General features: G+C 70.7%; 35 protein-coding genes and 1 pseudogene. 16 read left to right on the top strand and 20 right to left on the bottom strand.

What is annotated here, in order from left to right; translation table 11 throughout:
- On the bottom strand, nucleotides 1-1,227 hold a 1,227-nt coding region (locus HY68_RS43680; protein WP_041995778.1), incomplete at its 3' end, for an ATP-binding protein.
- A gap of 170 nt (nucleotides 1,228-1,397) precedes the next feature.
- On the opposite strand from HY68_RS43680, the gene HY68_RS11575 reads away from it, so the two are divergent.
- Both HY68_RS11575 and HY68_RS11570 read left to right on the top strand, forming a co-directional pair.
- Nucleotides 1,398-4,412: a helix-turn-helix transcriptional regulator gene (locus HY68_RS11575; RefSeq protein ID WP_041987711.1), complete on the top strand. Its 3,015-nt coding sequence runs from the start codon at nucleotides 1,398-1,400 to the stop codon at nucleotides 4,410-4,412.
- A 209-nt stretch (nucleotides 4,413-4,621) separates the two neighbouring features.
- On the top strand, nucleotides 4,622-5,263 hold the full coding sequence (locus HY68_RS11570) for a response regulator transcription factor (RefSeq protein ID WP_041987710.1): 642 nt from the start codon (nucleotides 4,622-4,624) through the stop codon (nucleotides 5,261-5,263).
- 9 nt (nucleotides 5,264-5,272) lie between these two features.
- Here the strand turns inward: HY68_RS11570 and HY68_RS11565 are convergent, their stop codons facing one another.
- Nucleotides 5,273-6,079, bottom strand: coding sequence for a DUF1963 domain-containing protein (locus HY68_RS11565; RefSeq protein ID WP_041987708.1), 807 nt, complete (start codon nucleotides 6,077-6,079; stop codon nucleotides 5,273-5,275).
- Nucleotides 6,080-6,166: 87 nt separating this feature from the next.
- Here HY68_RS11565 and HY68_RS11560 point away from each other — a divergent pair, with 87 nt between their 5' ends.
- On the top strand, nucleotides 6,167-6,688 hold the full coding sequence (locus HY68_RS11560; RefSeq protein ID WP_241778541.1) for a GNAT family N-acetyltransferase: 522 nt from the start codon (nucleotides 6,167-6,169) through the stop codon (nucleotides 6,686-6,688).
- Between the two features lie 12 nt (nucleotides 6,689-6,700).
- Here HY68_RS11560 and HY68_RS11555 read toward each other — a convergent pair whose 3' ends face one another.
- Nucleotides 6,701-7,219 carry a MarR family transcriptional regulator gene (locus tag HY68_RS11555; protein WP_041987705.1) on the bottom strand — a complete coding sequence of 173 codons (519 nt, stop codon included), beginning with the start codon at nucleotides 7,217-7,219 and terminating at the stop codon, nucleotides 6,701-6,703.
- A gap of 128 nt (nucleotides 7,220-7,347) precedes the next feature.
- Between HY68_RS11555 and HY68_RS11550 the strand changes: the two genes are divergently transcribed.
- The gene (locus tag HY68_RS11550) at nucleotides 7,348-7,773 is read left to right on the top strand and encodes a Rid family hydrolase (RefSeq protein WP_041987702.1); all 426 of its coding nucleotides are present in this window, start codon (nucleotides 7,348-7,350) and stop codon (nucleotides 7,771-7,773) included.
- Nucleotides 7,774-7,840: 67 nt separating this feature from the next.
- Here HY68_RS11550 and HY68_RS11545 read toward each other — a convergent pair whose 3' ends face one another.
- The 5 genes from HY68_RS11545 to HY68_RS11525 all read right to left on the bottom strand — a co-directional run bounded on the left by HY68_RS11545 (nucleotide 7,841) and on the right by HY68_RS11525 (nucleotide 12,836).
- Nucleotides 7,841-9,511, bottom strand: coding sequence for a serine/threonine-protein kinase (locus tag HY68_RS11545; protein WP_041987700.1), 1,671 nt, complete (start codon nucleotides 9,509-9,511; stop codon nucleotides 7,841-7,843).
- Between the two features lie 161 nt (nucleotides 9,512-9,672).
- On the bottom strand, nucleotides 9,673-10,266 hold the full coding sequence (locus HY68_RS11540) for an SRPBCC family protein (protein ID WP_052457077.1): 594 nt from the start codon (nucleotides 10,264-10,266) through the stop codon (nucleotides 9,673-9,675).
- 124 nt (nucleotides 10,267-10,390) lie between these two features.
- Nucleotides 10,391-11,077, bottom strand: coding sequence for an ABC transporter permease (locus HY68_RS11535; RefSeq protein WP_241778540.1), 687 nt, complete (start codon nucleotides 11,075-11,077; stop codon nucleotides 10,391-10,393).
- Nucleotides 11,078-11,106: 29 nt separating this feature from the next.
- Nucleotides 11,107-11,784: a TetR/AcrR family transcriptional regulator gene (locus tag HY68_RS11530; RefSeq protein ID WP_078863548.1), complete on the bottom strand. Its 678-nt coding sequence runs from the start codon at nucleotides 11,782-11,784 to the stop codon at nucleotides 11,107-11,109.
- The gene (locus tag HY68_RS11525) at nucleotides 11,781-12,836 is read right to left on the bottom strand and encodes a medium chain dehydrogenase/reductase family protein (protein ID WP_041987698.1); all 1,056 of its coding nucleotides are present in this window, start codon (nucleotides 12,834-12,836) and stop codon (nucleotides 11,781-11,783) included. The genes HY68_RS11530 and HY68_RS11525 overlap by 4 nt, the downstream gene beginning before the upstream one ends.
- A 126-nt stretch (nucleotides 12,837-12,962) precedes the next feature.
- Here HY68_RS11525 and HY68_RS40595 point away from each other — a divergent pair, with 126 nt between their 5' ends.
- Both HY68_RS40595 and HY68_RS11515 read left to right on the top strand, forming a co-directional pair.
- Nucleotides 12,963-13,763: a TetR/AcrR family transcriptional regulator gene (locus tag HY68_RS40595; protein WP_041987695.1), complete on the top strand. Its 801-nt coding sequence runs from the start codon at nucleotides 12,963-12,965 to the stop codon at nucleotides 13,761-13,763.
- A gap of 114 nt (nucleotides 13,764-13,877) precedes the next feature.
- The gene (locus HY68_RS11515; RefSeq protein WP_052457076.1) at nucleotides 13,878-16,187 is read left to right on the top strand and encodes a PAS domain-containing protein; all 2,310 of its coding nucleotides are present in this window, start codon (nucleotides 13,878-13,880) and stop codon (nucleotides 16,185-16,187) included.
- Nucleotides 16,188-16,336: 149 nt separating this feature from the next.
- Here the strand turns inward: HY68_RS11515 and HY68_RS11510 are convergent, their stop codons facing one another.
- Nucleotides 16,337-17,707, bottom strand: coding sequence for a GAF domain-containing SpoIIE family protein phosphatase (locus HY68_RS11510; protein WP_078863547.1), 1,371 nt, complete (start codon nucleotides 17,705-17,707; stop codon nucleotides 16,337-16,339).
- A gap of 261 nt (nucleotides 17,708-17,968) precedes the next feature.
- Between HY68_RS11510 and HY68_RS11505 the strand changes: the two genes are divergently transcribed.
- On the top strand, nucleotides 17,969-19,642 hold the full coding sequence (locus HY68_RS11505; protein ID WP_041987692.1) for an esterase-like activity of phytase family protein: 1,674 nt from the start codon (nucleotides 17,969-17,971) through the stop codon (nucleotides 19,640-19,642).
- An 86-nt stretch (nucleotides 19,643-19,728) separates the two neighbouring features.
- Here the strand turns inward: HY68_RS11505 and HY68_RS11500 are convergent, their stop codons facing one another.
- The 3 genes from HY68_RS11500 to HY68_RS11490 form a co-directional block, all read right to left on the bottom strand.
- On the bottom strand, nucleotides 19,729-20,112 hold the full coding sequence (locus HY68_RS11500) for a hypothetical protein (RefSeq protein ID WP_041987689.1): 384 nt from the start codon (nucleotides 20,110-20,112) through the stop codon (nucleotides 19,729-19,731).
- A gap of 200 nt (nucleotides 20,113-20,312) precedes the next feature.
- Nucleotides 20,313-23,681, bottom strand: coding sequence for a CHAT domain-containing protein (locus tag HY68_RS11495; RefSeq protein WP_198533255.1), 3,369 nt, complete (start codon nucleotides 23,679-23,681; stop codon nucleotides 20,313-20,315).
- 20 nt (nucleotides 23,682-23,701) lie between these two features.
- Complete coding sequence (locus HY68_RS11490) at nucleotides 23,702-24,088, bottom strand: CATRA system-associated protein (RefSeq protein WP_157874325.1); 387 nt, start codon at nucleotides 24,086-24,088, stop codon at nucleotides 23,702-23,704.
- Between the two features lie 48 nt (nucleotides 24,089-24,136).
- Between HY68_RS11490 and HY68_RS39570 the strand changes: the two genes are divergently transcribed.
- Complete coding sequence (locus HY68_RS39570) at nucleotides 24,137-26,380, top strand: CATRA conflict system CASPASE/TPR repeat-associated protein (protein ID WP_052457075.1); 2,244 nt, start codon at nucleotides 24,137-24,139, stop codon at nucleotides 26,378-26,380.
- Nucleotides 26,381-26,591: 211 nt separating this feature from the next.
- The gene (locus HY68_RS11480) at nucleotides 26,592-28,940 is read left to right on the top strand and encodes a tetratricopeptide repeat protein (RefSeq protein WP_198533254.1); all 2,349 of its coding nucleotides are present in this window, start codon (nucleotides 26,592-26,594) and stop codon (nucleotides 28,938-28,940) included.
- A gap of 91 nt (nucleotides 28,941-29,031) precedes the next feature.
- Here the strand turns inward: HY68_RS11480 and HY68_RS39565 are convergent, their stop codons facing one another.
- Nucleotides 29,032-29,949, bottom strand: coding sequence for a helix-turn-helix transcriptional regulator (locus HY68_RS39565; protein WP_052457074.1), 918 nt, complete (start codon nucleotides 29,947-29,949; stop codon nucleotides 29,032-29,034).
- Nucleotides 29,950-30,358: 409 nt separating this feature from the next.
- On the opposite strand from HY68_RS39565, the gene HY68_RS11470 reads away from it, so the two are divergent.
- Nucleotides 30,359-30,730, top strand: a complete 372-nt coding sequence (locus tag HY68_RS11470; protein ID WP_041987677.1) for a hypothetical protein — start codon at nucleotides 30,359-30,361, stop codon at nucleotides 30,728-30,730.
- Nucleotides 30,731-30,787: 57 nt separating this feature from the next.
- Here HY68_RS11470 and HY68_RS11465 read toward each other — a convergent pair whose 3' ends face one another.
- The 3 genes from HY68_RS11465 to HY68_RS39560 are packed head-to-tail and all read right to left on the bottom strand — an operon-like array spanning nucleotide 30,788 to nucleotide 35,713.
- The gene (locus HY68_RS11465; protein ID WP_241778539.1) at nucleotides 30,788-31,465 is read right to left on the bottom strand and encodes a hypothetical protein; all 678 of its coding nucleotides are present in this window, start codon (nucleotides 31,463-31,465) and stop codon (nucleotides 30,788-30,790) included.
- A gap of 46 nt (nucleotides 31,466-31,511) precedes the next feature.
- Nucleotides 31,512-31,895, bottom strand: coding sequence for a CATRA system-associated protein (locus HY68_RS11460; protein WP_157874323.1), 384 nt, complete (start codon nucleotides 31,893-31,895; stop codon nucleotides 31,512-31,514).
- Between the two features lie 20 nt (nucleotides 31,896-31,915).
- A complete protein-coding gene (locus tag HY68_RS39560) occupies nucleotides 31,916-35,713 on the bottom strand; it encodes a CHAT domain-containing protein (RefSeq protein WP_157874322.1) in 3,798 nt (1,265 codons plus the stop codon).
- A gap of 264 nt (nucleotides 35,714-35,977) precedes the next feature.
- On the opposite strand from HY68_RS39560, the gene HY68_RS11450 reads away from it, so the two are divergent.
- The gene (locus HY68_RS11450) at nucleotides 35,978-37,450 is read left to right on the top strand and encodes an arabinofuranosidase catalytic domain-containing protein (protein ID WP_041987668.1); all 1,473 of its coding nucleotides are present in this window, start codon (nucleotides 35,978-35,980) and stop codon (nucleotides 37,448-37,450) included.
- Nucleotides 37,451-37,518: 68 nt separating this feature from the next.
- Here HY68_RS11450 and HY68_RS11445 read toward each other — a convergent pair whose 3' ends face one another.
- The 3 genes from HY68_RS11445 to HY68_RS11435 all read right to left on the bottom strand — a co-directional run bounded on the left by HY68_RS11445 (nucleotide 37,519) and on the right by HY68_RS11435 (nucleotide 42,176).
- Complete coding sequence (locus HY68_RS11445) at nucleotides 37,519-38,604, bottom strand: DUF916 domain-containing protein (RefSeq protein ID WP_041987667.1); 1,086 nt, start codon at nucleotides 38,602-38,604, stop codon at nucleotides 37,519-37,521.
- 246 nt (nucleotides 38,605-38,850) lie between these two features.
- On the bottom strand, nucleotides 38,851-40,824 hold the full coding sequence (locus tag HY68_RS11440) for a metallophosphoesterase family protein (protein WP_041987665.1): 1,974 nt from the start codon (nucleotides 40,822-40,824) through the stop codon (nucleotides 38,851-38,853).
- 134 nt (nucleotides 40,825-40,958) lie between these two features.
- The gene (locus HY68_RS11435) at nucleotides 40,959-42,176 is read right to left on the bottom strand and encodes a HupE/UreJ family protein (protein WP_041987662.1); all 1,218 of its coding nucleotides are present in this window, start codon (nucleotides 42,174-42,176) and stop codon (nucleotides 40,959-40,961) included.
- 172 nt (nucleotides 42,177-42,348) lie between these two features.
- On the opposite strand from HY68_RS11435, the gene HY68_RS11430 reads away from it, so the two are divergent.
- The 5 genes from HY68_RS11430 to HY68_RS11410 all read left to right on the top strand — a co-directional run bounded on the left by HY68_RS11430 (nucleotide 42,349) and on the right by HY68_RS11410 (nucleotide 46,632).
- Entirely contained in the window at nucleotides 42,349-43,026 is a 678-nt protein-coding gene (locus HY68_RS11430) for a hypothetical protein (protein WP_041987660.1), read from the top strand.
- A 74-nt stretch (nucleotides 43,027-43,100) separates the two neighbouring features.
- Nucleotides 43,101-43,805, top strand: coding sequence for a DUF998 domain-containing protein (locus HY68_RS11425; protein WP_041987656.1), 705 nt, complete (start codon nucleotides 43,101-43,103; stop codon nucleotides 43,803-43,805).
- Nucleotides 43,806-43,961: 156 nt separating this feature from the next.
- Nucleotides 43,962-44,810 (top strand): CPBP family intramembrane glutamic endopeptidase, encoded by an 849-nt coding sequence (locus tag HY68_RS11420; RefSeq protein WP_041987653.1) that lies wholly within the window; start codon nucleotides 43,962-43,964, stop codon nucleotides 44,808-44,810.
- A complete protein-coding gene (locus HY68_RS11415) occupies nucleotides 44,807-45,961 on the top strand; it encodes a histidine kinase (protein ID WP_041987650.1) in 1,155 nt (384 codons plus the stop codon). Before HY68_RS11420 ends, HY68_RS11415 begins: the two co-directional genes overlap by 4 nt.
- On the top strand, nucleotides 45,958-46,632 hold the full coding sequence (locus HY68_RS11410) for a response regulator transcription factor (RefSeq protein WP_041987647.1): 675 nt from the start codon (nucleotides 45,958-45,960) through the stop codon (nucleotides 46,630-46,632). Before HY68_RS11415 ends, HY68_RS11410 begins: the two co-directional genes overlap by 4 nt.
- A gap of 211 nt (nucleotides 46,633-46,843) precedes the next feature.
- Here HY68_RS11410 and HY68_RS44550 read toward each other — a convergent pair.
- A pseudogene (locus tag HY68_RS44550) lies at nucleotides 46,844-47,023 on the bottom strand (hypothetical protein); the annotation flags it as partial.

The following is a 47,023-nucleotide window of genomic DNA, read 5'->3' as shown; positions in this document are numbered from 1 at the left end:
CAGCAGCGGCACCGCGAGCGCCGCGCCGAGCGCCGGCCCGGCCTCGGCCACATGGTCGGCCAGCCGGGGGTGGGCGGCCCCGGCAGCGGCTGCACCCAGCCGATCTGCCACCGATCTGGTGACGGCGGCGTGCAGCGGCCGCAGGTCACGGTCGGCGGACAGCGTCAGCAGCGCCGCCGCGAGAGCCGGAACGGCGAACGCCGTCCTGCCGTCCCGGCCGACAGTCATCACCCGGTCCCTGACCAGGCCGTCCAGCGCACGGCCGGCAGCTTCGGGCAGGCCGCCCAGCGGTCGCACGCGGTGCAGGTCGTCAAGGCGCAGCTCGGCCCGCTCGACCAGCCGGGCGAGCACGGCCGCCATCCTGACCGTGTCGGCATCAGGTGGCGCGTCCGGCCAGCCGAGCCGGCCCAGATCCGCGACGTCCGGGGTGAGGCGCAGCCCACCCTCCGGCACGGTCAGACATATCCGCCCGTCGAGTTCGAGCAGGCCGCCGCGCTCCTCCAGCGAGGCGAGCACCGACAGGACGGCCGCCGGGCTCCCCGCCAGCGGGCCCAGCGAACACAGCACCGCCGTCACCAGACCGGGCTCGACGGGTCGGCCGAGGCGCCGTACGACCAGCTCGCCGGCCTCGGCCGACGACAGCGGCGGCAGTTCGAGCACCCGGTCGGCCGCCGCAGCCAGCCGCGCGACGCCGACCTGCCCGGGGCCCTGCGGTCTGGCGGCCATCACGACGGGCACACCCGCCGGCCGGAACACGCGCAGCAGCAGCCCCAGAGCGGAGGCTGTCGGAGCCGGCATCCGATGGGTGTCGTCGACGATCAGGGCGTACGGAACGTACTGAGCCGCGTCCGCCAGTGTGTCGCCCAAGGTGGCGAGCAGGGCCACCTCGCCGCCACGGGCGAGGGTCTGCGAACGCGCCGCCCGGCGCACCGTGGTGACGCGTACGAGCTGACGACCGTCATGGATCTTGGCCAGTACGCCACAGACGGCGTCGGCGAGGGCACCCGTACCTGCCGGGCCCCGCGTGGCTTCCCAGCCGAGCCGCTGCACCTTGGTGCCCTCCTCGGCCACGGCCCGCCGCGCCTCGCCCAGCACGGCGGTCTTGCCGGCTCCGGCCGCGCCCCTGACCAGCAGGATCCGCGCGGCGGTACCGGTGGAACGCAACAACGCCGCCACGTCCTCGACTTCGCCGGGCCTGCCGACGAGAGGTGAACGGTACTGCTGCACGACAACTCCTTGGTTGGCTCCATTCTTCACGTCGACCGACGCGTCGAGACCGCGGGTTTGCGCGAACTTCCCGAACAAGCCATCGTCATTTCCGACAAGTTGACCATGATGGCAAAGTCCAGGACCGGGACCCATCAGGTACGTGCGCTATCAAGGATACGGTGAATCCAGTGGCTGCCCGGAGAGACACCGAGTTCGTTTTCGGCGGCACGTCCGCGCGTTTCCACGCAATGGGCGACAGCCTGCTCGGCCGGGAGCGGGAGTCGGCGGAAGTCGACGGCCTCCTCCGCGATCCGACCGGGCCGAAAGTGGTGGTTGTCCGGGGGGAACGGGGCGTCGGGCGGAGCGCGTTCACGCATGCCGCTGCCGAGCGGCTGCGGGCCGAGGGCGTCGCGGTCCTGCCGGTGACCTGCGTTCCCGACGACGCCGAGCGTCCTCTGCTCCTGGCACTGCGGCTGGTCATGGCTCTGGAGGAGCACCGGACGCCGGGGCGCCGGCCGGCCGCGTCGAGACCTCGGCCGGAGCACAAACCGGCGGCAGCAGCGGCTGTGGCAGCGGTGAAAGAGGGCGACGGCGGGGCGATGGCCGAAGCGCTCGCCGCCGCTCTGGCCCAACCGGTGCCCACGGCCGTCGTTGTCGATGACGCTCAGCACGCTGACACCGAATCCCTCGCCCTGCTCGGCAGATTCGACTTCGAGCAGGTGCTGTCCGGCACCCGGCTGATGGTCACGGCGGGGCGGCACATCGGGCCGTCGGGCCGTACCGCCCGGCCCGCCCTGACCGGCCCGCACTCCCTCTACCTGGAACGGCTGGCCCGCCACCGGGCCGCGCACACGATCGTCCTGCCGCGTCTCGGGCAGGCGGATGTCACCGCGCTGGTGGCACGGCGGCTGCGGGCGGTACCCGACGCGGGCCTGGTACGTCGGGTGTACCGGCTGAGCCGTGGGATTCCCGGGGTGGTCGACGCCCTGCTCGCCGAGTGGGTCGGACGCGACGCGATACGCATGGCCGACGGCCACGCCTTCCTGGGCGTCGGAACGCCGGCGCCAGTGCTGCCGGACGGCGACAGGTACGTCCTGGCGCTGCGGGCGCTGGGCGAGCCCTGCTGGACGGTGGCCTCGGCGCTGAGCATCCTGTGGCCGCTCGGCCGGCCGACCGTAGAGCTGCTCGCGATGTCAACCGAGCTGTCCACCAAGGCTGTTGACCACGCCATTCGCACGCTGGTGGACGAGGGAATCGTAGACGAACTGCACGAACCGAACGAACCGACCGGTCGGGGCGGAACAGTGGTACGGGGGTGGTCCTTCCGCGTACCACTGTTGGCACACTCCGTCCGGGAACGGCTCGGACCGCTGGAGCGGGGCCGACTGTCCGCCGCCGCGGTGGAAGCGCTGTGGGCGGACGGGGCAGCGGGAGCCATCGGGTCCTCGCACGGAGCACCGGCGGCGGTGCTCCTCGACGAGGCGGACGCGCAGACGTATCTGCCGGACCGGATCGCCGAGGCGGGCGTCCTGGTCGACCCCGAACGCGCGGTCGCGGAACTGACCACGGCGGCAAGGGCGTTGTACCCCGATCTCGACCGCCGGGGGATGCTGCGTTGGTACCTGGGGGCGGTGCGCCTCATCGAGGAACCGTCCACCCGCGCCCTGACGGTGCTCCGATGCGGTCAGGCAGCCCACGGCTGCGGCGACTACGCCACGGCCAGGGCAGCGGCCGAGGGGATCGTGTCCGCCCCGGCCGAGGGTCTTGACCCGCCGACACTCTACGAAGCCGCGACGCTGCTGGTGGCGTCGGCAGCCGCGGAGAGGGACTGGCCCGCGCTGTCCCGGATGAGCGCCGCTTCCTGGTGGGACGGACTGCCACTGCCCGTCGTCGCCACCGTGTCCGGCCGTGTCCAGGCCCTGTGGCAGTTGGAGAAATGGCAGGAAGCACTGGCCCTGCTCACGCAGACCGAGCAGTTGTGGCAGACGACCCCTGACAGCCGCGCCCTGCTGGAACTGTTCAGCGTAGTGGCCGAGTTCGTGCTGGGCCGACCGGACCGGTTCATGCGCGTACTGACCATGCCGCCGGTGCCCGAGCTGCCGCGCGCCAAGGTGTTCGCGATCGCCATCGCCCAACTCGACGTGGTGCTCGGTACCGGTGATCTGCGGCGGGCGAGAGCCTTGCTGGCGGCCCGAGGTCTGGCCGTGGAACTCCTGCCCCTCTGCAGCCAGTTCCTTTTGTGGCACCTTGAGGGCCGGTGGGACGAGGCGCTTCCGGCGGCGCGGCGGCTTCTGGTCAACGGCGGGGTGCTGAACGTGGTCCCCGGGCATCAGCTGATCCCCGCCCGAACGGCTGCCGTTCTCCTCGCGAGGGGGCGCGTCACCACCGCCGGCCGTCTGATCGGCAGCGCACGCGGACAGGGCGACGGGCCTCTCGAACACGTCCTGGACCACGCCGAGGCCGAGGTTCTGCGGACCGTCGGCGACCTCGGCCGTGCCGAGGAGATATTGCGGCGCGGGCTGAGCGCGGCGGACGACCGCGGATCCGTCTACGGCACCGACGAGTTGTGGGCCTCCCTGGCCGAGGTGCACGCGGAAGCCGGACACACACGTGAAGCGTTGGCCTGCCTGGAACGCCTTGAGCGGCTGGCGCGGCGGATGGACAGCGGCCGGACCCGGCTGCTGTACCTGCTGACGTCCGCGCGGGTGTCGCAGCCGAAGCCCCAACCCGCCGCCAAACCAGCGCAGTTACTCGAAGCGGTCGAACTGGCCCGCGAACGGGGCCAGATGTTCGAAACGGCGGTGACGCTCACCGCCGCCGCTACCGCCACCGCCACCGCCACCGCCACCGCCACCGCCACCGCGCAAGCGAACGCGGGCCCGGCGGCGCTGCTGCACGAGGCGTACGAACTGTTCGGCGAGACCGGTGCCGCGCTGTGGCGCTTCCGCACGAGGGCCGCGATGCGCGAGACCGGTGTTGTCGTGCCCGGTCGCAGGCAGGCGACAGCGGAGAACGAGCACCTGCTGGCCACCCTGCTCGCCGAGGGCCTTACCAACCGACAGATCGCCGGCGTACTACGGCTCACTGAGGACGCGGTCGCGAACCGCCTGTCCCGGCTGTTCGCACGCACCGGCATGCGATCCCGCACCGAGGTCGTGACCGCCGTGCTCGGCGGCGGGCCGCTGAGCACGGAGGGCCGCTGAGCACGAGCCGCTGCTGAGCACGGGCCGCCGCTGACCGTGGACGACTCCTGACCGCACGTAACGCTGGACCCCTCGGCCGAGCCGACTGGCGACAGATTTCCCTGCCCTTGACGCACGAGTCCCCGGAGGGAGCGGATCGGCGCAACTGCCCGTGGCACGATCACCTTCCGGAGCGCAGGAACCACTTGAGTCCCAGATGGAGAGGGCACATGCCTCAACAGGTACTCACGGACACGGTGCGCGTCGCGACTCACGCACCTGACGCCATCGTCCGCGCGGGGCTGGTCAGTTACCTTCAGAACGACCGCCGCACCCGTGAGGTCCCGCCGGACAAACTGCGGGAGGCCGACGTCATCGTGGTCGCCGTGGACATCGTGGGAGCCTCGTCCCTGGAACTGCTGGGGAACCTGTGCGACAAGCCCGACGCACGCTTCGCCATGGTGGTGGGAAAGCAGTGGCAGGCCGACGTGTCGGCCGCGGTCGACCGCGGGGTCCGCGCCGTGCTGTGGCACGACTCCTTCAGCCCGGCGACCTTCATCCAGACCCTGCTCACCATCGCGGACGGCGGCGGCAGTCTCCCGCCCAGCCTCCAGGGCACCCTGATGGAACAAGTCCGGTGGACTCAAAGGGAAGTTCTCGCTCCACGGGGCCTGACAGCGTCCGGGGTCAGCCCTCGCGAGGTGGACGTACTGCGCCTGGTCGCCGAGGGCAAGGAACTCTACGAGATCGCGACGAGGCTGTCCTACTCCGAACGTACCGTCAAGTACATCCTCTACGGCCTGATGAAGCGCCTGCGACTGCGCAACCGCGCCCACGCCGTCTCGTACGCCATACGCGCCGGCCTGATCTGACTCCGCCTGTCAGGGATTCCAGAACACACCAACTTGCACTTGGTCGAAGCGTCGCGCTGCCAGATCGTTCCGCCGGATCACCCAGTGGACGGAGGTTCCTTCCCTGCCGCTGATGCCGGGATCCCATTGGGCGAGCAACACCCAGTCCTCGCCCGGCTGCTCCGCGGCGAGCGAAGCCGCCTTCGCGACCGGGTCGATCTCGGTGTACTCGTCCCAGGCGTATCCGCCGATCTGCAGCGCCCCGGGGGTGGTGATGTCCTCCTCCTTGTCCAGCCACACCGCGAGCAGTTGCTCGGAGTGCGGGTGCCCGGGGAGCGGTGCGCTCCAGGGTTCGTCGGGGAGCTCGATCCAACAGTGGTACGGCAGGGACACGTTGGCGGCGGCGATAGTCAGCGGGCCTTGCGGGAAAGCCTGGCAGACCTCCCGGTAGTCGGGGATCTCGGCGAAGAAGTGGGCATCCTTCGCCCGCTCTTCGACGGCCGCACCGGCCGGTATGTAGACCACCTCCCCCATGGAGGCAATCTCCTCGTTGTCGGGAAAGGCGAACAACAGCAACTGTCCGTCGGGGGGCAGCGGGAGATCCGTCACGCCCTCGGGCAGGGCCGCACAGTCGATGGAGGCGACGAACGGGAACCGGGGATCCGGGGTGTCGACGGGAAGCATCAAAGGGCCGCCGAACTGGGCAACGACCGGTCCGTTCCGGGCCTCGGACAGCGTTGCGCAGGGCCGGGCTATGCCGATCCACCGTTCCACATCGTCGGACGGAATTCCCCGGGCAAGTGCCTCTTCGCGGAATGGGCCGAGCTTGTCCAGCATCTCTGGCTTCATGCGAGAAACGTACCGGCAGGCACTGACACACTTGCCCTCAGAGATGAGCCGAGCTTGCCGACATGGAGGTCGAGTGTGAACGGTCCTGGTCCTACCGAAGTCGCGATCCGCGTCGCTGAAGAAGCGGACCTCGACGCGGCAGCCGGACTGTTCCGGCTGTACCTCGACTTCTACGAGGTGCAGCCGCAGGACCCGGACCGGCCGCGCGCCTTCATCGCCGAGCGGCTGAAGGAGCGGGACTCCCTGATCCTGCTCGCCTCCGCGCCCGAAGCCGCCTCCGCGTCCGCCTCCGAGGCCGGGGCCGGGGCGCTCGGGTTCGCGCAGGTGTATCCGATGATCTCGTCACTCGACATGGCACCGTCCTGGCTCCTGAGCGACCTGTACGTGTCCCCCGCCGGCCGCCGCCGCGGTGTCGGCAGGGCGTTGGTGCGCGACGTGGTCCGCAGGGCGCGCGAGGCCGGGATGAGCGGGGTGCAGCTCGACACCGCCTACGACAACCACACGGCCCAACACCTCTACGAGGCGGAGGGGTTCACCCGCGACCCCTTCCACATCTACCTCCACGACCTGCGCCGAGCCGACGGCCACACGACCTAGGGCCTTCCGTCGTCAGCCGAAGTCGTCGGGGACGATGTGGAGTTTCTCCGCGATACGGGCGAGAGCTTTCTGGTCCGTCGTGTTGAGCGAGTCGAGGACGGTGCGGCGAACCGAGCGCAGGTGGGTGGGCGCCGCCAGACGCACGATGTCGAAGCCGGCTTCGGTGAGTTCGGCGAGGGTGTAGCGGCCGTCGGCCGGGTCGGGCGTCCGTACGACCCAGCCGCGCTGTTCGCAGCGTTTGACGACGTTGGACAGGCGGGAGAGCGACCCGCTGGCGAGGAAGGCGAGTTCACCCATCCGCAGCTTGCGCTGCGGGGCCTCGGAGAGATGGCTGAGCACGAGGTACTCGAACAGGGTCAGGCCGTGTTCCTGCCGCAGCGGCGACTCCAGCTTGCCGGGCAGCAGCAGGACGAGCGAGATCAGCCCCGTCCATGCCGCCTTCTCCTGCTCGTCGAGCCATCGCAGCTCCTTGTCGTCCGCGACATCCTCGTGTCCGCCCGTGTCGCTTGTGCGCCCTGCCGTGTCGCTCATGGATCTTCCTTCCCCTCCCGTGAAGCCCGTCATCACTTTGCGCTTGAAGTCATCGCGCGCTAGTCTCACTTTACGCGTGAACTCATCGGAGTGAAAACGCACCCCTGCGAACAGGAAGAAGAAGCATCATGAGCACCGTCACTTTCGGCGTCACCCCGGGCTTCGGCGAGAAGCTGCACGCGGCCCTCGGCTACAGCGGGGCTGTCCGCGTCGACGACCGGGTCGAGATCTCCGGCCAGGCCGGGGTGGATGACGACCTGGTCGTCCCCGACGCGCTGGAGGACGAGATCGTCCTGGCCTTCGACAACGTGGAGCGCACACTCGCCACGGTCGGCGCGACATGGAAGGACGTCATCCACGTCAACTCGTACCACAAGGTGGCGCCGGGAGATGACGTCATCGGCGACGACCACAACAGGGTCATGGCCGAGCAGTTCCGGCGTCGCCTCGACGGCCGCGCGCCGATCTGGACCGAGACCGGTGCGACGGTCCTCGGCCTCGCCGCGATGCGCGTGGAGATCCGCGTCACCGCCATCGTCGGCTCCGGGAACTGAACCACCGGTGGGCGGCCATGCGGTGGTCGCCCCACCGGGCAGCGGCTAGGCGGCCCCCAGGCCGCGCCTAGGCCGCGCCTCGCCAGATCGTCAAGTCGCCGTCGAGGAAGGCGAGGTCCGGGATGGCGGTCGACTTCGTCCCGACCACGAACAGCGCGATGTCCCCCGCCGGGTCCTTGATGCAGATTTCGGTGCCGCGTGCTGCGGCGGCGAGCGGGAGGCGGTGCTGCTTCGAGTGGTTGACGATGAGACGGCACTCGTCGAGGGTGGTACCCGGGTCGCCGAAGATCTGGACGAACAAGCTCGCGTCGCTCTCCAGCGCACAGTCGTAGGACCGGCAGCCGAAACGGATATCTCCCTTGTCGGCCTTCGTTTTTTTGCGTGGGTTCTTGAGGCTCAACGGCTCCTTCGCGTCCAGCGTCACCTGGCCGTACCCCTCGGGTCGCGGATCCGAGGGCGACGCCGGGGAGGACGGCGAACTGCCGGCCGCGTTTTCACCGGCGCCCACAGCTCCCGAGGACTTCGAGGAGTCCGCCGCATCCCCCGCATCCCCCGAATCTCTCGACCTTCCGGAATCCGACGAGGATCCGCGCGTGGAGGCCGGCGAGGACGCCGACGAGTCGGCGGTGTTCCGGTGATCGTCGTCCCGGCCCGTCGCGTCCATGACTCCCCAGGCCAGGAGCCCCACCAGCAGCACGCCTCCCACCACACCGGCGGCCGTGAGCAGCGCGGTACGCCGCCTGCGTACCTTCTGGTCCTCCAGCGTCGGCGGTATCCACCCGGCCGGGGGGTACGGGGATCCGGTGAACGGCTGCGGGTGCACCGGGGTGGGGGCCGACACCGGCGCCGGCACCGCGATCTCCGGCCCGGTGATCTCCCGCCACACCGCAGGACCACCGCCCGCGTCGGCCGCCGCCAAGCGCTGACGGCACCACTCCACGACCTCCGCCGGGGTGGCCCGCTCCGCCGGATCGGCGGCCAGGCAGCGGGCGAACAGCGGACGCAACGGCTCGGGCAGCAGGTCCAGTTCGGGTTCGGAGTGCACGATCCGGTACATGACCTGGACGCCCGAGCCTTCGCCGTACAGCGGCCTGCCCAGTGCGGCGAACGCCGCCGTCTGGGCGAGGGCGAAGATGTCGGTCGCCGCCGTGACCTCGTCCCCCGACGCCTGCTCCGGGGCCATGAAGGCGGGCGTGCCGATCGCGTTTCCGGTCGCCGTGTACGCGGTTCCGTCGGCGGCCGTCGCGATACCGAAGTCGATCACCCGTGGCCCGTCGGCCGCCAGCAGCACGTTCGACGGCTTCAGGTCCCGGTGGACGACGCCCTCGGCGTGGATGGCCTGCAACGCCTCGGCGACCCCTGCCATCAGCCACAGCACCGCGGGCACCGGCAGCGGACCGTTCTGGGCCACCGCGTCCGTCAGGGACGGCCCGGGCACGTACAACGTGGCCAGCCAGGGCGGTACGCCGTCGGCGTCGGCATCGATCAACTCGGCCGTGTACGCCCCCCGGACCCGCCGGGCCGCCTTGATCTCCCGGCCGAACCGCCGCCGGAAGTCCGGGTCGTCCGCCAGCTCCGGCCGTACGACCTTGATCGCCACGGGCCGGCCGCCCTGGGTGTGCGAGAGGTAGACCCGTCCCATACCCCCCGCGCCCAGCCGGGCGGCGAGCCGGTAACCGGCCACCACCAGCGGGTCGCCCGCCTGAAGGGGCTGGAATACATTCGTCGCGTGATCCATCGGCCTGCTCCCCCCGTTCTGACGCATGGGCCAACGCCAGCAGCCTAACGGGCACGATCATGACGCGGCGGGACCGGGGCGGGGGCGCTGAAGCGGTTGCCACGAAGGCGAGAAGCCCCGGGCCGACGTGGACCGGGGCTTCTCGTCGACGACTGTCGCAGTCAGTGGCAGGCGTGCTGCGTCTCGGCTGTTTCCTTCAGGCGGTTCACCCAGTCCCTGAGGCCCGTGTCGAGGCTTGCCTGGTTGCCGGGGATGTCGGCTTCGGCGGGGGCGCCCGACCAGGACTCCTGCGTGGTGGCGATCACGCCGCCCTTGACCGGCTTGAAGGTGAACAGGTGCACGCCGGCTATGCCGTTCACGGGTGCGGCCCAGGCGGTGCACCGTTCGGTCCTGACCTTCTTGACCGTCGAGGTGACGTGCATGCCCTGCGGGGACCATTCGAAGACCGAGCCCGGCCGCAGCGGGCCCGGGGTCTTCTTCTGGGCCGGGGTGATCTCCGGGATCCACGAGGACCAGTTGTCGATGTTCGTGTGCAGACGCCAGACCGTCTTCGGCGACGCCTTGACGAAGACACTGGCCGTGCTGATCACGGGGGCGTGCTTGTCGACGGTCAGGCCCCGGCATTCCTGGAACGTACGGGCGCTCGGCCGCGCCTCGTCCGCCACCGCGGCCGGCTGGACGGCCAGCGTCGCCGTCGCGCCGAGGGCGGCGGCACCGATGCCCATGAAGAGCCTGCGTCGTGTGGTGATCAGCATTGTTTGCTTCTTTCGGTGTGTGGAGATCGGTGTGTGGAGATCGGTGTGTGGAGAAGGGTGTGTGGAGAAGGGGGTGTGGCGTCTGCAAAAGGGGGTGTGAGGTGTGGGGTGTGAAGTACGGCGGTCAGGCGGCAGCCAGGCGCCGGTGTTCCAGGACCGTGGCCACCGCGTACGCACCGCCACCCGCGACGGTGAGGACCAGGTACAGGCCGGGCGTGCCGAGGAGGAGGGCGGCGGACGAGGTCAGGGCGAGCCAGGTGCCGAGGCTGTAGTGGAGGAGGTTGCGGCGCACCGAGCCTTCCGCGATGTAGATCAGGCCGACGACGAGGCCGGATCCGGCGGGCCAGAGCATGTCGGCCAGGTCGGGCACATCGGTGGTGGCGGTGAGTCCCGTGATGGCGAGGAACAGGGCGGCGAAGGCCACGACCCAGGCGAGGCCGAGGAGCCTGCCGCTGAGCACTTCCGGCTGATCGGCGCCGCGTTGGGCGCGGAGCGCGGCGATCGTGGCGTACACCGTGCCGATCGCCAGACCAATCCCGAGCAGCGTTGTCGGCAGCCACTCGGGCAGCCCGACCAGGGGGTCGTCGCCCCGGGAGAGTGCTGCGGCGCCGTGCCCGAGGAGGTACGCGAGCCCGAAGCAGATGTACGTGGCGCGGTTGTCGATCTGACCGGGTCCGAGGCGGGGGGCGGGGCGGGGGCCGGTGCCGGCGCTGTCCATGGCGGCGGTGCCGGCGATACGCGTGGCAGTGGGAGCGGTCGCGGCGGGATCGGTCGCGGCGGCAGCGGCCGTGGCGGGGCTGGTGGGGGTCATGGCGGTGTCTCCTGGGCAGGGGCGAGGGTTCACACGAGGTGGGACAGGGATACGGCGATGCGCTGGACGATGTCCGCTGGCCAGGGGAACGCCGTGGCGACGGCCCGCTGGTGGGCGAGTGCGTGCAGGCCCAGCCACAGCGCGACCGCGTCGGCGGCCGGGTCGGTGCTGGTGCAGTGCCCCGCGGCGACGCAGTCGCCGATGGAGTCGGCGAGGATCCGCATCGGCTCCTCGCCGACCGTTTCCTCACTCCCGGACCCGGCGAGGGGGTTCCACGACCCGCCGAACATGACGCGGTACCGCTCGGGGTGGTCGTGGGCGAAGGCGAGGTAGGCCAGGCATACGGCGCTCAGCCGCTCCCGTGGATCGTCGCCCGCGCGGTCGAGGGCGGCCCTGATCCGGACGGAGAGTTCGGCGAAGGCCTGCCGTACCACCTGGAACATGAGGGCCGGCTTGTCGTGGAAGTGCGGGTAGATCGAGGGCGCGGCGATGCCGGCTCTGCGGGCGACGGCCCGCAGGGTGACGGCGCGTTCGTCGCCGCCCTCCGCGTCGAGCAGTTCGGCCGTGGCGGCGAGGATGTCGGCGCGTAGCCTGCCGCCCTCGCCCCGCCGGTTCCTCGGCCGGACCCTGGACGGTTCGGCGGCTGCCCCCGTACCCGCAGACGACTCCGCGTCGGCGTCCACACCGGCCCCCGCTTCCGCGTTCATGCCTGGTGCGGGTCAGGTACGAGGATGACCTTGCCCAGGACCGTACGGGACTCGGCGAGTTCCAGCGCCGACGCCGCCTCGGTCAGGGGGAGTTCCGCCGCGATCTGCGGAACCAGGGAGCCGTCGGCCACCAACCGCAGTACCTGGGTGAGGTCTTCGTTCAGCCGCCGCTGCCACATCGCCCGACGGCGGCGGCCCGCCCAGTAGTTGTAGAAGTGGGCGCTCCTGCCGTTGGGCAGGGAGTTCCACGCCGCGAGCCGCGCGAACACCTTCAGCACCGGCAGTTGCGAGTTGCCCTCGTCGTCCTTCGTCGCCGCCGTACCGTACGAGACGAGTGTGCCGCCGCGGCGCAGCAGCCGCCACGACTGTTCCAGGCCGGCGCCGCCGACGTGGTCGAAGACCGCGTCCACGCCGTCGGGTGCGAGCTCCCGGATCTTGGCGTACATGTCGGGGTCGCGGTAGTCGACCGGGGTCGCGCCCAGCTCGCGCACGGTGGCGTGGTGGCGCGGCGAGGCCGTGCCGATCACGGTGATGCCCGCGTGCCGGGCCAGTTGTACGAGGGTGGAGCCGACGCCGCCGTTGGCACCGAGCACGACGACGGTCCCGCCGGTGCGGACCTTGGCCGTCCTGTGCAGCATCTGCCAGGCGGTGATTCCGTTGACGAGTACGGTCTCGGCGGCAGCCGGGGAGACCCCGTCGAGCACCGGCATCAGGTCCTCGGCGTCGACCACCAGATGGCTGGCCCACGCGCCGGTCTTCGTGACGGCCGCGAACCGGCGTCCGGTGAGCGCGGTCTCCACACCGGGCCCGGTCGCGGTGACCGTACCCACCACGTCGTACCCGGGCACGAAGGGGAACGGCGGCTGGTCGTAGTACTTGCCGCGCCGCATCTGCTGCTCGGCGAAGGCGACTCCGGTCGCCTCCATCCGCAGGACGACCTGCCCGGCTGCGGGGTCCGGGAGGTCGCGGGTGGTGACCCGCAGACCGTCCGGCTCGACCTCACCGGGGAGGACGATCTCGGTGACGTGGGTGACGAGCGTCGTTGTGTTCATGAGAGGTCCGATCGGTTGGGCGGGACCCGGTCGGCCCCGCTTGAACTTACGAGCGTAAGGCTACGCACGTTAGGGGTGTGTGCGCAAGAGGCAACGCCCGTAAGGTTCAGAGCGTAAGGTGAAGCCATGAGACCCGACACATCAGCAGCAGCGACACGGAGCCGCGTTCGCAATCGCCGCGGGCAGGGCGATCGGCTGCGCGACGAGATCGTGACGGCGGCGGTCGACCTGCTCGACGAGGCCGGTGACGCGGGCGCCGTCACCCTGCGCTCCGTCGCCCGGCGCGTCGGGATCGCGGCCCCGTCGATCTACCGGCACTTTCCGGACCAGCCCGCCATCATGCTGGCCGTGGTGCGTAACGCCTTCGCCGAGCTGGACGAGCAGTTGGGCGCGGCGGACACTGCTGCGGGCACCTCCGCACAGGCTGCCGCGGACACCGCCACGGGCACTGCCGTAGAGGCTGCCGCGGACACCGCCGCGAACCCGGCTGAGCACTCTGCCGCGAACCCGGCTGAGGACTCTGCCGCGAACCCGGCTGAGGACTCTGCTGACGACGCGCCCCGTGAACGGCTGACGGCCCTGTGCCACAGCTACTTGGCGTTCGCCCGCGCCCACCCCGGCCGCTACCGCGCCATGTTCGGCGGGCTCTGGACACCCGACCTGGACGCGAGTTCCGTGACCGAGGAGGACGTGGCGACCCTCGGTCAGGCCAGCATGCGGCGGCTCGCCGAAGCCCTCGGCAGCTGTGTCGCCGCCGGCCGCGCGACCAGCACCGATCTCGCCGCCGACGCGGTCGCGCTCTGGCTCGGTCTGCACGGTCTCGCCCACCAGCAGGCGGTCGCCCCTTCCTTCCGCTGGCCGCCGGACATCGCCGAGCGGGTCATCACCGCGCTCGCGCACTTCACGGACGTACGGCCGCCGGCGTAGTGGACGGGCCGCTTCCGAGCCTCCGAACAGGACGGACGACCCGTTCGCGGCGATGATGTGAGGGGACGGACAAGCCACCGGCGTGGACATCGGACGCCAGATCGGCAGGCATCGATGGAACGGACGCCGGAGCCGCTGTTCACCGTGGACGACGCCGGACGGGTCACCTCGTGGAGCGACGCCGCCGCCCGGCTCTTCGGCAGTCCTGCGGTACGGGTACGGGACCGTGGCGCGGCGGAGGCCGTCGCCGGATCCGGCGTACCGCTGCGCGCAGTGCCCCGGCCGGATGCCGAGGGGTGGGAGATCTACCCGTACGACGGCGCCGGCTCGGGACCGCGCGCCGCCGGCCCCGACCTGGAGGGCGCGCTCGTACGGGCGCTCTTCGCCGAGTCACAGCTGGGCCTGATCGTCCTCGACCAGGACCTGCGGCTCGTACGGGCCAGCGCCGCGGCCCGGGCGATGTACGGCGACTCGGCCGACAAGCTCCTCGGCAGACCGCTCGACGAGGCGTACGACCTGGAGGACCCGGCGCGGGAGGTCGCGGCGGCCCGCGAGGTACTGAAGACCGGGACACCGGTGTTCTCCCGGCTGGTCACGAGTTTCACCACGGTCCGTCCCCGCAGGCGGCAGTACTACTCCGTCTCCGCCTTCCGCCTGTCCGGGCCGCACGGGGAGCCGCTCGGACTGGCCATGACGCTGCTGGAAGTGACCCGAAGGGAACGCGACCGCGAGCGGGCGGACTGCGTCTCCCGGGTCCGCGAACTCGTCGGCCGCTCCCTCCAAGTGACGGAGAGCTGCCAGCACTTCGCCGACGCGCTGGTGCCCGATTTCGCGGACATCGCTCTCGTCACGCTCACCGAACAGGTCGCAGGTGGCGACTACCCGCCGTTGCGGCCTGTCGACACCGAGAAGCTGCTGCTACGCCGCGCTGCCTTCCGTACGAGCGGGTCCGCCGACGCAGACGCCGAGACCGGTGCCGGTGCCGGTATCAGTATCGGTATCGGTATCGGTGAGGTGAGCGCCGTCGGGGACGAGGCCGCAGTCAACAAGGCGCTGCGCGAGGAGCGTCCGGTACTGGTACGGGCGGACGCCGACGACGAGAGCGGTGACGGCAGCCGCACCGACCCCGCCGACTCCCGGGCCCAGGCCCAGACCCGCGCCCACACCATGATCGTGGCCCCGCTCACCGTCCGCGGCCGGGTGCTGGGACTGCTGCGGCTGCTGCGCTGCGGCGACTCCGAGCCCTTCACCAGGGACGACCTGACGGCCGTCGCGGACAGCGCCACGCACGCGGCGCTCTGCCTCGACAACGCGCGCCGCGCCGCGCACGACCGTGCCCTGGCCTCGACCGTGCACCGCAAGCTCCTGCCGAAGCGGCCCAGCCCGCAACTGGGCATCGACACCGCGTACGTTGCGCTGTCACCCAGCTCGGACAGCCACACGTGGTTCGACGTCATCCCGCTGTCGGGCGCCCGCTGCGCGCTGGCCGTGGGCGAGGTCGACGGCGCCGGGGCGCATGCCCTCGCCATCATGGGACATATGCGTACGGCCCTGCGCGCCCTCGCCGACCTGGAACTCGAGCCGGACGAACTGCTCGCCCGGCTCGGCGACACCGTGACCCGGCTGTCCGACGACCAGCGGACGACGGGCCCCGCCGACGCACTGACCGCCAGCTGCACCTTCGCCGTCTACGATCCGGTGGCGCAGGCCTGCCGCGTCGCCTGCGCCGGACAGCGCGGGCCCCGGGTGATCGGCCCGGACGGCCGTGTCGACCGGATCGACGCACCGGTCGGTCCGCGCCTGGGAGCCCCCGACACCGCGCCGTTCGCGATGGCCGGCCGGAGCCTGGAGAGCGGTACGACCCTCATCCTCGCCGGTGACGACCTGGACCAGGCGCTGAGCACGGAAGTCGTCAGCCGGCTCCTGGCCGTGTACGACTCGGCGCAGGACCTGGCGGACGGCCTGTTCACCCGGCTGGCAGCCAGTCCGCGCCACACGGGCACCGCGCTGCTGGCCCGCACCCACCAACTGTCGTCCGACAACACCGCCGTGTGGGAACTGCCCCAGGAGGACCGGGCCGCCTCCGAGGCCCGCCGGCTGACCCGGCGCTGGCTGACCGGACTCCCCCACCCCGTCTCCGAGGACAGCGTCGACTCGGCGGGCCTGCTGGTGAGCGAGCTGGTCACCAACGCGGTGCGGTACGGCACGCCGCCCATCACCCTGCGGCTCATCCTCGACCAGTCCCTGACGATCGAGGTGGGCGACTCCAGCACCGTGACCCCCGACCTCAGACACGCCAGGGTGACCGACGAAGGCGGTCGCGGGCTGTTCATCGTCTCGCAGATCACCCACAAATGGGGCACCCGCCGCTCGTCCAACGGCAAAACCATCTGGGCCGAACAGCCCCTGGAAGACGAAGACTGAGCCACGCGCACCCGCCCGCCGCCGGCGCTAAGGCGGCCCAGGACGTGAGGTGTTCGCTTACGTAGGCCGCCAGTTGTGGCGGTTGCCCGGTTCCGTCACCGTCAGGATCTCCGTGGCGGGGCCGATCGTGGCGCCGAGTTCTTCCAGGCTCATGCGCGGCGCGGCGCCGGTATCGGGCCCCGGGTCGCGACCGCGGGAGGCGACGGTGTTGGGGGGCGTTCCCGTACGCGTAGTGCCAGGAGCGCCGTGTCGTCGCTCGCCCAGTCGCCGGTGTGGGCGGCCAGGACGCGGCCGATGGGGCGTACGGTGCCCGCCGCGTCCATGCCGTGGCAGGCGGCCAGGGCCGTGGCGAGGGCCTGGTCGCCGAAGACCGGGCGGGGGCCGCCGGGGACGATGGGGCGGGGGCGGGCCTCCGGGGCGCCGTCGGTGTAGAGGAGCAGGGTGTCGCCGGGAGCGAGGCGGAAGCGTACGTCCGTCAGGTCCACCTGCGGCAGGACGCCGAGCAGGCTGCCGCGGCGGCCGGTCCGCTGGACGCGGCCGTCGGCGCGCAGGATCAGCCCCGGCGGGTGTCCCGCCGTGCACAGCCGGCCCGAGACGCCCGTGGCGGTGGTGCGGAACGTGGCGTAGGCGGCGGTCAGGAAGCGTTCGCCCTTGCGCTGTTCGAGCAGCGCGGTGTTGAGGTTGTCCAGCACGGTCGCCGGCGACAGATGCTCGGTGGCCTGGGCGCGCAGCGTGTAGCGGGCCAGGGCCGTGATCTTGGCGGCCTCGGTGCCTTTGCCGCAGACGTCGCCCATCACCGTGCACCACCACGGGCCGCGCGCCTGGAAGAGGTCGTAGAAGTCCCCCACGACCGCGGAGCCGCCGGCGGCGGGGAGGTAGGACGCGGCGGCGTCCAGGCCGGGTATCGAAGGGAGGGCCGGGGGCAGCAGGCTGTCCTGGAGGCTGCGGGCCAGTTGGTTGGAGGTCGTCAGCGCGGCCCGCGTGTTCTCCAGCGACGTGCGCAGATTGATCTCGTTGCTGACCGCTCTGGCCAGGGTCGCCAGCGTGGCCAGTTCGGCGGGCTGCCAGGGGTGCGAGTTCTCGTCGATCACGCACATGCTGCCCACCACCTCGCCGCCCGGCGCCAGAATCGGGTAGCCGGCCCACGCGCCGATCTTCATCGGCGCCACCGAGGGGTGGTCGCTGGTGCGCGGGTCGGTCGCCGCGTCCGCCACGGCGAACGGCGCGCCTTCCAGGCCGACCAGGAAGTAACAGAAGCTCTCCCGGGCCGCGTTCTGCCGTCCGGCGATCTGCTGGATGTCCACGCCTACGCACGACTTCCAGAACGAACGGCGGTCGTCGACCAGGGTGATGAAGGCCCGCGCACACCCGGTCACCGCACCGGCCAGCCGCGCCAGATCGTCGAACTCCCGCTCGGGCCCGGTGTCCAGCAGGCCCGTCGCCGCCACCGCCGCAAGCCGCCGCTGGTCGGACAGGGCGGCCGGCAGACCGTCGCCGCGCAGCCCGCCGGGGAACGTCACACTTCGCACCGCAGGACCCCTCCCCCCGCCCGGCCGCGACCGGCCCGAAACCCGGCGCCGCCGGCCCGGCGCCACCCGTCCGCCGCACGCGAGCCAAGAGTCAGCGCCGCCGTCACCGGCCCACGGCAACAGTAGCCCGCGCGCGAGTACGGCGACCCCCTGCCGAGGGTACGGACTGCCTCCGCAGAACCGTTTCTTTTGGCACCGAGGGTTCACCGAAGGCCGACCCGGTGTTCACCACCGACCGCCAAGTTCAGGGGTATGGCTTCAAGACCCTTCTCACGCAAGCGCACCCGGATCGCCATAGCGATCACCGCCACCGTTGCCGTGGCGGGCGCAGGTACGGCCGCGGCTCAGGCCGCCGGCTGGCTGTCGGCACCCTCGCACGACTTCCGCGCGACCGCCGACTCCTTCTCCGGCCACGGCAAGCTGACCGGCAACGTGCTGCGCAACGACCACGGCGCTACCGCGGTCGTACGGCACACCGCCCCCTCCGACGGTACGGCGACGGTCGAGGCGGACGGCTCGTTCACGTACACACCGAAGCCCGGCTTCAAGGGCACGGACACCTTCACCTACACCACCACCGACGCCGTGGAGCTGTTCAAGGACACGCAGTCGAACGGGGCCCCGCTGCCGCCGCTCGGACACGTCGCGGGGCCCGGCGGCACCACCACCGAACTCTCCGGCGAGGGCTTCGGCTCGTCGCTCGCCCCGGTGCCCGGCAAGCCGGGCCGCTTCTACGGCCTCACGGACCGCGGCCCCAACGCCGACGCGCCCGACGGCAACAAGTCCGAGATGCTGCTCGACTTCACCCCGGAGATCGGCGAGTTCAAGCTCGTCGACGGCAAGGCCCGGCTGGTCAAGACGGTCACGCTGAAGGGGCCGAAGAAGCTCGGCGGCACGAAGTACAGCGGTCGGCCGCCGCACGACACGAGCGAGGTCATCGACGACGTCGCCGCGACGAACGCCAACGGCGGTACGCCGGTGCCCGTCGCCAGGGACGCGTACGGCTACGATTCCGAGGGCCTCGTCGCGCTGCGCGACGGTACGTTCTGGGTGTCGGACGAGTACGGCCCGTACGTCACGCACTTCGACGCCAACGGCTACGAGCTGGGCCGGCTGACCCCGTACAAGAACAGCCCGGACAACGCGCACCACAAGATCGTCGGATATCTCCCCGCCGAACTCGCCAACCGCGTCAAGAACAAAGGCATGGAGGGCCTGACGGTCACGCCTGACGGCAAGACCCTGGTCGGCGTCATGCAGTCCGCGCTGCAGCAGCCGGACCTCGGCGCCACCAAGGCCGCCAACGTCTCGCCCAGCCGCATCGTCACGATCGACCTGCGCACGTACCGGTCGAAGCAGTACCTGTACCTGCTGGACGACCCGGGCACCACGGGCAACGCCAACAGCGAGATCACCGCGCTGTCCGGCACGAAGTTCCTCATCGACGAACGCGACGGCAAGTTCCAGCCGTTCGCGCAGAAGAGCCTCTACGAGCTCGACACCAACGGCGCGACCGACGTCAGCGGCCTGACGATCGGCGGCAAGTCCCCCGAGGCCTTCGTCGGCGCCGCGGGCACCAACGCCGCGCTCACCGCGCTCACCGGCGCGGGCGTCAACGTCGCGCAGAAGCAGCCGTACGTCAACGTCGGCTCGCTGGTCAGCCAACTCGACCCGACCGGCGGCTTCTTCGCGCACGACAAGATCGAGGGCGTCGCCACGACGGACGCGGGCAAGACGCTGTACCTGTCCAACGACGACGACTTCGGCATCGACACCATCGCCGTCGACCCCGACGGCAAGTGGACCGTCCACCAGAAGGTGTTGCCGTCCACGGGCAAGACCGACAACGGCGAGATCCTGAAGGTCGACACGACAAAGCTCCCGGCGGTCCTCAAGACCGTCACGGTAACCATCCGCGTGCGCTGACCCGCCGCGTACCGCCACTCCCCGCCGTCGGGCCCGTCCACGCAACTGGACGGGCCCGACGGCGCGTCGGCACGGTGCGGAGCGGCTCAGCCCACGCGGTCGGCGCCGAATTCGGACGCCTCGACGCTGCCGGTGCTGGACAGGGAGTTGTCACGCATCTTCCACATGCCCACCAGGGGCGGGGTCGGCAGCTGCTGGTAGTCGGGGGCGACGAAGTACATCGAGCCGTCGCTCCACAGAGCGAGGTAGGACGTACCACTCGGCGTGCGGGCGGCGATCAGGCGCTCAGGGGCGGGGTGCGGGGCCGTCCACCGCGCCGCCGTGAGGACCGGCTCCTGCCCGAACTGCTGGGTGGCCGCGGCGTGGAAGTTCGCCACGGACGCCTCGATGCCGGCATCCGAATGGAACTTCCGGCCGATCCGTACGACAGGACCGGCCGACTGCTGCTTGCGTCGTCCGAAAAGCGGCATGACGCCTCCATGATGTCGTGGTGTCGGCCGGCGCGGTCCCAAGGACCGCCGGAAGAGTTCGCGACCTCGGCGAACGCGCCGTACCACTCGGATCATCGCCTGCCGTCACAGCGCCGGCAGCGGAATCGAGTTCCTCTGCCCCGCTCTGCGGACGCCCCGGCCCTCCGGATGGCGTACGCCTTTTCATTGCGGCGGCGGCCTCAGACGCCGACGTGGTGATGGGCCGCCCACGCCGCCGGGGCGGCCGCATAGCGCCTCTTGAGATGGCGGGCGGTACGGGAAAGGGCTTGGGCCGGGTCGCCGTCGGTGCGGGCCAGCTCGGTGTAAAAACGGCGGGCGGCCGTTTCGGCCACGGCGTCAGGGACGCGCCACTGGGTTCCGATCACGCCGGAGAAGCCCACGAGCTGGAACGCCGCAGTGAGATTGATCGACTCATCCACCAACTCCCGTACCGTATGTGCGGTTTCGCAGGCAGACAGGTAGGCCAGGCGGCCCCACCCGTTCCGCAGTGCGGCGATGTCGGCGAAGGTCAGATCGATGTCCGGGAGCAGGAAACGGCTGTCCCCGGGATCCTCGGCATCCGCCTTGGCGTGGAGTGCCAGGTGCAGGTACGAAGAGGTCACCAGCGCACTCGTCAGGACCGAGCGGTCGCAGTTCCCCGCGTCGAGCGGATCGACGCCCAGATAACGCGCGGCCGCGTGTACCTCCCGACGCGCCGCCGGGAGCATCGGTGCGTCGATCCCGTCGCCACTCGCGTGGATCACGGCCGCACCACGGGGCACGGCGTCGTCGCCCGGCAGCACCGCTGACGCGCGACGCCGACTGTGATGCAGTGCGGTCACGGTAGGGCTGTACGAGGAGACCGTCAGGTCCACCAGCGACTCACCGGAGTCGGCGGCGGTGGCGGCGTGCAACGGCAACTGGCACAGCGCCTGGGTCGGCACCCACCAAAGACGCGTGGCAGAACCGGGCGGGCCCAGCTCGGTGAGGACAGGGGCCGCCACCTCCCGCCACAGCAGGTCGAGCACTCCGCCGAGTCTGGCCTCGGCGGCCTCGACGTCGCCCCGATCGGCGCGGGGATCCAGCGCGGTCACCGCGTCCCGGTGGAACTCGACGGCTGTACGGTCGAGTTCCTCGGCGGTCAGCCCCGGCAGGGGTACGTGCCGCAGGCCACCGGAGGTGAGAAGGAGAGCGTCGCAACGGTAGGAGCTGACGTTCACGACGACGACCGGACCCTCGGCCGCCTCGGCGAGCAGTGCGGTGGTCTCCGGCGGACGCCGGAAGCCCGCCAGACCGGGGAGCGCGGTGATCCGGCTGGTCACCGCCGCCAGTTCGGCCTCCAGGTCCCGGCGGCGTTCACGGTTCCGCTCACTCCCAGGGGCGTGCCGGGGCACGCCGCCCGCACCGCCCCGGAGCGGCGACGGTATCGAGGGGAGCGGCGACCGGACCATATCCAGCTGGTCCAGCTCGTCGCGCAGCTCCTCGAACCGGTCGGCAAGGGCGGCGTCCGCCTCCCGCACCTTCGCCGTGTCGCCCCTGATGCCCAGGGTGCGGTGGAGCAGCACACCGCGCCCGAGTTCCAGCAGGCTCATCGCCCGCTCCGGCTCGGCGCGGGCCAGCCACATCGCGGCCGCGTCGGAGGCCAGTCCGGAGAACTCGGCCAGCCATCGTTGCGCGTCGGGCCGCTCCAGGCGCCGGGGCGCCGCGTCCGGCAGCAGTTCGACGGCTGCCGCGAAGGCGGTGGCCGCCTGTTCGAAGTCGCCCTCCCGGGCGGCGAACTGCCCCCACGACCGTGCCGCGTGCAGCCGGACGGTGGGTCCGGCGGCCTCGCTCAGGGCGGCGGCACGCAACGCGGTCAACACCTCGGCGCGGTCCCGTGGGTCACCACGGTTCTCGTAACGGCTGTTCACAACGTAGGCGAGGTTCGACAGCGACTGCCCGCCTCCGGGATCGTCCTCGGGGGCTTCGTCGACCAGGGTCCGGGCCAGCTCGACCGCCTCGTCCACGTCGTCCTGCCCGCCCAGGGCATGCAGGGCGAGAAGGAGGCTGGTGCGGATCGCGGCGGCCGCAGGGCCGTCCCGCAGGGTGACGAGGGCACGGCGAGCGACGGCGACCGCGTCGGCCGCGGCGTGCTCCCGCTGCGCTGACGACACCTGCAACGATGTCACCACATTGGCCAGTCGGAGCGAGAACTGCGGATCGGTGACGCTGTCGACCGTGGCACCCTTGCGCAGTTGGCCGAGCGCCGCGTCCAGCGCGTCCTGGTCGCCGGTCAGCTCGTACCACGCGTGCAGCGCGACACCGTAGGAGTTCGTCAGGTTGGCGAGCGTGCCGGGCCGCGGCCCGGCGTCGAGGGCGTCACGCAGCAGGGCCAACGCCTCGACAAGGTCACCGCGGGCGCCTTGCCAGTCGTACCGCTCGGCCAGCGCACCGGCCAGGTTCCCGAGCAGACCGGACCGGGCGGTGCCGCCACGCGCCAGTCGCACCGCTTCACGCTCATGGTCGATGCCTTCGTCGAGGTCGGCCAGATCCCCGAAGCGCACGAACCGGTTGAACAGGGCGCCGCCGAGATTGCTCAGGCGCTTGACGCGGGTCGGTGTGGCCGCGCGACGGCGCACGGCGGCGCGGCTCCGCTCGATCGCCGCGTCCAACTCAACATCGGTGCGCAGGAGTCGGGCGCGTTCGCCCACCGCCGCCCCCAAGTTGTTCAGGTGCATGCCGGTATCGGGATGGTCGGCCCGGATCAGCGCAAGCGCCTCCTCGTGCAGCCGGATCGCCTCGTCCAGGTCGGCCCGCTCCCCGGTCGCCTCGTAGCGGATCAACCGCGTGACGCCGAGGTGCCCCAGGCGGGCCGCCCTGTCCTCGGGCAGGCCGTCCGCGGTTTCCGTACCCCGCTCACCGAGTGCGATCGCCTCGTCCAGCACGTCGAGTTCGCGGGTCAGGTCGTAGCGCTCGCGCAATACGTCCGCCAGGGTGTCGACCGCCTGCGCCTTCCGCCCTTCGTCGGATCCGGCCACGGACTCCGCGAGCCGCGCCGCCGATTCGGCCTCACGGGACACGTCGAGGTCCCCGTACTCGTCCGCCCATACGCTGAGCACGGCTGCGGAGATCTGCGCCACGTCACGGCTGCGGGGAGCAGCGGCCATCGACTCGCGCACCAGGTCCACCGCCTCCGTCAACGCGCCGTCCGGGAGCGCGAAACGGCACTCGACAAGGGTCCCGGCGAGCAGGCAGCGTCGCTTGTGGATCTCGCTGTCGGGACCGGCGCCAGCATGGGCGCCGGGCCCGGCACCGTGGCTCTCCGCCAGCGCGCTGCGGCCGGCGGCAACAGCCTCGGCGGCAGTGCGGGGATCATCCGTCGCCGCGAAGCCGTAGCGCAGGATCTGGGCGAGTTCCGCGAATTCCTCGAGCGCTTCGAGGCCCAGTTCACGGCGGCGTCGCACGGCGTCTCTGGCCGCCGTCTCGGCTCGTACCAGATCGTGGGCGTCACCGGTCCGCTCGTACCGCAGCCGCCAGTCGTTGGCGACGTGCAGCGGTGAACCACCCTCAACGGCAGGGGAGTCGGTCACCGGACCCGTCGGTGCCTCGCTCACTGCCCGCCCGGTCGCGTACCGCTGTCCTGGGATGTGGCCTCCGTACCCGTCACCGCGTCGTCCGAAGTTGTGTCCTCGCCCGCGATGACATGGATCAGGGTGACCACCCGCTCGCGGAGGACCTTGGGCGGCGGGACGTCGGCGGAGTCACGCATGCGCTCGACCCGGTGCGGGCTGAGCATCTCCAGGGCGGCGGTGGCGGCGTCGACGGCGTCCGCGTCACCCGAGCTCCATGCGTCCGCGAGCCTGTCCACGATGCCGGCGGGACGCGCCCAGTTCGCCGGAGGAAGCCGCCACTCCTGGAGGTCACCGAGCACTTCGCATGCCCGGGTGAGCGTCTCGTCGTCCATGCCCGAACCGGGTGAATCCCCTCTAGACTGCATGGACTTACTCTAACCAGCGCTTCGCGCGACGCAGAGGTGAGCTGTCACGTGTCCGAACCCGCGGTGGTGCAGCAGGAAGTCGCCGCCCACCTTTTCGTGCCTCTGGACAGTTCGCTCACCGATCAGGGCCTGAGGTCGTTCGCCGGAATCTGGAACCGGTTCCGGCAGCGTCAGGGAGCGGATGAACCGGTGACCGCCTGGATTCCGACCCGGATTCCGGACCACCTCCCCGACGCGCCACTGCACGGCTCCGTACCGGTGGCGGCCGTGCAGGCCGACAAGCGCCTCGACCAGGCGATCGTGCGCCGGGACCACGAGATCCTCGGTCTGTCGCTGCTGCTGGGCGCAGCTCCGGGGCGCACCTGGCCGGATCTGCGCCGGCGACTCGACGAGCTGGTCGGTCCGCTCGGCCCCGCGCACCTGGGCGGGGTGACCTTGCTGCTCGGGAAGAAACCGGACGCCACGGCGGGCAAGCTGGAACTGTCGGAGCTGGGGACGCGGGACGAAAGGGAATCCATGCGCAACCTGTCGCTGCTCGGCACCGTTCCGGAGGACAGTCTGCTCGGCGCGTGGGCGTGGTCGAACGGCGACGCGACCGAGATGCCCGTGTTCGTCCGGTACTTGATGCATATGACCTCCGTCCGGCACCAGTTGGCGGGCCACAGCCGTCTCGCCGACGGCGGCTCACGGGCCTTCCTCCGGCCGCCGTACGGCGGCGGAGGGACGGACCGGGAACTGACAGGTCCGGCCGAGCAGCTGAGAGCGACCCGCCACTCCGTGGAAAGGGCATGGGACAACGCCTGCCGCGCGCTTCGGGTCTGCGACCCGGCCGGTGACACCCTCGTCGCGACCGAAGTCCTCGATGACGACCGGAACTTCGTCGGCTGGTTCACCGAGGTGCTCGACGACGAGCTGGCGCAGGTCGAACTGGTCCGCGACAAGGAAGCGCCGGACGTTCCGGAGCGCGCGGAGCAGCCCGAGGAGGCGAGCCGTGCCGAGCCCTCACGCAGCGCAGAGGCTCCTTCCCGGACCGAGACGATGCCCGCCGTGCGGGGCACATCGTCGGAACGGCCCGTACGGGTGCTTGTCGTCGCCGACGAGTGGTTCTCGAAGGCGGGCGGTCTGAGTACGTTCAACCGGCATTTGTGCATCGCGCTCGTGGCGGCCGGAGCCGATCTCTGTGTCCTGGTCGAGAAGTTGTCCGACCAGGAGCGTGCCCACGCGGCGCAGCACGGGGTACGGCTGCACAACGCAGCCCGCCCCGGCCATATCGGCGCTGAGACGCTGATGCGCCGCCCTGACCTGCCCGGCGGATTCGAACCCGAACTCGTCATCGGCCACGGCCGGGTCACGGGACCGGCGGCCAGACAGCAGTCGGAGGACCACTTCCGGGGCTCGAAGCGGCTGCACTTCCTCCACGTCGAGCCCGATCAGGGGGAGTGGTACAAATTGCCCGGCGAAGTCGACGTGGGTGCCCACACCGCCGCACGCACCAAACGGGAGTTCGATCTGTGCCGGGGCGCCCTGCGGACGGTGCCGGTAGGAGCACGGCTGGAGAATGCGCTTCTCAGAGAGCGACATGCGCGCAGACATGAAGCCCTCGGGCCGCCGTTGCGGATCTACCCCGGATTCGACACCGGGACCCCGGTGACCGGGCCACCACCGCCCGAAGCCGTCCCGCAGATCCTGCTGATGGGACGGCTGGACGTGGCCGGCGGCAAAGGACTGGACATCGCCTGCCGGGCACTGGGCAAGGCCGTGCCGGAGAGATCTCACCCCGGGAGATGGGAACTGGTCGCCCGGGGAGTGCCGGAAGGAGAGTCCCACGCATTCCGCACCATGGCGGAGAAATGGATCGACAACCCCGCCGTGCACGTCATCCCCCGGCCCTACAGCTCCGATCCGCAGGAGGTGATCGACGATGTCGCGCGGGCCAGTCTGGTGCTCATGCCGTCCCGGGCCGAATCGTTCGGCCTGGTGGGACTGGAGGCGATCACCGCAGGAGTGCCCGTTCTGGTGAGCAGCAGGAGCGGCCTCGGCATGCTGCTCACCGAGACGTTGCCGCCCGACCAGGTGGAGCGGATGGTGATGGACGTGGGCGCGACGGCCCGCGAGGTGAAGAACGACGTCACTCGCTGGGCGCGGGCCATCAGCAACATGATGTGGAGCGTGTCCGGGGCATTCCAGCAGGCGGCGGAGGTACGCAAGACGATGGCCGACCGCGTGACCTGGCACGCCGCCGCCACCAAGTTGCTGGACTGTGCGCGGGAGTCGGCGCCGCCCACGGACTGACGGCCGGCGTCTTCCCTGAAGGGCGCCGACTCCGGAAATCAATGGGTCTGCATGGTGGCGGTCCTCCTGTGGGCAAACCGGCGGGGGCCTTCCTCGGCGGCGTCGGTGCTCACGGGAACATGCGGAACCGCTGACCTCGCGGCTGTTCTGGACGACACTGGAAAGGTCTGGAATTCGCGGTGCGGAATCACGAACGGCGCGCGGAGGAACGGTGTCGAGCGACATGTCCCGGCAGGACGACACGGACCCCGCGGCACTCAGACAGCGGCTGGCCGCCGAGCTGACCCGGGCCGTGGTCCGCGCCGAGAAGCGGCGGGGCCGTGCGATCGACCGTCACGAACTGTCCAGACGGCTCAGCGTCTCCCCCAGCAGCGTGTACGCCTACCTCAACGGCACGACGCTCGCGAGCGTCCGGGTCTTCGACGAACTGCTCTCCGCACTCGGTGTGACAGGCCCGGAGGCCGGCAGGCTGAGTACGCTGCGGGACTCCGCCGACACCGCCCGGCGGCTGCGTGCCACGAGAGCGGGAGCAGCACCGCCGCTGCCGCGAGTGCCGCACCAACTTCCCCTCGCCAGGCCGGGCTTCGTGGCCCGAGAGGCCGAAATCGACCGACTCGACTCGTTGCTGGAGACCCAGGACGCCGCCGGCGCGAGATCCACGGTGGTGGCTGTCGTCGAGGGCACGGCCGGGGTCGGCAAGACGTCCCTCGCACTGCACTGGGCCCGCCGCGTCCAGGACCGGTTTCCGGACGGCCAACTGCACGTCAACCTGCGGAGCTTCAGCTCCGAGGCACCCATGGACCCCGGTGAGGCGCTGCACGGCTTCCTCCAGGCGCTCGGTGTCGCACCCGCCGCCGTTCCGGCCGATCAGGCTGTCGCCTCGGCGCTGTTGCGGACCCTGCTGGCCGGCCGGCGCATGCTGCTGTTGCTGGACAACGCCCGCTCCGCCGAGCAGGTGCGTCCGCTGATTCCGAGCGACGCCGGATCCGTCGCGGTCGTCACCAGCCGCAACCGCCTCGACGGCCTGGTCGTACGGGAGGGAGCGTTGCGGGTCAGCCTCGACGTACTGCCCCGGTACGCCGCCCGGGACCTGCTGGAGCGCCGGATCGGCACGCAGGGTCCGGCCCTCGAACCAGCCGCGACGGACGAACTGGTCGACCTCTGCGCCCGGTTGCCCCTGGCGCTCAGCGTCGCGGCGGCGCGCGCGACGATGGCTCCTGCGAGGTCGATCGGCCACCTCGTCACCGAACTCCGCGAGGCGCAGGCCCGATTGGACGTCCTGGGACTCCAGGACGCCGACCTCGACCTCCGGACGGTGTTCCAGGGGTCGTACGCGCTCCTGCCTCCGGCAGCGGCCCGGTTGTTCCGGCTGCTCGGCTGCCACCCCGGTCCGGACGTCGACGGCCTCGCGTGCGCCGCGCTGATGGACGAGCGGACGCCCCCGCGCGTGCTGCTCGACACGCTGAGCGCGACCCACCTGGTCCAGGAGCAGACGCCGGGCAGATTCGCCCCGCACGACCTGCTTTGGCTCTACGCGAAGGAGCTGACGGAGTTGGGGCCCGCCGAGGAGCACCGCGCAGGGACCGAGCGCCTGTTCCGCCACTACCTGGACTCGGCCCGGCTGGCCGACCACCACCTCGAACCGTGGCGGCCGCTGCTGACCCCGGCGGGCCGGCGGACAGGTACGGAGCCGCCCGTCAGCGACCACGTCCAGGCCATGGCGTGGTTCGAGGCCGAACTGGCCACGCTCCAGAACGTGATGACACTGGCCGCTGTCACCGACAGCTTCGAGGCGTACGCCTGGGAGCTGGCCAGGGCCTGTGCGGTGTACCTGCGCCGGTCAGGGCGTCGCGTCCAGCGCGCTTCCGTCCACAGCCTTGCCCGCGAGGCCGCTTCCCGCGCCGGAAACCGGCTCGCGTGGGCCACCGGCACCCGCCAGTTCGCCGACGCCCTGTCCCGGCTGCACCGCACCGAAGAGGCCCTTGACCTGCTGTTCGCGGCGCTGCGCGAGTGCCACCGGCTCGAGGACCGCGAAGGGACACGCGAGGTGCGGCTGTCTCTCGTACGGGTGTACGCGTCCCGTGGCGACCACCGGCGGGCACTACCGCACGCCAGGCTGGCCCTGGCAATGGCCGAACAGACCCGGGAACCGCTGGCCCTCGCCGAGGGCCTCACCGCCCTGGCCCAGCAACAGGAACAACTGAACCACCACGCCGTCGCGCTGGAGCACGGGAGACGGGCCCTCGACCTGTACACGGAGCTGGATCACTTGGACGGCCGTGCCGGGATCCTGCTCAGCATGGGACGTGCGGAGCAGGGGCTGGGCAGGCATGCCGAGGCGATCGGCCACTACGAGTCGTCCCTGGCGCTCGACCGACTGCTGGGCGACCGGTACCGGGAAGCGCACGCCCTGAACCATCTGGCCGACGCCTGGGCGGAACTCGGCCACCACCAGGACGCCCGTCGGCTGCTCGATGAGGCGCTTGCCCTCTTCGAAGAACTGCGTCATCCGGACGCCGCACGGGTACGCGCCCAGCTGCGGCGCACGCATGTCCCCTAGGGAGTGTCCGCAAAGTATCGTCGTCCGCCCCCGCGAGCCAGACGAGACTTCGCGGACACGACCTAGGGTCTGACCGGGGTCGGCAGCCGTGCTATTCGAACTGCCAGCACAGCCCGTAGCCGTATCCCACCTTCATCGCCTCGAACTCGACGGCCACCGTGCCGCGTCGGTCGGGGCTCAGCAGGCGGGTCCCAGGGCTCTGCTGGTAGATCACGGCGGGCGGCACCCCGGCCAGCTGCCAGACCGCACGCGGCTCCCTGGCGGGGTCGAAGCGGACGCGCAGACGGAAGTGCTCGCTGCGGGTCAGCGGAATGTGTACGAAGTGCGGTGCCATCGGCTGCGCCGGGGGTATCCGCAGCCGCAGCACGTACTCGTGCCGGATCCCCACCCGCAGTGGTGCGGGCAGCACCAGCCGTTGCTGGAAGTAGCTCTCGTAGGGGTGTTCGCGCAGCTCCAGCCGGCCGCCCCGGACGGCCGAGACGTCCAGCCCGTGGCCGGCGGTCACGTCCCCCGCGCGCCGGGGGACGCTGAAGGCGACCGGGATGTCCGTCAGACCGTCGCAGGTCGCGACGATCACCCGTCGCTCGACCGCTTCGGCGGCCGGCGTGTCGAGACGTACCTGGGTATGGACCGACTCCACGTACCAGCCGTGCGGGTCGGTGCGTGTGCAGCCGGCTGGGCACTGCTCGCCGTGGACACCATGTGTCCCGTTCTCGGGAGCCGGCGGGTCCCAGGGTGGCGGGGTGATGTCCACGGGTCCGTACGCGTTGGGGTCCAGGGCACGGCGCACCTCCGCCCAGAACACGGCCCACCGGTCCACGTCGCCGCCGCAGGCGCCCACGACCGCCAGAGTCACCGGACGCGAGGGGTGATCCTTGCCGCGCATCGCGTCACTCACGGTCGTCCGGCCGTATCCCGTGCGCCGCGCCAGCTGTTCGAGCGTCAGCCCCGCGGTACTACGGAGATCGCGCAGCCATAACGCGAAGAGCCGGGTCGGCGATCCGTCCAAGATTATTTCCTTCTGCGGGCGACCCATGATCACCCACCCTTCTCACGGTTCCGGCGACATCACCGAGTGTTCCACATTCCCGTGCGGCCCGCCCCGGATCGCGATCACCGCGCGGAGAAGGCGTTTTCCGGTAATCGTCCACTTCACGGGAAGACCGTTGCGGACAACCGGCCCATTGCTTAGAACAGTTCCGTGGCCAAAGGACTGAATTGCCAGGTATGCAGACAGCGCATGACCGTCAAGAGCGAGCAGCGGCAACCCATGGGTTCATGGGTGGTTTACGAATGCCGCAACCCCGCCTGCAAGAACTACATAGCCAGCGGAAATCGGTACCGCTTCAGCGAGAAGGTCTTCGAGGACAAGTAACTCCGGTGCGTGGCGGGAAAATCCAGATCAAGGAGTCGAGCAAATGGCCAAACAGCCTGTAGAGATAATCACCCAGGCGTCCATGCAGGAGATCGCGGAGCTTTTCCGCAGGTCGATGCGGGTGAGCTGGATCAACGAGAACATCACCGGTGCCGGGACGAGATTCGAGGAGCCCACGGGATCGGTCTTCGACCATGTCGACCAGGACCGGCCCGACTTCGCCGTGGTCGCGCTTCTCGGCGGCCGTGGGGCGGGGGTCCACATGTACGTGTGGGACCGCGGCGAACAGCGGGAGATCGCGGTCCAGGTCGTCAGGACCCTGGAGGCGCTGGGCATCAAGGCGAACGGCAAGGTCCGCCGGTTCATCGCCGCCCTCGAAGAAGGAGACCCCTCACTCAAGTACTCGGGGATCTGAGCGAAGGGATCGGCCCGTTTTCGGAGATGGGTGAACCCCCGGTCGCACACCGGGGGTTCACTCGTTTCCAAAGGCGGCCCGGGAGACGTCCTTCTCCAGGACCGCCTGGTGGAAGGTGTAGACGCCGATGTACGAGACTTTGACCACCAAGCAGTAGCGCTCCACCGATGCGAGTACCGCGGCCACCCGCGCGTGCTCGCGCCGCAGGAAGTGGATGGCCGCCTGGTTCGCCACGGAGCTCTGCCCGCAGACGAGGACCACCGGACGGCTCGACTCCGCCGGGGTGAACTTCGCGACCAGGGCGTACTCCTGGTTGCCACGGTCGAACAGGTAGCGCTCGCCGTCCACGAGGACGGCCATCGAGTCCGCCCGGTCGCTGTGCGGGCGAAGGGACACCCCCGGAAGATGGGCCGCCAGGTGACCGCCGGTGCGTACGTTGGAGTCACCGATCGGGCCGCCGATACTGAACTCGGTGCGGTCCTCGTTGCTGCCGCGGTAGTCACCGGTCTCCACCGTCACCCGGCAGCCCAGTTCACCGGCCAGCATCGCCAGTTCCACCACGGCTTGCACATCCCGCTGGTGTGCGGTGCCCGGGGCGTTGTACTTGTTGCCGAGCACGATCAGGCAGTCCTCTCCTGGCCGGATGCCGAAGAAGTCCGCCTTCCTGTTCAGCGCCCTCGATCGCCGCCCCCGCTCCCACATCCAGCCGATACATCCTCCGATCAGGCTGGTCACCAGTCCGATTCCTATGTTCGCGAGCACCGCGAGAATCTCTGCCCCCTCATCTGCGGCCGGGCCCGGCTGTCGGTCCCCCGGCCGGACCGCCGTTCCTGTCGGACGTCGTATCGAGGACGTGAATGAGCGTCACCACCCTTTCGCGCACCGGTGCGGGCGTGGGCGCCTTCCTTTTGCCGGAGGTCACCCGGTCGTCGTCGGCGGCGCCCAGCCGGGTCACGCGCCAGCCGCCGGTCTCCAGGTCGGCCGTCAGCTCGTCCACGAGATCGGTGTCCGACGTCCGGACGGCCTCGGCCAGGTCCGCAACGAGTTGGCCAACCTCCTGCCACCCTTCGTCCGGCAGTTCCCAGCCGAGCACGGCCCGTAGCGCGCGCAGCACAGCTCGTGCCCTCTCCCGGTCGACGAGCGGCGGCGTGTCCGGTGCGTTCATGACGTAACCCCTTTTGCCCGTCACCGGCCTGTGTGGATGTACTGAGCCCACATCGCCGGTGCTTTGACATAGCGTTTGCGCAGTTGGCGGACGATGCCGTGCAAGGCCCGGCTTGTGTCGGTGACGTCCAGCCCGGCCCCGTAGTGGCGCAGTGACCGGTAGAGCTTCTCGGTCAGCAACACCGAAGCCAGGTCGGCCGAGCCCCACAACGCTCCGACCACCTGCGGATAGCCTGCGGTCAAGAAGGCCGACGTCACGTGGATCGCCTCGTCCGGCAGCCGGTCGCTCCGCGCGGTGTGACAGGCGAGCAGCACGGCGAGCTGTGCCTGCGGCAACCGCTGCCGGGTGACACTCAGCACGTCGAGGGGCCCGTCGGCGAGCTCCAGCCGGCTTTTCGACGGGTCGTCGGGGTCGCTGATGCCGTGGCAGGCGAAGTGCACAGCGGCCGCCGACCGCAGTTCGGCGAGGACATGCTCCACACCGGCGTCGGCTCCCGCGATGACACGGAGTCCGCGCAGCGTCCTGGTGATCGCGTCGACCTCGTCTCCGGACGCCCCGTCCGAGCCGTTGTCGCCGGTCGGCTGACTTACCGCCAGGAACGCACCAGCGTCGCAGCGCGCCGTCGGCGCCTGCCGGGCATGGTGCAGCGCCCTGATGCTGGGGGTGTAGGACGAGGCGACCCGGTCGAGGACGGAGCGCCGCTCGCCCAGCGCCTCCTTGCGCTGGTATCCGGCGGCATGGATCGGGAGGTGCGCCAGCGGTCCCGAGGTGGACCACCACAGCCGCGGTATCTCGGAGCGTGGTGTGCCGTCCGGGATCGGGCCGGTGAAGCCCGCGGCGTCGAGCACCGGTTGTGCGACGGTGTCCCACAGCCACTCGAGGGTCGTGAAGACCGTCTCGCGGGCCGCGTCCTTCCGGTCGAGCGCCGCATCCCGGTCAACGGCCGCCGCCTCCAGGAACTCCTTTGCGGTGTGGGCCAGTTGCCCCTCGCTTATCTGGAGCGGTACGAGCTTGATGTCGTGGAGCGTGACCACCAGCGCGTCGCATCGCAGACGGTCGATGTTGACCAGCACGATGGGTCCCTGTGCCGCCTCCGCCCGCATCTGCGCGACGGTGGGAGGCAGCAGGAAATCCCCGAAGCCGGGAAGCGACCGGATCCGGTCCAGCAGACGCTGCCATTCCTCGGCCACGGCGTGCTGCGTGCCGACCCGCGTCGCCTCGTCGGGAGCCGTGGCGTCCTCGGCCCGCCACATCCGCTCTCCGACGGCGGTGAACTCGGCGGCCTCCGCGGGGTGTGCGGCCGCAAGCACCGAGATGTCGGTCCGCGCCTCCAGGTCCTGGCTCATCAGCACGGCCCGGCCCTGCTCCAGCAGAACGGCGGCCTGATCGATGCGGTTCGCGGTGATCGCCACCGCACAGCCGGTACGCCCAAGGCTCGTCCCGGCGAGCTGATCCGGTATGTCGGCCGCCCGCCGGGCAGCTGACGCGTCCGGGTAACGACGGCCCAGCAGTGCGGAGCGCACGACGGCCTGCCGGTCGTCCCTGCGCAACGCCGACGACGTCAGCAGCGGCAGCACGGCCAGCGCCACGGCTGCGGCGTCGGCGGCCCTGTCCCAGTCAGGTCGCTCCATCTCCCGGCCGAGCGCGGCGCGGGCGTTCTCGAATCTCGCCCAAGGCGGCAGCCGCGTCTCGGCATCGGGATCCCAGCGCACGTCGGTCTCCTCGACGGCGTACAGATCACCGATGACATCGGCAACGGCGAGTTCGACCTTCGTGCGGAGCATGTCCAGCTGGACACGGAGAACCTGCCACTGCCGCGCCAGTTCGTCGCCGGCTCCGCCCGGCAACCGGATCCCGTCCGGCGGCCCCTCCAATCCGCGCGCCGCCGCGGTGTAGAGCCGGTGCGCCTCCCTCACCTTGACCGGATCGCGGAGCAGCACAGCCTCGTCGGCCAGGACGGACGCGTACTGGAGCGCGCAGCCCAGCCACTGCCACGACCCCTCCGGCAGCCGTCCGAGGGCCCAGCCCAGGGCGCCGCACGCACGTCGGACCGTCTCCGTGTCCTGGTGCAGAAAGCCGTACCCATGACGGTAGAACTCCACCGCGCAGAGTAGGTCGACATACCGGGAGCTGGTGGGCGGCAGCGTGGCCAGCACCTCGTCACCGGCGTTGACGGCTGTCCTCAGCTCGTCGACGTTCTCGCTGAAGACGTACTTGGCGGCGAGCGCGAACACCAGAACCGTCGCCGTCCAGCCGCGACGGCCGTCGTCCAGCCCCCGTTCAGCCAGACGTGCTCGTAACTCATCTTCCGCGAGGGCCAGTCGGCGCGGATCGTTCGCGGTCGGGGCGCTGCCGAACAGCCCCCGGGAGACCGCCTCGGCGTGCGGCGGGAGGCCGGTACGGTCCGACTCCTTCTGCGGGTCGAACGGCGTCCGCAGATCGCGCAGCGACGGGACATCCTGCGGTCCGGCCGGCCAGTTGAAGGTGTCGGGCCGTCCTGTAGGCGGGACTCCGGACGCGCCCCCCGGTCCGGCGCCGGGACGTGGGGCCCGGCCCAGGATGTCGGCGAAGTCCTCCGGTCCGGGGCCCGGCGAGTGGTATCCGGGGGACGGAGGAGGGGCGTACATCTGGATCGACGGCAGCGCGGCCCCGCCGAGCAGCGGGCCCAGCATGGGCCGCAGCCGGCGCAGCACTCCGGCGGTGCCGAACGGGAACAGCTTGATCAGCCGGGGAAGTTCGGCGAACGCCTGGCGCTTCTGGACGATGTGCGGGTGTAGCGGACTGTCGGCCGGCAGATCGGCTTGAAGGGCTGCCATGAGCTCGTCGGCCCGTGCGATGTCCTTGGCCGATCCGCCGAAGAAGGCTCGGACGGCCAGTAGGGGTGCCATGTTGACCGCATAGAGCCCACGGTCGTCGGGCGGTCCTTCGGCGCGGAACACCTCAAGGTGCTCCATCGCTTCGTCGATCTCGGCGGTTTCGAGGGTATGGCTCACCACCGCCATCAGCGCCATGGCCATGAGCAGGTGTACCGAGGCGGTCTCGTACCCCGAGTGCCGGCTGCCACGCTCACGCGCGAACTCCACGGCTGCCACAGCCGCGCGCCCCGCGCGGAGCGCGAAGTCGACGGCCGAGCGGTCCTGCGGGTGCGCCCGGAACCAGCTCACACCCGCGTGCACAGCGGTGCGGCCGACCAGTTCCGCTTCCAGATGGTCCGTGGTGACGCAGTCGTACGCCTCACGCGCCCGCTGCCAGGCGTCGTCGAGCGCCGACTGGTCCCCCGACTCGTAACGGAAGCAGGCGGCCTGGGCGAGCCGGACCAGGACACAGCAGCGGCCGAGGTCGTCCGGCGGCAGCATGGCGACGAGCCGGAGCGCGGACTGCTCGATCTGCTGGACCGGCTGGAAGTGGCGGGGCAGCGGGAGTCCGAGGTAGGTGGCGGCCACGAGGACCGGGTCGTCGGCTGCGCGTCCTTGCGTCTGGGCGCCGAGGTGGTGGTGCACATCGCGGGACAACTGATAGTCGCCGTAACGGAAGGAGAGGGTGCGCTCGGCCAGCCACAGGTGCAGCACCCAGCTGGGCCGCTCGGGATGTTCGCGCGGACCGGTGTCCAGTGCGAACTCCATCAGTGCCGCGGCGGCGACCGCCGACGCCCTGCCCGTCTCGTCACCGCTCCACGAGGCGCGCAGCAGTCCGGTCGCGGCCGGAAGCCAGCTCTGCGGGTCCGTCCCGGCGGTGGCGATCTGCCGCTCCGCCTCGGGCGACCACGCCACGCCACAGCGGGCCAACGCGCGGTCCACGACTGCTCTCAGGTCTGTCACGCGTTCAGTCTTGCCCGGTGACATGCCTCGCAGGCGCCATCCGGAAATTTCCGTCATACGGAGCGGGCGCCCGGCGGCAGCCGCGCGCCCGCGGCCGGCAAAAGCAACAGATCCAGACTGATTTACAAGGTTGTACAAAAATGAAAGCAACAGTTATTGACGCAACCGAACAGCGGTCGTAGCTTCCCTGCCGTCACCCTGTAGTGCGAACCGCACTGCCGCGCAGACGAGTCAGAGCTCCCTCCTCCCATTCAGGAGCACACCATGCGCAGAACGAGATCTTCGGCTCTTCGGTATCGGCGGGGTCTGTTGGCCGTCTTCGCGGTCCTCGGGCTCGTCCTCGGGGCGTTCGTCAGCGGGCCGGGGGCCGCGCAGGCTGCCGGGTCGTTGCCTTGTGACATCTACGCCGCGGCCAATACGCCGTGCGTCGCCGCGCACAGTACGACGCGCGCTCTGTTCTCCTCGTACAACGGGCCCCTCTACCAGGTGCGTCGGGCGTCGAACGGCGGGACCGCCGACATCGGGCTGCTGGCGCAAGGGGGTTACGCGAACGCGGCGCAGCAGGACTCGTTCTGCGCGGACACCACGTGCAGCATCTCCAAGGTCTACGACCAGACCTCCCGCCACAACGACCTCACCCCCGGGCCCGCCGGGACCGCCGGTATGGGGGCCGACCGGGGCGCCGACGCCGCCGAGTTGTCGGTCACGGCCGGCGGGCACAAGGTGTACGGCATCTGGATCTCGCCGGGGGTCGGCTACCGCTCGACCGGGCGCGCCGCCGGGGTCGCCGTCAACGGGCAGGCCGAGGGCGCCTACATGGTGGCCAGCGGTACGCATGTCGGCTCCGCCTGCTGCTTCGACTACGGCAACGCCGAGAGCACGCCCGCCGACACCGGCAACGGGCACATGGACGCCGTGAGCATCGCGACCACCTGCTACTTCGCGCCGTGCACCGGCACCGGGCCGTGGGTCGAGGCCGACCTGGAGAACGGGATGTTCCAGGGCAACAACGGCTCCAACACGGCCAACACCGGCAACAAGAGCGCGTTCGTCACCGCCGTGCTCAAGAACAACGGGCAGACCACCTACGCGCTGAAGGGCGGCAACTCGCAGTCCGGCGCGCTGACCACCTGGTGGAACGGCGCCCTGCCGACCAGGGGCGGTTACGCGCCGATGCATCAGGAGGGCGGCATCATCCTGGGCACCGGCGGGGACAACAGCAACTGGAACATGGGCACGTTCTTCGAGGGCGTGATGGTCTCCGGCTATCCGACGGACGCCGCGGAGAACGCGGTTCAGTCCAACGTCGTCTCGGTCGGCTACTCCGGCCAGACGAACGTGCCCAACGGACCGCAGGGGCAGATCACCGGTCCCGGCGGTCAGTGTGTGGACGTCGCCGCCGACGACACCGGCGTGAACCTGGCCCCCGTCCAGCTGTGGAACTGCCAGTCGTACGCCGAGGACCAGTTCTGGACGCACCACACCAACGGGTCCCTCAGCACGATCGGCCGCTGCCTGGACATCAACGGCAACGGCACGGCCAACGGCACCCAGGTCGAGCTGTGGGACTGCAACGGGGTGGGCGGCCAGGTCTGGAACCAGCGGTCCGACGGCTCGCTGTTCAATCCGCAGTCCGGCCGCTGCCTCGACTCACCGAGCGGCGCCACGGCCAACGGGACGCGGCTGCAGATCTGGGACTGCAACGGCTCCGGCGCCCAGAAGTTCACCCTGCACTGAGCCCGCGCACGACAACTGCCCCACAGCTGAGGACCGGTCCGTCTCCCCGCGGGCCGGTCCTCCCGCGTTCAGCGGACGCCCGCGCTCCCCTGGCCACTGAGCGCCTGCTCCACTGCCTCCCGTACCCGCTTCTCCTCAAGTTCCTTGCGCCGCGCGCGGTTTCGGCGCCTGAGCAGGTACGACCCGACGGCCGCCGCGATCACCAGGACGACCAGCAGCAACAGCGTCCACGGGACGGCCCAGCCGTGGGCCGTCGCCTCGACCACCTTCAGCGGAGTGGTGGAGCCCGACGCGTCGGTGAGCAGCGGTGTGAGCTTCACGGTCGCCGTCAGGCTGACACCGGGCCGTACGTCGTGCACGGCCACCTTCACCGGCCAGCTCTCGCCCGGCAGCAGCTCCGGCGGCGCGGCGACGGCGCCCGCGTCCTTCTTCAGCCAGCCGAACGGGCCCGAGAGGGACACGCCTTGCTTGGCCGACAGGATCGCGTTGCCGGTGTTGTGGATCGTGTACGTGACGGTGGCGTCACCCGTGCCGAACGGGTTGAGCGAACCGTTGAAGTCCGTGTGCAGGTTCTCGACGGCGAGGGTCGGCCTGAGCGCCCCGCTGACCCGCAGCTTGATCTTGATGCCGAGGCGCCGGTCGACGTTGATGCCCTCGGCCTCGTCGGACTGCTTCAGGGAGCTGAGGATGCCGCCCGCGTAGTCGCCGGGCGTGGCGTTGTCCGGAATGGCCGCCGTGAAGGGGACGTTGGCGCTCTTCCCCGGCCGGATCGTGACGCTGGAGCGGGCCGCGTGCACCCAGGCGCCGATGCCGACGGACTTCTTCTCCTTGGGGAGCAGGTCGAGTTGGCCGGTGTCCGTGGTGAAGCCGTCGGCCGCGTAGACCGCGAGCGTGAGCGGGGTCTTGCCGCGGTTGGCCACCACCATGGTGTCCTTGACCTCGGCACCGGGGTTGACGGTGTAGCTGAAGCTCGACCGGTCGGCGCCGTACCCGTTCTCGGCCGTCCTCACCGTCCAGGTGACGTCGCCGCCGTCGGCCGCCTGGGCGAGGCCGGCAGGCAGGCCGACGATCGCGAGAGCGGCGAGCAGGGCGAGGACGAGGGCGCGGACGGGCGCGGTGGCTCTGGCCTTCCGGCGGGTTACGGACGCGTACATGGTTGGGGTCTCCTGGCGCGAGAGGCGGGGCGGGCCACCGAAAGGCGGCTGCTGCCACGCCCGGTGGGACGGTCGGACGGCCCGGTCAGCCGGCCGGGAGGCGGGGGAGGTCGGGCGGGAGGTGGGGCGGACACCCGGAGGCGCCCGCCCCACCCGGTCATGCGGTCATGCGGGACATACGGTCATGCGGGTTGTACGGACGTGCAGGTCGTACAGTCATTCAGGTCGTCCGAGCGAACGCTCGGATCAGCTGCTCAGCGCGGTGATCGTGAGCGTGGCGCGGTAGCCACCCTTGTCGACGCTGTCCGGGATCTTCAGATCCAGGTCGGCGCCGAGCTTGGCGGTACCCCGCGGGTGACCCTGCGCGGCCGAACCGAGGCTGCGCGAGACCGACAGGCCCTTGCCGTTGTCGTCGAAGCCGGAGGCGACGGAGTCGCTCGCCTTGGCACCCGCACCGTCCTGGAGGACGCGCGGGGACCAGCCCAGGTACGAGCCGGAGAACGTCTTGGCGGCGTCCTTGAAGTCGCTCACGCTGGACGAGATCGACCAGGGCGCCAGCGAACGGCGGCTGTCCGTGACGGCGATCGGGTTGATCTTGCCGTTGGCCTGGAAGTGGTCGCCGGCCTCCTTCGCCGTACCGAGGTCCACGAGGCCGTTGTAGCCGTCGATGGTCCAGCCGAACTCACCCGGGGCAGCCTTCGGCACGTTGACCTGGAGGTCCTGGCCCGAGCCGTGGTACGGGTGCACGGTGACCTTGTCGACGGTCGAACCGACCGGCTGGCCCTCGGGCGTGTTGGTGCACGAAGATCCGTGCTCAACAGCCGAGTTGGGGGCGGCGCAGGTACCGGAGCGCAGGTTCTCGACGACGAGCTTGTCGTTGCGCACCTGGACCTTGACGTAGGTCCTGACGTGCTCCTGGTTCTGCACCGAGTTGTACCAGTAGTTCTTGATGTTCAGCGGGTCGGCGCCGTTGCCCGCACCGCTCGTACCGCTGTTGTCCGGGGCCGTGATGTCGTAGTACTTCGAGCCCGAGGCGGAGTTGGCCGTCACGTAGACGACACCGCCGGGACCGGCGTACACATCGGCGGCGCCGGGCTTCTCGGCCGGGTTCGCCTTCTCACCGTTCTTGATCTCGTAGCTGCGCGAGTAGCTGTGGTCGTGACCCTGGAGGACCAGGTCGACACCGAGCTTCGAGAAGGTGGTCGGGAAGTCGACGCGACGCTTCTTGTTGTCGCTGTCCTTGGCGTGGTCGGCGGGCGAGTAGATCGAGTGGTGGTACGTGAGCACCTTCCACTTCGCCTCTGAACCATGCTGGTTGATGACGTCCTCGACGTACTTGGTGTGCGCCGCGTCGCCGCCGCCGCCGGTGGCGGGGTCGTAGCTGTTGCTGTTCAGGTCGATGAACAGGACATCCTTGTAGATGTACCAGTAGTCACCGCCCGAGGTGTTGGACGCCGGGTTGCCGTTCGAGTAGAACGGCGCCGAGCGGTCGGTGTTCGGGGTGTAGAGGTGCTGCTCGTACGCCTTGCCGCCGACGTCGTGGTTACCGATGGTCGCGGCCCACGGGTACTGGCGCAGCTTGTCGGGCGCGAGGAACGCGTTCCAGTGCGCCTCGGTGTTGGCGGTCTCGACCTGGTCACCACCCGAGACGAGCAGCTCGGAGTTGGGGTTGGCCCCCAGCGCGACGTCCAGGGTGTCCTGCCAGCCGGCCTGGTCCTTGGCCGTGTCGCCGGACGAGCCGATCTGCGGGTCGCCGAAGAACAGGAAGTCGTACTCGCCCTCGAAGTCCTGCGTCTTGAAGGAGTACACCGTGGACCAGGCGCCCTCGGCACCGACCCGGTAGGAGTACTGCGTGTTCTCCTGCAGGTTGGTGATCGTGGCGTGCCGGTTGAAGCCGCCACTGGTGGCTATGTTCGCCCCGCCCGCTGCGTCGAAGGTGGCGGCGCCGGCCGGGAACTCGTTGTTGACGAGGTCGGCGGTCGGGGCGACCTGGATCTTCTGGGCGGTGTCGGACGAGGTGTACCAGGTGACGGTGCGCTGGGTCTCGTTGGCGCCCACACCGAGGATGATGCCGGTGGGTGCGGTGGGCTCCGCCGCGACGGCGGCCGATGTCAGGCCACTGCCGAGGGCGAGGGTCAGGCCCAGAAACGCGGCGGTGGCACCTGCGGCCACACGGCGCGGCACAGGCCCCATGGCCTGCGTCGGTCTGCTGGATCTCATCAGTTTCTGTTCCTTTTGCGGACGGATCAGTGCGAAGTGTGGGGTTATCAACCTCCCATCGCTTGGTAAATCACTCGCAAACGCGACCGTTGATTCAGCTGAACATCCGGTCGCTCACCAGCGGCGGAGCATGTTCAGAGGCCGAAGGCGCGTTGGACGAACCAGACCATGCCCATGACGAACACACCGGCGGAGATGGCGCCGGTCGCCCACAGTCCGGCTGTCGGTGTGCGGTGCCGCAACACGGTCAGCACGGGGAACACAACGGCGATGATCGCCAACTGCACGCCCTCGATGCCGATGTTGAACACCAGCAGCGACCACAGCAGGGTCCACGAGAACGCCTGGTGGACTCCCAGCGCGCCGGCGAAGCCCAGGCCGTGGACGAGACCGAAGCAGAACACCACCCCGAGCCTGGCCCAGCCGGCCCGGTCCAGGCTGAAGTGCCCCTCGCCCATGGCCTCCAGGTCGGTGGCATGGCCGCCGCGCCGCCAGAGCCGCCACAGGTACCACCCCGCGACCACCGCGATCGACAGCGCGATGACCGGCTCCACGATCCTGCTGGGCACATCGACGAGCCCCAGGGCGGCCAGCAGCAGTGTCACCGAGTGCGCCAGCGTGAAGCTCGTCGCGGCGAGGACGATCTCGCGCAGCCGCCGTGAGCCGGCGATCAGCGCGAGCAGGAACAGGATGTGGTCGATCCCACTCAGCAGGTGCTCGGCGCCGAGCCGGAAGAACTCCCAGAACCGCTCGTACCAGGCCTGGCTGATCGAGAGCGTCGGATGCGCGGCGTCGAGCGCGCCGCTGCCGGAGTGGCCGTCGACGTCGTACGTGACGATCGTCTTGGTGCCGGTGACATAGGTCTCCGAGTCGGGGAAGAGCCCGCTGCGCAGCTCGTGGTCGCTGCTGTCGTCGGGGCAGGCCCAGGCGAGGGGCAGTGTGGTGTACGGGGCGCCCTCCTCGACGCCCATCGTGAAGGCGCCGTCCTGCTTCGGTGTGCAGGCGGCGCCGTTCGATGTGACCTTGAAGCGCTGGGTGACGTACTTGACGGCGGTGGCGGCGTGCGCGTTGACGGCGGCGGCCATGCGTTCGGTGTCACGGTCGTCGAAGGCGGCGTTGCCGGTCCGGTAGAGGGGGTCGTCGTTCTCGTAATCGGCGGTGGATATGACAAAGAGGTCGTACTCCAGCTTCAGCTCCGTACGCAGCTGACCGTCGTCACCCGCGGTGACGTGGACGTACACGACGGAGGAGAATCCGTGTGCCTGCGCCGACTGACCGATGACACCAAGGCTCAGAAAGGCGATCAGCGCCGTGACGGTGACGACAAGGGCGCGGCGGACTCGTGATGACATGTTGCTCCTCATGGTTGCCAGCGCACGCTCCACGGCACGGATGAACAGCAACGGACCCAACGGCGAACCCTGGAAAAACAAGCGCTCGAACGACAGCTGTGAAGGAAAAAGACAGAAAACGGGATAGCAGGATGGAGGCGCACCATCCGCCACCATTCGGAGGAAGATCGCCTTGCGCCCCTCGCTACGGGCCGTCGCCACGCTGGCCGTGGCCGCGGCCGCCACCCTGGTCACCGGTTGCGGCTCCGGCGACGACTGGTCGGGGCCGCACCCCGAACCCACCTCCGTCGGCACACTCGGCTCCGAGTTCGTCGCCCTCGCGTCCCCGCCGGCCCCCGAGTCCACCACCACACCGCGCCCCGGCTCCTGGGACGGGGTACGGCCGCCGGACGACTACCGCGTCGTGCTGCTGACGGCCGGCCACGACCGCCCCACCAAGGCGCTCGTGAAAGCGGTCGAGAAGTGGGCCGACGACGAGGACGTCGACATGCGGACGGTGGCCGCCGACGACCCGACCGCCCTGGTGGCCAGCGCCAGCAAGGCCCTCACGATGGAACCCGACCTGATCATCAGCGCGGGCAACGACCTCGTCGACCCCCTCGCGATGGTCACCCCGAACCACCTGTCGCAGCAGTTCCTCGTCGTCGGCGCGGAGCTGGCCGAGCCCACCCACAACGTCACGTCGGTGGACTGGACCGGCGCCTCGTTCCGCGGCGAAGGGCTCGGCGCGTCCTCGGCGTACGACCCCGCCTCGTTCACCGCCGCGCGCTGCGCCGCCGCCGTCAGGGCCGGTGTGGCGGCCGTACTCAACAAGCTGACCGGGATCGTGATCTGGCTCGACGCCGTGTGACGGCCATGTGACGTGTGACGACGCGTTCCGCGTGTGCGCACGAGTTGGACGATGGGTCGTCTTATGGTGATGTGATGCGACCTGTACCCTGGTGGGCCTTGCTCTCTTCGGGGACTGCTCCCGTCCTGTTGACCGCCGGCTGGACGATCGCCGGTGCGATCCAGGGGCCCACCTACGACCCCGTCAAGAAGACGATCAGCATCCTGGCGGCCTACGGCGCCCCGGGGTACTGGGTGATGACCTCCGCCGTGCTCGGCCTCGGCACCTGCCATGTGATCACGGCGCTCGGACTGCACCCGGCCGCACCGCTCGGGCGGCTCGCGCTCGCCGCCGGCGGGGTGTGCGCGATCCTGCTGACGGTGTTTCCGGCGCCGCCCAGCGGCGGCTCGTTCCCGCACGGGACGGTGGTCGCCGTGGGCTTCGCCCTGCTCGCCGTATGGCCGGTGCTGGCCGTCGGCCACGGCAATTGGGCGAGCATCAGCGCCTGGAGCGCGCACGGCGGCTGGGCCCACCTCAGCGGTTGGGGCCGGCAGAGCGGTCTCGGCGATCACAACGGTTCGCCGCCGTGGGCGCTGCGGACCCGGGTGGCGGTCGTGGCGAGCGCGCTGATGTGGCTCAGCGGGCTGTGGTTCGTGATCACACTGCAGACGGACGGCCCCGACGGCATCGCCGAGCGGGTCCTGACCACCGCCCAGACCGTGTGGCCGCTGTTCGTCGTCTCGTCGTGCCTCTACCACCCGCACCACGAACGGCAGCCGGCCAAAACCGGGCGCTGGTAGCCGGCGAGCGCGTGCGCAGGGGCGCCGCGCGCGCGTTGTCCCCCGTGCGAGCTACGCGCAGGTGTCCACCGCGCGGTGACGATTCCCGCTGCTCGGATCCGTAGCGTCCTGAGCGTGCCGCGGCGCTCCGGTCGCGGGTCCGGCAAGGGAGTCATCATGCGGGTTGTTTGGCAGCTTGTGGCCGTCGCGGCCGTCTCTTTCCTCGGCGGGCAGGGGCTCGCCGCCGTCCAGGACAGCAACCCCTGGCTCGAACTCGCCATCGGCGCGCTGACGGCCGTGCTCGCGCTGTTCGTCTACGGCTGGGTGGTGGGCCGGACCGAGCGTCGTACCGTCACCGAGGTCGAACTGAGCGGCGCGGGAGCCGCGTTCGGCCGGGGGACGCTGATCGGCGTCGGGGTCTTCGGGGCCGTCGTCGCGAATTTCGCGGCCAACGGGTACTACCACGTCGACGGCGCGGGTTCGGCGCAGGGAGCGGCGGGGCTGCTCGGCTTCATGGCCGCAGCGGCCGTCACGGAGGAACTGCTGTTCCGCGGTGTGCTGTTCCGGATCATCGAGGAGCGCACCGGCACCTGGATCTCGATGGCGCTGACCGGCGTCCTGTTCGGCGCCTACCACCTGGCCAACCCGGACGCGAGCCTGTGGGGCGCCGTCGCCATCGTCTTCGAGGCGGGCGGCATGCTCACCGCCGCGTACATCGCCACCCGCAAGCTGTGGGTGCCGATCGGTCTGCACTTCGGCTGGAACTTCGCCGCGGCCGGCATCTTCAGCACCGAGGTGTCCGGCAACGGCAGCACCCGGGGGCTGCTGGAGTCCACGACGTCGGGCCCGAAGCTCCTCACCGGTGGCGAGTTCGGCCCCGAGGGCAGTGTGTGGGCGATCCTGTTCTGCGTGCTGACGGCGGCCGTCTTCCTGCGGCTCGCCCACAAGCGCGGCACCATCGTGCCCCGCCGCCGCGCCGACCGGGTCGCGAGCCGGGCCGGCGCCGCCGTTACGCTTTCCCGGTGATCGACCTTCGGCGGGTCCCGGAGTTGTGGCGCAAGGTGAGCGTCCCGGTCCGGGACCTCCCGCTCGCCCTGCTGATCCTCGGCACGTCGTTCGTACCGTCGTTCCAGAGCCACGGAACACAGTTCGGCGGGCTGCCGAACCGCTCCTTCGACACCCTGGCGGTCGTGGCGCTCGCCGCCGAATGCCTCCCGCTCGCGCTACGCAGGCGCCGGCCCGCTGTCTCGCTCGCGCTGGTGTCGCTCGGCTTCGCCGTCGACCAACTGCGCGGCTACCACTCCCTGGCGGGTACGGCGCTGCCCGTCGCGCTGCTGAGCGCGGGGTCGCATCTGGAGCGCCATCGCCGTACCACCGTGCTCACCGCCACCGCCGCTTACCTGGCGCTGGTGGCGGGGCTGTGCGCACTCGGCGCGACCGAGGGGCCGGCCGACTTCGTCATGTACTACCTGGCGCTGATCCTGCCGTGGCGCATCGGGATCTGGCTGCGCGACACCCGGGCGGCGGAGGCCGAGCGCCGCAGGCGCGTCGCCCAGGACACCCTCGTCGCCGAACGCACGCGTATCGCGCGGGAGTTGCACGACGTCGTGACCCATCATGTGACGGCCATGGTCGTCCAGGCCGAGGCCGCCCGGTATCTGACGGCGGCACCCGACCGCCTCGACCAGACGCTCACCGCGGTCAGCGACACCGGCCGCAGGGCCATCACCGACCTGCGCCATCTGCTCGACCTGCTCAACCCCGACCACGGCCCGGAGACCAGGGCGCCGACGGTCGGCAGGCTCCTCACCCTCGTGGAACAGGCCCGCCAAGCCGGGCAGCCGGTGGAGTTCACCGAGGAGGGCACACCGGCGGAGTCCGTCGGCAGCGCGGGACTCGTCGCCTACCGGGTCGTACAGGAAGCCCTGACGAACGCGCTCAAGTACGCCCACGGCATCCGCACGTCGGTCCAGGTGCGGCACAGCGAAAGAGAGATCACGGTGGAGGTCAGCACCTTCGGCAGCGGCTCCCGCAGCGCGTCCCCCGGCGGCAGCGGCCGGGGCCTCGCCGGTCTGCGGCAGCGGGTCGACGTGCTGGGCGGCGACTTCAGCGCGGGCGGGCGGACGGGCGGCGGCTTCGTCGTACGGGCCCGGATACCGGCGGGGAGCACGTCATGAGCGGCCAGGCCACCGAGCCGATCCGGGTCCTGGTCTGCGACGACCAGATGCTGGTCCGCACCGGCCTGGTGACGATCATCGACGCGCAGCCCGACCTGGAGGTGGCGGGCGAGTGCGGGGACGGCAGGACCGCCGTCGACCTGGCGTCCCGACTGCGCCCGGACGTCGTGGTGATGGACATCCGCATGCCCGTACTCGACGGCCTGGAGGCCACCCGGCTGCTCGCGGGCGCCGGGGTCGCGGACCCCGTCAAGGTGCTCGTGGTCACCACGTTCAACCTGGACGAGTACGTGTACGAGGCGCTGCGCGCCGGGGCGAGCGGGTTCCTGCTGAAGGACGCGCCCCCGGCCCAACTGCTGCACGGCATCAGGACGGTGGCCACGGGCGCGGCGCTGCTGGACCCCGAGGTGACGCGGCGGCTCGTCGGCAGGTACGCGACGCGCATCCGGCCCGCCGACACCACGCCCGACGACAGCAACCCGCTGACCCCGCGCGAGCTGGAGGTGCTGCGGCTGATCGCGGACGGTTTCTCGAACAGCGAGATAGCCGCCGCGCTCGTGATCAGCCCGGAGACGGTGAAGACGTTCGTGTCACGCATCCTCGCCAAGCTGCAGCTGCGCGACCGGGTGCAGGCCGTGGTCTACGCGTACCGCCATGGCCTGGTGATCTGACAGCGCCGGACAGGCCCACAGGCCCTCAGGCCCCTACGGAGCGACGTTGCGGATGAGCCAATCGTCGTCGTAGCGGTCCCTCGCCGGGTCCACGGTGCTCGCCGGGGTCTCCTCGGTGGTGTCCTCCGGACGGACCCGCTCCGGAAGCTTCCCGAACCGAGCGTGACGAGCCGCCTCGGCGGTGTCTTCAGGCTTCTCTGAGTGCGTCATCTCAACCCCTCTCCGCCGTCATTTTACGCCTTACCTGCCCCGAACGGGCTCTGAGCGCGTACGTCACAACGGCGCGCACCGGCGCCGCGGGGCGGCGTACCCCGAGCGCCGCGCTCAGCGGGCCGTCCAGCAGGGACGCCGCCACGGCGGAGGCGAGCGGGGCCAGGGCGGCCGGCAGGCG

The organism is Streptomyces sp. AcH 505 (assembly GCF_000818175.1).
Lineage (GTDB): Bacteria > Actinomycetota > Actinomycetes > Streptomycetales > Streptomycetaceae > Streptomyces.
This window is presented reverse-complemented; position numbering and strand designations above follow the sequence as displayed.

Coding starts and splice junctions, on each gene's coding strand:
- HY68_RS11570 (WP_041987710.1), top strand. CDS start 4,622: ATGCCTCAACAGGTACTCACGGACACGGTGCGCGTCGCGACTCACGCA.
- HY68_RS11565 (WP_041987708.1), bottom strand. CDS start 6,079: ATGCTGGACAAGCTCGGCCCATTCCGCGAAGAGGCACTTGCCCGGGGA.
- HY68_RS11555 (WP_041987705.1), bottom strand. CDS start 7,219: ATGAGCGACACGGCAGGGCGCACAAGCGACACGGGCGGACACGAGGAT.
- HY68_RS11550 (WP_041987702.1), top strand. CDS start 7,348: ATGAGCACCGTCACTTTCGGCGTCACCCCGGGCTTCGGCGAGAAGCTG.
- HY68_RS11545 (WP_041987700.1), bottom strand. CDS start 9,511: ATGGATCACGCGACGAATGTATTCCAGCCCCTTCAGGCGGGCGACCCG.
- HY68_RS11540 (WP_052457077.1), bottom strand. CDS start 10,266: ATGCTGATCACCACACGACGCAGGCTCTTCATGGGCATCGGTGCCGCC.
- HY68_RS11535 (WP_241778540.1), bottom strand. CDS start 11,077: ATGACCCCCACCAGCCCCGCCACGGCCGCTGCCGCCGCGACCGATCCC.
- HY68_RS11530 (WP_078863548.1), bottom strand. CDS start 11,784: ATGAACGCGGAAGCGGGGGCCGGTGTGGACGCCGACGCGGAGTCGTCT.
- HY68_RS11525 (WP_041987698.1), bottom strand. CDS start 12,836: ATGAACACAACGACGCTCGTCACCCACGTCACCGAGATCGTCCTCCCC.
- HY68_RS40595 (WP_041987695.1), top strand. CDS start 12,963: ATGAGACCCGACACATCAGCAGCAGCGACACGGAGCCGCGTTCGCAAT.
- HY68_RS11515 (WP_052457076.1), top strand. CDS start 13,878: ATGGAACGGACGCCGGAGCCGCTGTTCACCGTGGACGACGCCGGACGG.
- HY68_RS11505 (WP_041987692.1), top strand. CDS start 17,969: ATGGCTTCAAGACCCTTCTCACGCAAGCGCACCCGGATCGCCATAGCG.
- HY68_RS11500 (WP_041987689.1), bottom strand. CDS start 20,112: ATGCCGCTTTTCGGACGACGCAAGCAGCAGTCGGCCGGTCCTGTCGTA.
- HY68_RS11490 (WP_157874325.1), bottom strand. CDS start 24,088: ATGCAGTCTAGAGGGGATTCACCCGGTTCGGGCATGGACGACGAGACG.
- HY68_RS11470 (WP_041987677.1), top strand. CDS start 30,359: ATGGCCAAACAGCCTGTAGAGATAATCACCCAGGCGTCCATGCAGGAG.
- HY68_RS11460 (WP_157874323.1), bottom strand. CDS start 31,895: ATGAACGCACCGGACACGCCGCCGCTCGTCGACCGGGAGAGGGCACGA.
- HY68_RS11450 (WP_041987668.1), top strand. CDS start 35,978: ATGCGCAGAACGAGATCTTCGGCTCTTCGGTATCGGCGGGGTCTGTTG.
- HY68_RS11445 (WP_041987667.1), bottom strand. CDS start 38,604: ATGTACGCGTCCGTAACCCGCCGGAAGGCCAGAGCCACCGCGCCCGTC.
- HY68_RS11440 (WP_041987665.1), bottom strand. CDS start 40,824: ATGAGATCCAGCAGACCGACGCAGGCCATGGGGCCTGTGCCGCGCCGT.
- HY68_RS11435 (WP_041987662.1), bottom strand. CDS start 42,176: ATGTCATCACGAGTCCGCCGCGCCCTTGTCGTCACCGTCACGGCGCTG.
- HY68_RS11425 (WP_041987656.1), top strand. CDS start 43,101: ATGCGACCTGTACCCTGGTGGGCCTTGCTCTCTTCGGGGACTGCTCCC.
- HY68_RS11420 (WP_041987653.1), top strand. CDS start 43,962: ATGCGGGTTGTTTGGCAGCTTGTGGCCGTCGCGGCCGTCTCTTTCCTC.
- HY68_RS11410 (WP_041987647.1), top strand. CDS start 45,958: ATGAGCGGCCAGGCCACCGAGCCGATCCGGGTCCTGGTCTGCGACGAC.